Source organism: Streptomyces luteosporeus (assembly GCF_039532865.1).
Lineage (GTDB): Bacteria > Actinomycetota > Actinomycetes > Streptomycetales > Streptomycetaceae > Streptomyces > Streptomyces luteosporeus.
The window spans coordinates 171005-225704 of sequence record NZ_BAAASL010000007.1; the positions used below are offsets into that span (position 1 = coordinate 171005).

Sequence of the window (54700 nt, forward strand, 5' to 3'; positions counted from 1 at the left end):
ACGACCTGCAGGAACGTCGGCAGGTACGTCATCGAGCCGAACATCGCGAAGCCGATGACGAAGCCGATGACCGAGCACAGCGTGAACGTGCGCAGGCGGAACAGCCCGAGCGGCAGGACGGGTTCGGCCGCGCGCCGTTCGACGCGCACGAACGGCACCAGCAGCGCCACGCCCAGCACGCCCAGCCCGATGATCTGCCAGGACGCCCAGGGGTAGGTCGTACCGCCCAGGGAGGTCATCAGCACCAGGCAGGTCGCCACCGCGGCGATCAGGCAGGTGCCCAGGTAGTCGATGCGGTGCGGGCGGCGGGCGGCGGGGATGTGCAGGACGGCGGCGATGACGGCGAGCGCGACGACGCCGACGGGGAGGTTGATGTAGAACACCCAGCGCCAGCTGAGGTGGTCGACGAACAGGCCGCCCAGCAGCGGGCCGAGCACGCTCGTGCCGCCGAAGACCGCGCCGAACAGGCCCTGGTAGCGGCCGCGGTCCCGGGGCGGGACGATGTCGCCGACGATCGCCATCGACAGCACGATCAGGCCGCCGCCGCCCAGGCCCTGCACCGCGCGGAAGGCGATGAGCTGGGGCATGTTCTGGGCGATGCCGCACAGGGCCGAGCCGGCCAGGAAGATCACGATGGCGGTCTGGAAGAGCTTCTTGCGCCCGTACTGGTCGCCCAGCTTGCCCCACAGGGGCGTCGCCGCGGTCGAGGCGAGCAGGTACGCGGTGACCACCCAGGACAGGTGCTCCAGCCCACCGAGATCGCTGACGATCGTCGGCAGGGCGGTGGAGACGATCGTCTGGTCGAGCGCCGCCAGCAGCATGCCCAGCAGCAGTGCGCCGATGGCCACGCGCACGGTGCTCTGCGACCGTCCCTCGCCGGGCGCGCCCGCCGTCGCCGCCGGTGCGGGCGGGGGTGTGGCGGCCTCGGAGGGCCTCGGGGTGTCCTGGGCCATGGCCGGCTCCTCCCGAATGGGGGTGCGGTGCGTTCGGCCGGCCCACGTCACCCGGCCGGCGCCACGCGCGGCTTCCATCGTCGCCCGGATGGCCGTCCGCGGCTCGCCGGGCTAGGCCGACCAGGGCCGTTGGCGCTGCGGCCGCCCGTTTTGTATCTTTGAGAAACAAAGTGGCTCCGCCCGCACTCCCTGACCGGCGGGTGGAGCCGCTTGTCCTCCCCCGCCAGGCCCTGGAGGCCCCGATGACGGCCCACGCCCCCGCCGACGCCACGCTCACTGCCCACGCGCTCCTGCTGGACATGGACGGCACGATCGTCAACTCCGACGCCGTCGTCGAGCGCTGCTGGCGCCGCTGGGCCGCCGAGCACGGCCTGGACGGCGACGCGGTCATGAAGGTCGTCCACGGCCGCCAGGGCTACGCCACCATGGCCGTCCTCCTGCCGGAGCGCCCCATGGAGCTCAACCACGAGGACAACCGGCGCATGCTGGCCGCCGAGACCGCCGACGTCGACGGCGTCGTGCCCGTCCCCGGCGCCCCCGCCTTCCTGGCCGCCCTCGCCGGCCTCCCGCACGCCCTCGTCACCTCCGCGGACCGCGCCCTGTCCGAGGCCCGCATGACGGCCGCCGGCCTGCCCATGCCGCCGGTGCGCGTGACCGCCGAATCCGTCGGCGCCAGCAAGCCCGACCCCGAAGGCTTCCTCAAGGGCGCCGCGGAGCTGGGCTTCGCCCCCGAGGACTGCATCGCCTTCGAGGACTCCGAAGCCGGCATCACCGCCGCCAGGGCCGCCGGCATGCGCGTCATCGGCATCGGCCCCCGCGCCGCCGCCCACGCCCCGGACGTCGCGGTCGCCGACCTGACGTCGGTACGGGTGGAAGGGGACGGCACGGACGGCCGGATCCGGCTGCGGATCACGGCTGCCCCGTAGGGGCGCGGGGCAGTGTCGATCTGCGGCTGCCGCCGCGTGGGCGCGATCAAACCCCGACGGCCCGCAGCACTCCATCCGCGGGCGCGTCGTGGCTTGTCGCGCAGTTCCCCGCGCCCCCTTACGGGGCGCCGTGGCCTACGTCAGCCGGCTCACGCCGCCTCCTCGGCCGTGACGTGGCTCATCGTCCGTTCCAGGGCCTCCACCGGGGAGAAGACGAAGAACTCGCTGTCCTCCACCGCCCGGGGGGCGTGTCCCGGCGGCCAGTAGAACGTCTGCCCCGTCTCGTACGTCTCCTCGCCTTGCGCCGTCCGCAGGGCGATGCGCCCCTTGGTGATGCAGCCCCAGTGCGGGCACTGGCACATGTCGTCCTCCAGGCCCTTGAGCCGGGGGCTCAGATCGGCTCCCTCGGACGCGCGCATGTACAGCACGCTCATGTCGCCACCGAGCTGCTGCGTCCGGATCTCGACCCCGCCGCCCGTGAACGTGACGGGCGTCTCGTCCCATGTCGTCGATGTCATGGCCGCACTCCTCGCGCTGCTGCCCCTTCTTTCACGATAGGCACGCGCGAGCACGTACGCAGTCCTGGCGGCCCTGCCGCTACTGACGGTTACGGCCGGGCCGCCGCGCCCCTACTTCCCCTCCCCCTCCATCACTTGACCGAACGACGCCACGAACGCGGTGATGAGGCGGGCGAATTCACTGCGGTCGGATTCCGGCCAGGACGCCATCGCCTTGCCGAAGACGGCCCGGCGGACCCGTTGCGCCCGCTGCAGCTGCTCCTTCCCCGATGCGGTCAGTTCGAGCAGTGTGCGCCGGCGGTCGGCGGGGTCGACGTGTCTGGTCAGCAGCCCGTCCTCCACGGCCCGCAGCACCAGGCGGCTGGCCCGCGGCTGATCGACGCCGAGCGCGGCGGCGACGTCCGTGACGGTGCAGGAGCGCCCGCGCTCCTCCACCGCGTCCAGCACCCCGAACAACGTGGGATCCACCACCTGACGCCCGCCCTCGGCGGACGCCAGCCGCGCCAGCGAACGGCGCGTCTGGCTGCGGCGGATCGCCACCATGGCCCGCTCGACGGCGGCAACGGCTTCTTCTTGCTGGTCACTCTTCGGCATGCATGCTAGTTTACAACTATTGTCATCATGCATACATCAGGGGGATCCCATGACTACCCAGGACACTGCCCTGCCCGACGTCCGCGTCCACCGCCCGCTCGGCTACTGGCTCAAATCCGTCGACCGCTCCATCGAGGAGGGCTTCGCCCGCCTCCTCGCCGACGAGAACCTCACCCGCCGCGGCTGGCAAGTCCTCAACACGGTCTCCTACGCGCCCGTCACCGTGGCCGGGGTCGACGAGACGATGGCGGCCTTCCTCTCCCCCGCCGAACCGACGATGCGCCCGTACGTCGAGGCCCTGACCGCCCGCGACTGGGCCGCGCCGACCGCGGGCGCCACCGACACGTTCGAACTGACGGAGGCGGGACGGGCCGCCCACCGCCGGATCTCCGGACGGATCGGAGCCGAACGCGCCCGCATGATGGAGTGCCTCACTCCGGACGAATACGGCGTGCTGATGGACCTCCTGCAGCGCCTCGCAACCCACCTCGACGCCTGAGCAGCCACCCTCACCCGGGAACGACACGCGCAAGTGCGCCGTTCTCCAGGGCCAACCACAGCGCGCCGTCCGGCCCGAGCGCGATGCCGTGCGGCTCGCTGCCGGGTGTCGGCAGGTCGTACACCGCGATCGCACCGTCGGACGTGATGCGGCCGACGCGATTGCCGCCCCACTCGGTGAACCAGGCCGCACCGCTGCCGTCCGTGGTGACGGCATGCGGCCGGGCGGTGCGGTCGGGCAGCGGATACTCCGTGATCCGGCCGTCGGAGGCGATGCGGCCGATCTGGCCGGCGGCGATTTCGACGAACCACAAGCCGCCGTCCCGACCTGCAGTGATGCCCACCGGCGCGGCGGCCTCGGTCGGCAGCGGATGCAAGGAGACCGTGCCGTCGGTGGTGATCCTGCCGATCGCATGGGCCTGGTTCAAGGCGAACCACAGCGCACCGTCGCCTCCGGCGGCGATCGCGGAAGGAAACGCGCCACTGACCGGAAGCGGGAACTCGGTGACCTGCCCGTCGGGGGTGATGCGGCCGATGCGGTCGGCAGCGGTCTCGGTGAACCACAACGCACCGTCCGGCCCGCAGGTGATACCGAACGGAGCGCAGTCGGCGGTGGGCAGCGCGAACTCCTCGACGGCTCCCCCGTCCACGGAGATCCGGCCGATCCGGTGGGCCTGGTACTCGGTGAACCACACCGCGCCGTCGGGCCCGGAGGCGATGACCGTCGGCCGGCAGGACGGCTCGTCGAGCTGATACGTCGCCACCTCCCCGCCGGGCACCAGCCGGCCGATCCGGCCACTGTGGACGAGCGTGAACCACAGCGCACCGTCGGGCCCCGCAGTGATCGCGTACGGCCCGCCGTCACGGCCGGCCACCGCGTACTCCTCTATGGAAACCTGGGTCACGTTCGACGACTCTAACCGGCGGAGCAAAGGCCGTCGTTGGGGCAGAACATCACCCAGGTGTAGTTGTAGCCGCTCCGTATGGTCACGGGATTCGGCGTGGGCCCGTCGTTGATGTACGACCCCGGGTCGGGGACGGCGGTGAAGACGACCGTCGTTCCGACCGGGAAGGTCGCGGTGCAGTTACCCGTCGGGTTGGGCGCCGGGTCGGGGGACGTGTACGGGTCCCACGCCTGCGTGTGGCAGTTGATCCCGGCGGGCTGACTGGTGATGGTCCCACCACCCCAGCCGTCGCTGATCCACGCGGACAGCTGAGCGGTGGACTGCGCCTGAACGGGAGTGACGGAGGCCATCGCGGCGGCCGTGACGAGTGCGGTGACGACTCCCATCGCGCGCCAGGCGCCGTGCGTCTTCCTGTCCATGGGAGGCTCCTCGGATCGAACAAGCCGACCCCTACGACCAGCGTATTCACCCCACCGGAGAGCTGCTATGCGAACGCGGCGCCCGCCGCGACCTTGCCGCCGATGCCGTCGAGGAAGGTGACCTCGACGGCGGTCACGTACTTGTCGCGCTGTTCGAGGAAGCGCCGGACGTGGGGCTGCCGTTCGTGCGCATCGAACGCCGCGCGGCTCTCGTACAGCTCGTAGAACACGCGCACGCCCGGCTCGTCCGGCACCCGGTGGTTCACGTAGACGACCGTCCCCGCCTCGTACTGCCGGATACCCTCCAGCGTCCGCGACACCAGCTCGTCGAACCCCTCGGCCGCAGCCGCGTCCCGCAGCGTGAATCGCACGACAAGCGCAAACCCCACGTCCATGCGCACCCCTCTCTCCGCCTGACTCAAGCGTGTCAGCCGCCCGCTCCCGGAGTGAGGGCTTTTCCAGTGTTCAGCGCGGAGTGGCGGGCTCACCGGATGCCGGTGACAACAGCCGCCGGCCGTCGTGGACCCGCACGTGGGGTGCGTCCGCACTGCACGCGTCCAGGAGGCGTATCGCGTACGCCTCCGTCATCACGGCACGCGCCTCCTGCAGGGTCAGCCAGGAAACCGCCGTCGCCTCGTCGGAGGCGCGCTCCCTGCCTCCGACGGGGCGACAGCGGAAGACGAGGGCGACCACGCCCCGCGACATGTTCTTGTAGACGCCAGTCAGGCGGTCGACGCTGACCTCCACCCCGGTTTCCTCAAGGACCTCCCGGCACGCGCCGGCCTCCGGGGCCTCGTCAATCTCCAGCACCCCGCCGGGAAGCTCCCAGCAACCGTTGTCCGCGCGGCGAATGGCCAGCACACGCCCGTCTTCGCGCACGACGGCCCCGGCCACGGAGACCGAGTGAAGCGCCGTGGGAACCTCCCCGCGAGTTCCGCCGGTCTCACGCATCGAACTCGTACTCCAAGACGTACGACGCGGAATCCAGCGTCAACTCGCTGAACTCCACGGCCCGTCCTCCTTCCGCGAAAGCCGTGCGGCAAATCTGGATGACCGGGGTGCCGGAGGACAGGCCGAGTTCGGTGGCTTCCTCGGTGGAGGGCATGCGGGAGCGGAGTTCTTCGCGGAAGCGGACGGGTTTGCAGCCGAGCTCCGCGAGGCGGGCGTAGGTGCCGCCGGGGCCGGTGTCCTCGTGGGTGACGGCGGAACCGGCGACGAGTTCGGACGGCAGGTAGGAGACGGCCGTCTGGACCGGCTTTCCGTCCAGTACGAAACGGCGGCTCCGGACGCAGACGGTCGCTGTCGGGGACAGTCCCAGCGCCGTGGCGACGTGCTCGGGAGCCGTGCGTTCCGTGACCTCCACGCGGTCGACGACGAGAGCGCGTTCTCCCAGGTCGGCCGACCAGATGGACTGCCCGGAGCCCCAGTTGCCACCGCTCAGCCGCTGAATGCCGTGCCGCCGCAGCGGGCGGAATGACCGCACGAAGACGCCGGCGCCCTTGCGGGCCTCGGTGATGCCCTCGTTCTGCAGCACCCCGAGCGCCTGCCGGGCCGTCATCCGCGCCACGTTGTAGGCGGCCATCAGCTCGTTCTCGCCGGGCAACCGGTCACCGGGGGCGTATTCGCCTGCCTGGATCGCGTCGCGCAGTTCGGTTGCGATCCTCTGGTACTTCGTACGGCGGACAGAGCCCTGCTCGGCCATCGGGTGATCACCTCTCCTCCCTGGACAGCCTACGGGCGCCCCACCCGCCGGCCCGGGCGGGTGTCCCCAATCCCTTTGGTTCGCGAGCCGGTTGACGTCTCTAGAGAGAGAATGCTTCACTATTGCTTCTCTAGAGATAAATGCTCAGGGCGCCTTCTCCGTGTTCTTCTACCTTTTACCGTCGCGGAGTCAAAGTGTGTGATGACACCAGTCCGATGCAGCCTGCCGCAAAACCTTCACAGGCAACCGGCCAGGCCCCTCCACCCCCGCCCTGCCACCGCTGCAGGGAGATCAAGGCCCGCCGCTACACGGCCGTCCGGCAGGGCGATCGGGAGACCGCCGAGGCCATGGTCACCGCCATGGGCGTGCACCTGAGGGCGGCGCACTCGTGAGGCAGCGGCGGGCGGCGGCCGTACGGGCGGCGTTCCCCGGGCGGCCCGCGAAGAGAGCGGCGCGTTGTGCGCACGCGCAGGCGGCCTGGACGTTGATCGGGGGGATCGAGTCCTGCCGTCAGTGCGGTACGCAGCGCTTCGCGGACTACCGCGCCCTCGCCCTGGCCCTGGAGCTGCCGGAGCGGACCGTGCCGAGTGCGCCCACCACCGCCGGTGCGGGCCTCATGCGCCGGCCGTGGGCCGCAGTACCAGCGTGAGGAAGCCGAAGGAGTCCCGGTAGGCGCCGAGCCATTCGTCGCGGTGGGTGGTGGCTGCGGCCAGGGCCTGGGGGCTGTCCGGGTGGTCGGGGTGGTCGAGGGCCCAGGTGGAGAGGGTTCCGGTCCAGGCCCATTCGTAGGCGTCGAGTTCGCGGCGGGTGCTGATGTGGCCGTGGACGGGGGTCCAGCCGTCGGTGGTGATGCGGTGCACGAGGCCGGTCAGGTCGTCGAGGTCGCCGAGCACCTCGGCGGCCTCGGCGGTGGGCGGGCGCTCCCAGAAGCCGTCGCCTATGAGGACGCGGCCGCCGGGCGCGAGGTGGCGGCGGGCGGCGGCGAGGGTGGCGGTGGGGCCGCCGAAGGCGTGGGTCGACCCGACGCAGAGGACGAGATCGAAGGCGTGGGGGGCGGTGAAGGCAGCGGCGTCGGCCTCGTGCAGGGTGAGCCGGTCGGCCACGCCGAGGCGTTCGGCGGCGGCGCGGGCGGCCGCGAGGGCGGGGGCCGAGACGTCGACTCCTTCGGCGCGCAGCTGCGGGTGCGCGGTGAGGGCGCGCAGGAGCCATTCGGCGCGCCCGCAGCCGAGGTCGAGGATGCGCGCGTCCTCGCGCGGCACGGCGTGCTCCACAAGGGCGTGCACCGCGTCGTCGTCGAGCGGGGCGGCGATGGGGTGGTCGGCGTGGGCGAGCGCGGAGATCTGTTCACGGTTCACGGGCGGAGGGTGGCACGCCCGTGAACCGGCAGGCACCTCATTTACCCCAGGACCGCCTCGTACAGGCTGAAGCCGGCGAGGGCGAGCATGACCAGGGCCGCGACCTTGGTCACGAGCCGCAGCGGCACGTAGCGCATGAGGGTGCGGCCGCCGAGGATGCCGAGGGCGGCGACGGCCCACAGGGCGGCGGTGGCGCCGAGGCCGACGGAGAGGGGGTCGTCGTAGCGGGCGGCGAGGTTGGCGGTCATGATCTGGGTGAGGTCGCCGAACTCGGCGACGAGGATCAGCATGAAGCCGGCGCCGGAGACCTTCCAGAAGGACTGGTCGGCGGGCTTGGTGATGCCCTCGTCCTCCTCGTCCTTCTTCAGCAGCAGCATGGCCGCGCCGGCGAGGAAGAGCAGGCCGACGACGGCCTGGACGGCGCGGTGCGGCAGGAGGGTCAGGACGCTGCCGGCGGCGATGGCCAGGGCGACGTGGACGAGGAAGGCGGCGGCGACGCCGGCGAAGACGTAGGAGGCCCGGTAGCGGGTGCCGAGCATGAGACCGGCCAGGGCGGTCTTGTCGGGCAGCTCGGCAAGGAAGATCACGCCGAAGACGAGCGCGGTGACGGTGATGCTGATCACAGGGGTGGTTCCTCTGTCGGGGCGGGCCGCCGCACCGCAACGCTCCAGGGGTCGCTTCGGCACGGCAGCGTCGTGGACACTGCGGCCGAAGGTCTCGCTGACCGGCGGCACCGCGGGGGATCGCGTGGCGATCGCGGTGGTGCACCGGCTCCGGGCGCCGGCCGGGCGCTGTGGCTCGGCAGTATGTCGACGGTCCGGCGAAGAGCTACTCCCCTTCTGCTGCTCCCAGGGTACGGGATCGGTGGAGGATGCCGCACGCGACGAGTTCCAGGACGACCGTGACGGCGACGGCCTGCACGGCCATGAGGGCGACCAGCACGAACAGCTGCACGACGCCCGCCTGCACCGGTGAGGCGCCGCCCAGCAGCATGCCGACGAAGGCGCCGGGCAGGGTGACGAGGCCCACGGTGCGGGTCTGGTCGAGGCCCGGCAGCAGGGCGTCGGAGGCGGCGGGCCGGGCGATCTCCAGCCGGGCCTCGCGCGGCAGGAGTCCGAGGGCGAGGCCGGCCTCGACCTCGCCGTGCCGGGTGCGCAGCTCGTCGAGGGCGCGCCGGCCGCCCAGCACGGTGGCGGTCAGGGAGTTGCCGATGAGGATGCCGGTGACGGGGATGAGGGCGACGCCCTTGAGGGGGACGAGGCCGGTCAGCAGCAGGACGGCCACGACGGGCAGCACGCCGGCGCCGATGGGTGCGGCCGCCCACCACCAGGTGCGGTTGTGGGTGATGCGGCGGCCGGCCGTGCGGACGGCGACGGCGAACATGAGCGCGAGGAAGGCGAGGAGCAGCGGCAGGGAGCGTACGACCCAGCCGACGGCAAGGGAGACGACGGCCAGCTGGACGGCGGCGCGCACGCCGGCGAGGGCGATGGCGCGGGCGTAGCCGCGTTCGCGGGAGTCGGCGAGGCGGGCGCGGGCCGCGACGGTGACGGCGGCCAGCAACAGGGCGGCGAGCACCACGCCGAGGGTGGTGTTGGCGGGCAACAGGGTGTCGGCGGCGAGCACGCGGCCACCCTAAGCGCGGCGAACATCCTTGCGCCGGTGGCGAGCTGGCGGCGTGTCAGGCGGGCGTGCGGCCGTCGTCCTGAAGTTTGCGTTCCGCTTGCATCTCACGTCCGCAAACCCTTGCTTTGACATGACCCCGTCGCCATCCTGTCATCTGGCGACCACCCCCCTGCCATCCGTCGCCGCGATCCTGGCCGCGCTTCGACGGCCCGCACCCCCACCATTTCAAGGGAGTTCCCATGCCCGGACCGCGCCTCCCCCTCGGCAAGCAGAGCGTCTACGCGCGTCGTACGGCGGTCGCCGCGGGGCTCGCCGCCCTCGTCGGCTCCCTCGTCCTGAACGGCCCGGCGGCACAGGCCGCGCCGCCCACCCCGCCGGACGCCGCGACCGTCCGCGCCGAACTGGCCAAGCTGACCGTCCAGCCGGAGGGTTCGATGGACGGCTACAGCCGGGCGAAGTTCCCGCACTGGATCACCCAGCACGGGCAGTGCAACACCCGCGAGGTCGTACTGCAGCGTGACGGCAAGGACGTGGAGACGGACGAGCGGTGCGCGGCCGTCTCGGGCACCTGGTACTCGCCGTACGACGGCGCCACCTGGCACGACGCCCAGGACGTCGACATCGACCACGTCGTGCCGCTCGCCCAGGCCTGGCGCTCGGGCGCCAGCAAGTGGACCACCGCGCAGCGCCAGGCGTTCGCCAACGACCTCTCGCGTCCGCAGCTGATCGCGGTCACCGACCGCGTCAACCAGGCGAAGGGCGACAAGGACCCGGCGCAGTGGCTGCCGCCGCTGAAGTCCTACCAGTGCGAGTACGCGCGCATGTGGGTGTCGGTGAAGTACGACTACAAGCTCACCGTCGACGCCGCCGAGAAGAACGCCCTCGCCGGCATCCTCAACAGCTGCTGATCACCGTACGAAGGGCGGCCTCCCGGACGGGGGGGCCGCCCTTCGCCGTCCGGTGCCGTACTCCGATGCCGCCGTCCGGCACCGTCGTCCGGGCGCCGTCACCCCGGGGCCGTAACGAAAAAATCAAAAACTTGAACTTGCAAGTACTGTTAGGTCTCCCTAACCTATAGCCCTCGTCGTTCCCACGTCCCCGAAGATCACGAGGAGCTCCGCCATGCCCGCCGCCACCCTGACCGCGCGCGTCGACGCCGCCCGGCCCTACGTCCTGTCCCTGTTCCGGATCGTCGTGGGCCTGCTCTTCGCCTGCCACGGCGCCGCCTCCCTCTTCGGCATCCTGGGCGGCGCGGCCGGCACCCACGGCGGCACGATCCCGGCGGGCACCTGGCCCGGCTGGTACGCGGCCGTCATCCAGCTCGTCGCCGGCGTGCTCGTCCTGCTGGGCGTCGGCACCCGCAGCGCGGCCTTCATAGCCTCCGGCTCCATGGCCTACGCGTACTTCGACGTGCACCAGAGCGTGGCCCTGTGGCCGATCCAAAACGGTGGCGAGGCCTCGGCGATGTTCTGCTGGGCGTTCCTGCTGCTGGTCTTCACCGGCCCGGGCGCGCTGTCGCTGGACCGCGCCTTCGGCCGGGGCTCGCGGGGCTGACGCACCCTTCTGTGGCGCCCGGGGCGGTACGGGCAGTACGTGACTCGCGTGACAAAACCGACCCCGAGCGCACTTTCCGGCACGTCCCCGCGTACGCTGTACGGTTGTCAAGGCCGCCCCTGCCGCTCCCCTGCGACGTCGCGGCGGGGGACCGTACCGGGAGTGAAGGACGTGCTGGAGCAGTTGGGGGCCTTGGCCGGCACCCCGTGGATATACGTGATCGTCGCCGTGTCCGTCCTCCTGGACGTCTTCCTGCCCGTCCTGCCCAGCGGAGTCCTGGTGATCGCCGCGGCCACCGCCGCCGCCGGCTCCGCCGCGGGGGCGGTCGGCGAGGCCACGGCCGTGCACGCGCACTCCGGCTTCCCCGACGTCTTCGCGCTCGTGATGTGCGCCGCAACGGCCTCCGTGCTCGGCGACATGATGGCCTACCGCGTCGCCTGGCGCGGCGGCGACCGATTCGATCGCGCCATCGCCCGCTCCCGCCGGCTCACCGCCGCCCAGGCCCGCCTGGGCACGGCCCTGCTGCGCGGCGGCGGCCCGCTCGTTGTCGTCGCCCGCTTCGCGCCCGCCGGCCGCTCGGTGGTCAGCATCGGCGCGGGCGTGATGCACCGCCGCGTGGCCGAGTTCCTGCCCTGGTCGGCCCTGGCCGGCCTGACGTGGGCGGCCTACAGCGTCTGTCTCGGCTACTTCGGCGGCCAGTGGCTCGGCGCGAGCTGGCTGAGCACGGCCGTCTCGGCCCTGGCCCTGTTCGCGGCCGGCGCGGGGGCGGCGTTCCTTATGCGCCGCCCGCAGGAGCCGGAGACGTCGCCCTGACCCCTCGCCCATGACGCACCGGTGGCCCGGTTCCGTACGGAGTACGGAACCGGGCCACCGTCGTTCTGCGACCGCTCAGCGGGCCGTGGTGAAGACGCCGTTCTTGCCGTCCTTGGCGAAGGCGCTCAGGCCGTTCGCCCACAGCTGGTTGACGCGGCTGCGCTCGGCCGAGTTCGGGTACGGGTTGGTGCAGGAGGGGCCGGGGCCGCCACCGGACATCAGCTCGCTGCACGGACCGGAGTAGTGGTCCGGCAGCCCCAGCACGTGACCGGTCTCGTGCGCGGTCACGCGCGTGGAGTCGTACTGCTCGTTCTGCTGGTAGTCGAGGAAGACGTACCCGCGGCCGTGGCCGTCGGTGCTGGCGTACGAGCCGCGCGAGTCGTTGCCCTCGTAGTATCTGAAGTCGGCGTTGCTGCCGGCGCGCAGCTGGACGTTGCGCACCGAGCTGTTCCAGATGCGGGCGCTGTTGGCTATCTCCGTCGCGAAGCTCGGCGCGTTGCTGGCGTCGTAGGTGACGGTGACGGTCTTCAGGCCCGGCGAGGCGGCCTGCTTGGCCTGCGCCGACTTCATCACGGCCTCGAAGAAGGCCTTGTTGTTGGCCTCCTCGGCCTTCGAGCCGACGTACGCCGAGCGCGAGTGGTGCTGCCCGTCCAGGGTCTGCGGCGCGGAGGCGGCGGAGGCGGGAACGGCGGTGAGCGTCGCCGCGAGGCCGATGCCGAGCGCGGCGGAGAGCACCATCGTGGAGGGTTTCATGTGGGGGACTCCATTCGTGCCGAGAGCCCGCTGCTGCCGCCGTGGTGGGAACGGCGGGAGGGGCTCACCGGGTGAACTCGTGTTCCCCCTGAGTTTCTGACGAGTTATCAATGGTGCGGATGATGCCAGTTGGCCATAACGCCATCCAATCGCCTATCCTCCGCCATCTGTTGTCCTCACACCGTCCGGCACCTCCCCCCTGGCGTCCTGGATGTGTCTGGTGTGACGTACGAGGCGCTCGATATGCTCCCGGAATGGAGCTCGAGGTCCGGCACCTCCGTGCACTTTGCGCCATCGCGGACACCGGCAGCGTGCGGAAGGCTGCGGTGCAGCTCGGCATGACCCAGCCCTCCCTGACCACCCAGCTGCGCCGCATCGAATCCACCGTCGGCGGCACGCTGTTCACCCGCGGGCAGCACGGCAGCCGCCCCACACCGCTCGGCCACAGCGTCCTGACCCGCGCCCGGCCCATCGTCGCCGAGATGGCAGCCCTCGTCGCCGCCGCCCGCGAAGCCGCCCTGGGAGCAGGGGGATTGCGCCTGCGCATCGGCAGCATCGGCAGCCCCGCCGTGGCCGGCTGGCTGCGCCGCATCCACCGCCGGCTGCCGGAGACCGACACCACCATCCACATAGAGGTCTCCTCCAACACGCTCCTGCAACTCCTCGCCACCAACCAGCTCGACGTCGCCTTCGTCCACGAGACCGCCGGCTTCCCCCTGCACGTACCGCCCGGCGTCGAACGCCGCGTCCTCGTCGCCCGCGAACCGCGCTTCGCCGAACTGGCCACCGGCCACCCCGCCGCCCGAAGACCCGTCGCCCACCTCGCCGACCTCGCCCGCGAACCCTGGATCGTCGACCCCACCGCCGACGACGAGGCCGCCGCCCTGCGCCGCGCCTTCACCGCGACCGGCCTCGACCCCCGCCTCGTCCACGTCCGCGACACCGCCACCGCCGCCGACCTCGTCGCCTCCGGCGAAGCCGTACGCCCCTGCCAGCCCACCGCCGCGCCCCGGCCGGACGGCGGCACCGTCGTCCGCCCGCTGGCCGGCGACCCGCTCACCGTCCAGCTCTCCCTCGCCTCGCGCTCCGGCTCCCTGCCGCTGCACGACGTCGACGCGCTCTTCGCCGACCTCACGGCCGCCTACTGCGATGCGGCCGCCGCCAGCCCGCCGTACCGCGCCTGGCTGACCGCCCACGACAGCCCCCTGCCCCTGCCGGGGTAGCCGGCGCGTCACGCGTCACCCGCCGGCATGCCCCGGTTCCCGGTTCAGGGGGCCGAGCGCAGCGGGGAGCCGGATTGCATCAGGCCGGTGGGGTGGTTTCGATGGAAGTAGCTCCCGTTCCCGTGCCAGGCGTCACGCTCGGAGAAGGCTCGGAGAAGGGAAGGGCGATGACGAAGCTGATCCGGCACCCTCCGGGCAAGAAGCGGCCGGGCAATGCCCCCATGGCGAGCCTGTTCCTGCGACGGGCGGCAACCCGGGCCCGGTGGCGCGTCCTCGCCTTCTGGCACCGGCTGGCCATTCGGTGGGAGGCGCGGGAGGACGCGATACGGCCCAGGAAATGGCGCCGCTGGATCACCTACACCAATTGCATCCGTGCGCTGTGCGTGATCGCCTCGGTCCTCGTCGTCGTCTGGTTCGGCGAAGGCCTTTTCGTCATGGCCCGGGGCAGGCCGACCTGGTTCGAGGCGTGGCAGAAGGACAACGCGGGATTCACCACCGTCGTCCGTTTCGTCGGCCCGTTCCTCCTGGCCGGACTCGCCACCGCAATCTTCTTGTTCTGGTGGTACGGCTGGACGAAGCGGCGGTACCTCAGGAAGGCCCGCAGGAAACCTCACGAACTGGTCCTCACGGCAGGGCCGAACACGGCCGAAGTCGTAGGGCGGCAGGAGATCGCCCAGGTCATCGCCCAGCGCCTCCGTGATCGCACCACCCGCAGGCCGTACCTGCTGGTCGGCGGGGTGGGCACCGGGAAGACCGCGGTGCTGGTGCAGCTCACCGAGCTCCTGGCCCGGCAGGGCGCCGTCCCCGTGCCCATTCGACTCCGGGATGCCGCCGGCGGCCTGAATTTCGAGGAGATGGCCAAGCAGCGCTTCCTCGACGCGGCCCCTCAAGGGATTCTGGCCCGCACCAAGACCGAGCGGGTCTGGCAGCAGTTGCTGGCGGACGACAAACCGGTCGTCATCGCCGACGGCCTGGAGGAGGCGCTCCTGGACGAGAGCCTCCAGGAGGACCGGGACAACATCATCGCCCGGGCGATCGAGGCGGCCGACGACAAGAAGCTTCCCCTGGTCATCGCCTCACGACCGCACACCGCCCTCGAGGTGACGCCGGCCGCGATCATCGAACTGGAGCCCCTGAGCGAGGAAGCGGCCCTGGACTTCGTGCAGGCGCAGACCCCGGAAGCGGACGAGCGCCGTCTCGACTGGATCGTCGAGACAGCGGAGGTGACCGAGTCCCCCATTTACCTTCACATCGCCAGGGAACTCAGCAAGAGCGGATACCTCGGCCGAGAAGGGCCGCATACCGGTGGCCGACCGCTCGACACCCGCAGCCGCGACCGCTCCACCCTCCGGCTGTGGCTGCTGGAGAGCTGGGAGAAAGCACTGGTGGAGGGCCGGCTGCGCGACGACGTCGTCAGAGCGGAACCGGACCGCCGCGACGCGATCGAGGTGGTCTCCGCACTGGCCTGCCTGGGGCTTCTCCAGGACAAGCTGGAGGTCGGCGTCGCCGAGCTCCAGGGCGAGCACCTGCACGCCTCTCCGGCGAAGTGGGCGGGCATCGAAGCCGAGCACCTGTGGACCATGCGACGCCGCTTCGACCGGTACGGCAAACGCGGCAACGCCTTGAGCGAGTGGCACCGCAGGCAGATCTGGGACGACCTCTGCAGCCATATCAGCGGCGAGGAGAAACACCGGCTGTGCGACGGGACCATCGGGGAATGCCAGGCCGAAATCGGCCGGTGCGTGTCCAATGCGCGCGCCCTCCAATTGGTCGAGGGGTCGGAGCAGAGGGTCCGCTTCCCGCACAGCATCCTGCAGGCCTATTTCGGCTTCCGCATGCTGCGCCACCTCGGCGACAACCAGCTCCGACGACTCGTCGACAAAGCGCTGCAACCGCCCGGGCCGAGCCGCGAGTTGCTCATCTCCCTGGTACTGCTCTCCCGCCTGCGTGCAGCCGAGTCGCCGCCCGCGGAGGAGCCCCGGGTGATGGTCGTGATGAAGAAGGACCTGCGCAAACGGTACTGGGATCCCGTGTTAGTCCGGCCACTCGCACAACGGCTTTGTCAGCTCGCGGAGCAGCGCGAGGACCCCAAGGCCTTCGACCTCTATGCAGCCGCATTGGAAATCGAGAGCGTACAGACTCCACCGGAGCAGCTGAAGAGCATCGTCTCCGCGCTCAGGAGCCACTGGGACGAGATCAAGGGCGACAGCCGGACACTCGGCGACGCGAAGGTCCGGGTCGTCAGGCGCCTGGGCGCAGCCCTGCGCACCGGCCGACGGCAAGATGAACGGCACGGGAAGCCGCAGGGTCAGCACCACGCCGATGTACGTGGACCTCCTCGAATTGGGGATCGGGGACCTCTCCCATGGCATTCGCCTCGCGGTCGCGCAGGAGGTGGGCGACGGTGGCGACTCCGCCTTCGCCGTGATCCGCAAGAGGATCAACGACATCAATCTCGACCCCGTCGCAGAATATGAGAACCAGGTCGAACGGTTCAAGGAGCAGAAACGAAAAAGCCTCGACCAATGGGCGGACGCGCTGCAGCGGATCTCACAGAAGCCGAAATCCCCCGAGCGCGTCGCGGAAGAAAATGAGCTGAACAGGACGCGAACCGCTGTCATCCAGAGATACCGCGCCCAGCGGGCGGAACTGTGGCGGGAGTTCGTCATGCGCGCCTGGATGCTCCCCATGCTCCTCGGCTCCGTGAGCGACGAACGCCGCGAGGAGGCCCGCAGCCGCATGACGAAATGGCTGCGCCACCTCGATCCGCATCATCCCGGCGCCCCCGACCTGATGCTGTCCTTGGAGAACGCGATGGCCCAGGGGTTCAAGTTCGCTGCCAACCGGCGTGAACGCCACCCCTTCACGTATGCGGGTGGCCGCAAGGACCTGGTCCGGCAGGCGGAGACCATGCTCCAGCAGAGCCGGTGCTGGTACGCGCAGCTCACTCTGCTCCAAGCGCTGTGTCTGTGGCAGATTCCCGATGGCCCCGCCGTCCGCAAGCGAAGCCACCAGGACACGCACGCCCCGCCGACGACCGCGATACAGACCGTGGAGCGCTGGCTGTCGATGGCCGGCACGGCACATGCGCCGGCCGTACCTGCCGGCGGGGACGGCGCCGCGGCCCGTCAGCCACTGCACCCGTTCGTCGCCGAGACGGCCGACCTGGTGACGCTCGCCCTGGAGACCAGGAGACCGGAACGGTTCATCTGGATCGACGAGAAAGGCGTCGCCGACAACATCGGCTCGCGCAACAGCGGCCCGCAGCTGTACCGCAAGCACAACCTGTGGATCCCGCCCTCGATCGGTTGGAGCAGCCTCGACGGACGCGCACAGCGCCTCGTCGCCGACGTGCTGGTCATGATGAACCTCATCGAGCGCGACGGCCAGCCCGACGAGGTCGAGGAACGGCTGAGCCGCTCGCAGCAACCGCACATGCAGCTTCCCCCCTGCATCACCGCCGACCGCGATCCGCTGCACCCCGACCTGAAGATCACCACATCCGGCTCACCGACACCGGGCTCCTCGTGCCACCCGCACAGCTGTCCCTTCCAGTTCTGCCCCTACCCACCCCGCGGCACCGAGCTCCGCGCGGAACTGCGCGAGCCCTTCTGCCGCCAGCAGCAGGCGCTGCTGCCACATGGCCTCATGCGTCGCCTCCCAAGAGTCCGCCGGAGAAAGACCCCCAACTGGGTCGGCATGCGCGTCCCGGAACTGCACGCCTTCTGGGACGGCATGGCAGGCCGCATGCGGGGGCCTTGAGTACGTCGCCGTACCGCCTGGGGCGTACGGGCTGCCGGCGGCGGGGGCGGATACTGGTGCCCGATACCGGCACCGATCAAGGAGCACGGCAAGTGAGCAGCGACGACAGCCGCATAGGACCGCCCCGTCTCGGCAGTGAACGCGAGACGCTGCGGGCCTTCCTCGACTACCACCGGGCGACCCTCGCCATGAAGTGCGAGGGGCTCACCGACGAGGAGTTGCGGCAGCAGTCGATGCCGCCGTCCACGCTGTCGTTGCTGGGGCTGGTGCGGCACATGGCGGAGGTGGAGCGCACGTGGTTCCGCCGTGTGTTCGAGGACCACGACGTGCCCCTGGTCTGGTCCGACAAGGTCGACTTCCAGGCGGCGTACGACGCGAGCGCGTCCACCAGGGCCGAGGCGTTCGCCGCCTGGGAGGCCGAGGTGGAGAACTCGCGCCGCGTCGAGCGGGAGGCGGCCTCGCTGGACGTCACCGGGTACCAGCCGCGGTGGGGCCAGGAGGTGTCGCTGCGGATGGTAATGGTGCACGTGCTCCTGGAGTACGGCCGCCACAACGGGCACGCGGACTTCTTGCGCGAGGGCATCGACGGAACCGTCGGAGCGTGAGTCAGCTGCACTGCCAGGTGAACATCGCACGGTCGAAGCGGCGTGCGGCCAGGTCCTCGGGGCGTATGAGCCAGTAGAGGGTGCCGAGGTCGCCCCACATCATGCCGGCATCGTCGTCGCTGTCGAACTGGGCGAGCAGCACCCAGCGCAGGGCCTCCTCCTGGAGGCGCGGGTCGTCCCACGGCGGGCTGCCCAGGGCGCCGTGGGCGACCTCGGTCTCGACCTCGTCCTGGACGGGGCTCGCGTGGCCGCCGATGCGGTGCTTGCTGTCGTCGACGCGCTCGTACACGTCCTCCCGGAAATCCTCGTCCCACAGCGGGTGGTCGTCGTCCATCGGGTCGAACTCCCGGTAGACGACCGGGTGCCAGTCGTACGGTGCCGTCGACTCCACCCGCGCCGTCAGCGGCACCTCGCGGTACGGCCGTATCCCCTCCGGCGCCGCCCGCTCGGCGACGGAGACGCCCGCCGGTACGTACAGCACGCGCGCTCCCGCCCAGGTGGCCGGGTCGTCCGGCCTGACCAGGGCACGGCCGTCGTCGAGCTGCCCGTCGAAGTAGAAGAAGGCCAGCGTGCCGTCCGCCGGCAGGGGAATGTCGAGGGCGGCGCCGGGCAGCGCGGCACAGTCGACGGAGGCGATGAAGGTGAGCGGCCCGTGCCCCTCCCACACCGGCCACTCCTCCCCCTCCGGCAACTCCGGCAACCCACCGAGCCGCCCGACGACGGGATCCCCGCCGGCGGCCGCCCGCAACCCCGCGCTCGGCCGCAGCAGACCGAGCCACCGCCCGGCGACGTCGGCGGGCAGATGCTCGTGGGCCAGCGCGTGCAGCGCGTCGGCGGTGGCGTCGGCGGTGGCGCCGGTGATGGCATCGGTGGTGGCATCGGTGCTCGGTGTCATGGGGCGATGATGCACCGGGCCACTGACAACGGGCCCCCCGGTTGCACGGCTACTGCGCACGGCCGACGCTGGCTATAGGGGCACACGAGAGAAGTCCGAGCGGGGTCCTGTCATGGCGGACGGAGACTGGAAACTCGCGGGCAACGCCGCAACCAATCCTCCAGTGGATTTTCTGGGAACGGTCGACGGCGAACCCCTGGTGTTCAAGACGAACGGCAACGAAGCCGTGCGCGTCGATGCGTCCGGCAGCGTCGGCATCGGCCTGAGCGCTCCGAAGGCGAAGTTCCACGTGCAGTCGAAGGAGGGCTTCGAAAGGCCCCAGATCGCCCTCACTCAGCCGACACCTCAGGAATATGCGCGGATTCGTCTGCAGTCCACCGGCCGGGACGCGGACGGCGCCATCGTTCCCTATGCCTTGTGGGACATCGCGGCCGGCGTGGGCAAACTCAACGTCTTCGTTCTTGGGGCCGGGAACGTCATGACGTTCACCCAGCAGGGAAACGTCGGCGTGGGGACGGACAGGCCCGGGGCGAAACTGGACGTCAACGGAACCGCACGGGTGAACGTACTGGAAGTCACCGGCGGGGCCGATCTGGCGGAGGCCTTCTCCCTGGCCGATGACGAGGACGTCGAAGCAGTGGACCCCGGGACCGTCATGGTCATCGACGACCGGCGGCCGGGGATGATCAGGGCGAGCGAAACGCCCTGCGACCGCAAAGTGGCCGGCGTCCTGAGCGGGGCCGGTGAGCTCGCATCCGGAGTCACCTTCGGGGCGACGTGGCCCGGGACGGGGACGGGGCATCGGCTCGCCCTGACGGGACGCGTCCATTGCAAGGCGGAGGCCGACTCCCACCCGATCGAGCCCGGGGATCTCCTCGTCACGTCCGCGGTGCGCGGTCACGCGATGCGCGCCGAGCAGGGCGCCGACTGCCACGGGGCCGTGCTGGGCAAGGCGATGAGCGGCCTGGGCGGCGGTACGGGGCTCGTCCTCGCTCTCGTCAACCTCCTGTGAGGAGGCGGGCCATGCGGCTTCGCGGGATCACCGAGCTGGTGTTCAAGGGCACGCACAACTCCTATGCCTGCCTCTCGGCCGGCATCCACGACGTCCCGCTGATGGGACATTCTCCACGGCAACAGATCGACGACTTCGGCGTCTGGTCCGTGGAGCTCGACTTCGCTGTGAAGACCGTCGATGGTGTTCCCCGGGCCATCGTGGGACACGACGACGATGACGACCCTCTGTGCTGGGGACGCTTCCTTCGCGACTACGTCCAGGACATTCACACTGCGCGCTCGCGCCCGTACCGGCCCGTCTTCTTCATTTTCGAGGTGAAGGGATGGGGAGAAACAAGCGAACAGGCTGCGCTGGACATCGCCATGGAGGACCTCCGCGCGGTGTTCGGCGCGAACAACACCGTCGACTTGTCGGACGAGGCCCGCGGCGCTTCACTGTCCGCCGTGCCCGAGCTCGCCGGGAAGGCCGTCTTCGTTCACACAAGAAGGTTCAATCGCGGATACGACGACCATTGCACCGACCGTGCAGCCGTCAACCAGGCCATCGCCGTGGGAACGGGCCTTGAGGGCGGGTGCCCGGCCATTCCTGGTTTTTCCGCGCCCGGCTGCCGGATCATCGGAATCGACCAGTACCAGGCCGACTGGACGTTCGAGTACGGCGTCCCGGCCAACCCCCTGATCGTGGACGGCGCAGCACAGCCGCCCTGGACGGTGACGGATTCCGTGCAGGGACCTCTTGAGGACCACTGGAGTTGTCCCAACGGCGATTCCTGGAACGGCCAAGTGGTCCATGAACAGGGAACGTGGCGGTTCCCCTACCGGACCGTCCGGGCCACGGTCACCAGAGCACAGGGAACCACGCCGAACGGAGTCCGCGACCCCTTGCGAGCCGGCTGGGGATGGACGGTTCTCATCGTCCCCGGGCGCTACCGGGAGACCGTGACCGTCGACATCCCGCTCCGCCTTGAGAAGAAACCGGGAGAGGCGGGAACGGTCCTGATCGGATAGCCGGAGGCAGCCATGCGTCTGACCAATCTCACCGACGAGTCGGCCGCCTACGTCCGCGCCCGCGAGGAGCTGCGGCAGGCCGAGATCGAGCTGATGCGGCACCGCGAACGCGTCGCCGCGCTGCGGCGCGGGCTGCCGGGCGGGCCCGTCGTCGAGGACTACGTCTTCGAGGAGGGGCCCGCGGACCTGTCGGCCGGGGACGCGCCGGTCAGGAGCGTGCGGTTGAGCGAGTTGTTCAGCGGGCCCGGGCGGGACCTGGTGGTCTACCACCTGATGTACGGCAAGCGGCAGACCGAGGCGTGCCCCATGTGCACGATGTGGATCGACGGGTTCAACGGGGTGGCCCACCACATCACCCAGAACGCCGACTTCGCGGTCGTCGCCGCGGCCGGCCTGCCGGCCCTGCGGGCGCACGCCCGCACGCGCGGCTGGGCGAACCTGCGCCTGCTCAGCGCCGCGAACAGCACCTTCAAGTACGACCTCGGCAGCGAGGACGCCGAGGGCAACCAGGACTCGACCGTCTCGGTGTTCACGCGCGACGACGACGGGGCGGTGCGGCACTTCTATTCGGCGCACCCGCGGATGGCCGAGGACATCGACCAGCGGGGCATCGACCTGCTCAGCCCCGTCTGGCACGTCCTGGACCTCACGCCCCGCGGCCGGGGCGACTGGTTCGCCGCGCTCGACTACGGCGGCGGGGCGGGGGCCTAGGGCTCGTACCAGAGGCTCGCCATCGGCGAGTGGGTGGTCCAGCCGAGCGACGTGTAGAGCTGCCGGCCCTCGGGCGTGCCGACCAGGACGCCGGTCCGGGCTCCGGCCTCGTACGCGGCGTTCTGCAGCGTACGCATCACGAGGCTGCCCAGGCCCCGGCGGCGGTGGTCGGGGGAGGTCTCTATCTGGTCGGCGACGGCGGTGGGGCCCGAACCCCGGGCGATCTGGCCACGGGCGGCGAAGTGGCCGTCGGTGGTGCGGACGAGGACGCGGACGACGTCGCCGCGGGTCCAGGTGGTCACCGTGTACCCCGCGGGCACGGCGGGCCGTTCGGCCTGCAGCGGGCAGGTCATCAGGAAGCCGGGCTGGTCGAACCGCCACCCCGGCCCGACCCACGGCCGGATCGCGTCGTCCTCGGCGAACAGCTTCAGCCAGGTCCAGGGCGCGCTGGTGCCGTCCGCGAGCTTACGGACCGTCATCTCATTCGGCTCCGGCACGACATGACGCCAGACGTGCCGGGTCTGCCCGACATCGATGCTCCAGCCCCAGGGCTCTTCGACTGGGTCCGCCGCGCCCCGTGAGACGACCCAGCCGTCGATCCACGCCTGCACGAGCTCGCCGATTCCTGTGTCCGCCATGCCCAACCCCCGAGATGTAATAAGCACTCGCTGCTGCCACACCTTACCCTTCGGGTCGCAGGGCTGCCAGGTACGCATCAAGCGCGGCGAGGGGCTCGCGTCCGAGGAGCGTGCGCAGGGCGTTGTCCGTGACGCCGGACCCGTCGAGGAAGCCGCCGGCGATCGCCGAGTACGTGCCGACCAGCATCGGCACCTGGTAGGGCAGCGCCTCGCCGGCCGCGGTGATCGCCTCACGGGTCGCCGCCAGCGCGCCGGGCCGGTAGGACGCACCGGTGGCGGCGGCCAGGTCCGCGCCGCCCAACGGGTGTTCGCCCACGAGCTCGTACACCTTCCCCGCGTGGGCGGCGGGCGCCGCGGCGACCGCGGCCGCCACCGCCGCGAGGTCCGCGCGGGCCACGGCGGCCAGACGGCCCTCGCCGAGGGGTGCGGTGATCACGCCGTCCGGTCCGGGGCGGCGATGCCCGCGAGGAACTCGGCGTAGAGCCCGTTGCGCAGGATCGTCCAGTCCAGGCGGCTGCCCTGCAAGCGGCGTTCGGTCCACCGGTGGGCCAGCGCGTACGGCAGGTGGTCACCGTCGCCGCTGAGGCTGGTGTAGACGACGTGCCGCACACCCGCCTGCTCGGCCGCGCCGATCGCCGCATCGTGGCGAGCGATGACGACGTCGTCCTCCCCGTATCCGGCGGATATGAGCACCAGGGTGTCGATGCCGGTGAAGTCGAGCGAGGACGGGTCGTCGAAGTCGACGCGCCGCTCGGCGGCGGAGCGGGGGGTGCGGGTGCCGAGCACGACGCCGTCGTGCACGGCCGGTTCACCGGCCAGTTCCCCGGCCACGAGCCGGCCCAGCGCGCCGCCCGCACCACTGACAAGAATCATGAATGTGCCTCCTGAGCTGTGTGTTTCCATCATCTGGAGTGGATGTGGATCACGTAAGGAGGCACATTGATGTCAGCAGGGCACACCGGGGTAACCGCCCCCGCCCCGGACGAACCCGTGATCATCTGCCACACGCCGCAGGACGAGTGCGGGGTGCGGGACGTGCTGGACCGGCTGGGCGACAAGTGGTCCGTCTACGTGATCGTCGAACTCGCCTCGGGGATACGGCGCTTCAAGGAGCTCCAGCGCGCCATCCCCGGCAACATCTCGCAGCGCATGCTCACCCTCACCGTGCGGCGCCTGGAGCGGGACGGGCTGGTGAGCCGAACCGTCCACCCCACCGTCCCACCGCAGGTCGAGTACGAGCTGACGGAGCTGGGGCACAGCCTCACCCACCTGGTGAAGGCCCTGGCGGACTGGTCGATCGCCCACCGCCCCGCCATCGCCGCCGCGCGCGGCCTGGGACGCCGCCGAGGACCGCTGACACCTATGGCAAAGCGGAAAAGGCCCCTCGTCCATCGTGGACGAGGGGCCTCGACAGCTGCGGTGCAGCTGTTGTCTGGGTGGGCGCACACGAGTTCGAATCACTGACATCTGCTTTGTAAGTTCGATTCGAGTCCGCTCGGATCTCTCCCGCCGGTTGGTGGGACGGCCAGGCAGAGACGCTGGTGTGCGCCCTCGCCCGTCATGGTTGATGTCATCCGTCGATGTCGGAAGCCTTCTGGTCCCTAGCTGTGCGGAGGTTGGTCAGTGGCCCGGAGCGCTGGTCAGCCTCGCTTGCCACGTGGGTGGCCCTGGAGCGGGCGTCCTCTGCCATTCCTCGTGTGCCGTTGCCTCAGGCTCGCTACCATCCGGGCGAGATCGAGAAGGGGGAGGGTGATGACGACGTTCAATGTGCGTCCGGACATCGACGCGGCCGCGTCAAAACTGTCGAGCACCGTCGGGGCGAAGCGAGAGATCCAGCGGCTTCCCGAGGTGTTGTGGGAGGACGAGACCGTAGAGATGCTCGCCACGGGTATCTACGGGAAAGGCAACGGTCTGTTGGCAATGACGAACCAGCGCCTGGTGTTCTTCTTTCATGGGCTGCTCGGACAGCAGGTGGAAGATTTTCCGTACAGCCGGATCAGCTCCGTGCAATGGTCGGGCGGCATGCTGATGGGGACGCTCACGGTGTTTGCGTCGGGCAACAAGGCGGAAATCAAGCAGGTCCCGAAGGACCAAGGGAAAGCACTTTCGGATCATCTGCGCATGCGGATCGCCAATGGAGGTGCACTGAGCACCCCGGCCCCCGCGGTGTCGGCGCCCATGCCTGCTCTCGCCAGCGACATCGCATCACGTCTGGCAACGTTGGACCAACTGCGCGCGGCCGGTGCGATCACGGATGAGGAGTACCGGGATCGGCGGACAAAGATCCTCGACAGCCTCTAGGCCGACCAGCGAATGTGGACCTAGCGCTCGACGAGCCTAGCCCACCGGGAAGCCCCTTACCAACGGACGGCCAGCAGGTAAGGGGCTTGGCCAGTAGGAGTTACTTCCTCTTGCCCTGGGTCTTCCCGGGGATCTTGGCGAGCTGGGTTTTCGATGGTCAGGGGCGGTGGGCTCGTATGCCTGGTGGTTGTTGTCGGTCGTCACTGGCCACTGCCGAGCGGCCTCGGACGGCCCAGAGACGGCCCGGCGCTGACACCCACTGGCTTTTCATGAGCAACCCGTTGTCAGTGGCTGCGGCTAGGGTCACGGGTGGGCGGTGACCCGAGAAGAGGAAGAAGTGAAGGGTCGGGTCTCTGGCCTGCGGCCGAATAGTCGATCAACGCTGCGATCTGCGACTTAGCTGTCAGTGGTTGTCAGCGTTGGTCGTCGTTGAGTGGCCTTTGACGGCCCAGAGGCGGCCCGGCACGTGCTTCGGTGGTCGCGGGTGCTGCCCTACGGGGACCGATCCTGGGATCGCTATGGCGGTCGTGTGTCTCAGATAGCATCGATGTTCCGACCACTTGGTGTGCCCAGCTTCGGAAGTGCGCCGTTTCAGGCGTGCACGAGCATCCTTTGTTCTCAAGTGGACCTACCTGCGGGCCTCTTTGGCCTGCGCGGAGGCCGCTCGATGACAATCTGGGCTTACCTGATCACGGCTCTCAAGCTCCGATTCACCCCGCTGGTGCGTGAGGTCAGCCGTTGGGACCTCGGCCGGAGGGCCCTGGCGAAGTGCAAGACGGATGACGTTCCGGCCGTAGTTAGAGCCCTTGGGCTCGACAAAGATCGTGGTTGATGAAGCGCCTTAGCTCGGTATGGCTCGCTGAGTAGCCACGAGGTCGGCGTAGCGACTTTGGCCAGGAGCTGCTTTGGCGCGAGTGATCACGGCCCCGTAAGCTTCCGGCGCGTCGGGCAGTCTGTTGACCTGCCCGTTAAAGCACGACGTTGGGGCCGTGATCTTCGAGGCTCGCGCCAAAGTGGCTGGCTAAAGTCGCGGAGCCGACCGCCCCAGCCACGACGTGTTCTGACCTCATGCCCGTGTGCCTGCCTCTTGGGCGGGAGCGGGCGGCCGGCGGCGCCGAGCGGGGCGGAAACATGAGCGCGGGCGCCGCCAGCCGCCCGCGCCCGCCCGGAGGAGCGAAGCGACGACGGGTGCTTGATGGAGTGTAGAGAAACTTTGACCGCGCGGGCCATCTTGTGGTCATGTGCCGTGGCTGCTCCCATATGAGGGGGGATGGGCAGACGCCGGGGGGCTGGCTTGAGCGATCTCAAGATCAGGGAGCGGTCTGGTTCGGGCAGAGATCGGCTGTATGTAGAAACCTTCGACGGCATGGTCATCGCATGGCTCGACCGCGCGACTGGCGACTTGAGGGTCCTACGTGAGGAGCACAGGGCCGCCGTGCTGGAGCTGCTCGCTCCCTACCTGCCGCAACCGAATGGGCATCGCGCAACGTCACCGCGTCAGAAGCAGCGATCATTGGCGCCCCTCACGCCAGCCGATGACCTCGCTAGCAACCGCCCGGGGGCGGCCCTCAAGGCGAAGCTCGACACCGAAGGGCCCGGCCGCATTGACCAACTGGTCACCTGGCTGTTGCGTCGCGAGTCGGAGTGGAGTTCCTGGCGGCTGGGCCTGGTTGGCGAGCGCCGAGTGGGGCGTGAGCTTGATCGCTTATCCAGTCACGGGTGGCATGTACTGCATTCGATCCTGTTGCCCAACTCGGTGGACATAGATCACCTCCTGATAGGCCCTGGCGGAGTTTTCAACATCAACAGCAAGCACTTCCCGGGATCGAACGTCTGGGTGGGCAACGACTCCGTGAAGATCAACCACGGGCCACCTCATCCATACACGCGGAAGGTCCGTGCTGAAGCCCAACGAGTTCAGCGGGTCCTGGCGCGGTACAGCCACAAGTCCGTACAGGTCCAACCGGCCTTGGTGTTCGTCGGGGTTGCGAGGCTGGAGACCGCACCGACTCTCGGTGATGTGAGGGTCTGGAGGGAGAAGGACGTGGTGAGCCTTGCTCCGGTGACGGGACAGCTCACACCAGAAGAAATCGAGACCCTGTACACGATCGCCCGTCATCGGAGCGCTTGGGCAGATGCCTGACGACGGGCATGAACTCGGCTCTACCGTCAGGTGAGCTGTCGTTCGTCATGACTGCGTACATCCTGCGGTCCTTCCATCGGCTGACGGCCAAGGCCGGACTCCCCCGGATCCGCATCCACGACGCCCGGCACGGCGCCGCCACGCTGCTCGCGGTCGGTAACGTCCACCCTCGGATGGCCATGGAGATCCTCGGGCACAGCAAGATCAGCGTCACCATGGACGTCTACACCCACGTCCCCGACGAACTGAAGCGCGAGGCGATCGCGCACCTGGACCGGATGCTCGGTCGTCGCCGTTGATGTCATCCGTGGATGTCGAAGGCCCCCAACCCTGATCGGCTGGGGGCCTTCGCGCTGGTGGGCGCAGACGGGTTCGAACCGCCGACATCTGCTTTGTAAGAGCAGCGCTCTACCGCTGAGCTATGCGCCCTGGCATGAGTGGACAGCCTACCTTGCCCCACCCCGGTCCCCGCAAACCACACATCGGGGGGCATCCGCCGTGCGGCAACGGGGACGTCGGGGTGCGCGACCTGGGGCGAGCCCGTCGTCGCGAGCCGGGCTGCGACAATGGCTCTCCCGGACCTGGGGCGATCCAACGGGAGAGGCAGAGGGCACGTGAGAGGGACCGTCGCACGTACTGCACGCACTGCACGTACCGCGCTGGCCGCCGCCGTCCGGGAGACCGCCGTGATGGTCCTGCTGCCGTTGCCCCTGATCGCCCTCGCCGCCGCCTTCGCCGGCGGCGGCACCCGCCGCTGGGGCTGGGGCCGGGGCGAGAACAACCGGGCGCAGGCGCAGGAGGCGAAGGACGCGGCCGCGGCGGCCTTCTACGAGCTGGACACCGCCCAGCGCGACCTGCGGATCTCCATCGAGACGATCACGGCCGCCGACTCCTCGCCCGCCGCCCGCAAGGCGGCCGCCGACTTCGAGGCGTTCGGCCGGCGCATAGACGAGGTCTCCGCCGCGTACATCACGGCCGTCGACGCCCACGACCTGGACCGCGACGACCTGGAGCCCTCCACCGCCGCGCGCGCCCGCACCGAGCTGACCCGGGCCAGGGACGAGCTGGTGTGCGCCAAGGCCGACCTGGACCGCTTCGCGCAGTCCCTCGGCCCGCTGCTGACCCGCGCCGAGAACGAGCTGGCGCAGCTCGCGCCCGCCGTCGAGCGGGCCCGGCAGCAGCTGCGGGCCGCGACCGGCGCCCTGGACGGCGCGCGGGAGGCGGGCCTGCGGGCCGACGACCTCGCCGCCCGGCTGGCCGCGCTGGCCCCCGAGCTGACCAGGCTCAACGAGGGCGCCGGCCGGCACGGCGTCCGCGAGACCCTGCAGCGCGCCGAACGCGTGCAGCGGGAGGCGGAGGCGGTCCGCGAGGAGGCCGAGCGGCTGCCGCAGAAGGCCGCGGAGATCGACAAGCGGCTGGTCTCCCTGCGCACCCGCGCCCAGGCGCTGACCACGCGCGCGGCCGGCGTGGCCCCCGTGCTCAGCGAGCTGCGCCGCCGTTACAGCGCCGCCTGCTGGCAGGACCTGCAGCAGGTGCCGGACGAGGCCGAACGGGCCGTCTCCCAGGCCGAGGAGAAGCTGGCGCAGGCCCGGTCGGCCCGGGACGATCAGCGCTGGGCCGACGCCACGGCGCTGCTGGCGACCGTACGGGCCCTGCTGAACGCCACCGACGAGGGCGTCTCGGCGGCCGGGGAGCGGCTGCGCCGGCTGGACGAGGTGTCCTTCGACCACACGGGGGAGGTCGAGCGCACGCGCTTCGCCCTGCGCGACGCCCAGCGCCTGGCGATGGCCGGGCGCAGCACGCCCGACCCCCGGCACGCGCGCCCGCTGGACGAGGCGGTGGCCCGGCTGGAGCGGGCGGTCGAGGGGCTGCAGGGCCGGCACCCGGACTGGTGGCACTTCCTGACCGAGACGGAGGCGGTACGGCGGACGGCCGCCCGCGTGGTGCAGGAGATCCGGGACGAGCGCGGGGCCGGGCGGGGCTGACTTATCCTGCCGCCATGCCTCGTTACGAATACCGCTGCAAGGCCTGTGGTGACACCTTCGAGCTGAACCGGCCGATGGCCGAGTCCTCGGCGCCCGCCACCTGCCCGGACGGGCACACCGACACCGTGAAGCTGCTGTCGACGGTCGCCGTCACCGGCACCTCGTCCACTTCCTCCGCCTCGTCCTCCGCCCCCGCCGCACCCCGCGCGGGCGGCGGCGGTTGCTGCGGGGGCGGCTGCTGCGGCTGAGCCGTACGGGGACCTCAGACCTTACGGGCGAGCGTGAGACCGTCCGCGACCGTGAGCATCACCGACTCCATCCGCCGGTCGGCGGCGACGTGCGCGTTGAACACGCGCATCGCCGCCCCCGGCCCGTCCGTCACCGTGGGGTCGGCCGCCTGGCCGGCGAAGAGCACGTTGTCGGCGACGATCAGCCCGCCCGGGCGCAGCCGGGGCACGATCTCCTCCCAGTAGTCGACGTAGCCGTCCTTGTTCGCGTCGAGGAAGGCCAGGTCGATGTGCGGCTCGGCGGGCAGGGCGCGCAGGGAGTCGAGGGCGGGCGCGATGCGCAGCTCGATGCGGTCCGCCACCCCGGCCTTGGCCCACGCCTCGCGGGCGTGCGCCGTCCACTCCTGCGAGACGTCCAGCGTCAGCAGGCTGCCGCCGGGCGGCAGCGCCTGCGCCATGGCCAGCGCGGACAGGCCGGTGAAGGTGCCGACCTCCACGACGCGCCGGGCGCCGGTGAGCCGGACGAGGAAGGCCAGCAGGGGCGCCTGCTCCCGGGCCACCTGCTTGATCGCGTCACCGGGGAAGAGCGCGTGCGTGGACTCCACGAGGGCGCTCTGCACGGGGTCCAGCGGCGGATTGTGGGCGAGCACGTAGTCGTACAGCTCGGGCGTGAGCGGCGGGCTCTTGATCTCGGTCATGCGATCTCCTCGTCGAACGACTGGACGAGCACAACAACGCTGATGCGGAACCGAGCGTAGCCCCCGGCCCTCAGCCCTCGCCGAACGCCCGCACGATCTCCTCCCCCGCCGCCACGCCCCGCGCGGTCAGCGCGGTGACGTGCGGTGCCGTCCAGCCGATGTCGGCCAGCTCGCCGTGGCCGGGCCGCCAGGCGCGGTCGGCGGCCAGCAGCAGGTCGGCGTCCAGCAGCGAGTCCCCGGCGGCGAGGACGCGTTCGGCGCCGGTGCGCCGGGCCACCTCGGCGACCGCCGCGCTCTTGGTGAGCGGCTTGGGCACGGCGTACAGCTTGCGGCCCTGCACCGAGACCGTCCAGCCCCGCTCCTGCGCCCAGGCGGCCAGTTCCTTCACCCAGGCGTCCGGCAGCAGGGGGCGATCGACGACGAGGTACGCGAAGAGGCCGGCGGCCGTGCGTTCCTTGAGCAGCCAGGCGGGGTCGGCCGTCCGCACGAGGCGCTCGTGGACCTCGGCCAGCGTGGCGCACTCGGCGTCCAGGGTGCGGCGCACCCGCGCCCGCCAGCCGGCGTCGGGCACTCCGCGCACCAGCAGTTCGCCGCCGTTGGCGCAGATGGCGAACTCCGGCGCCGGGCCGGGAAGGTTGATGCGGGCGTACTGCTCGGGGGTACGGGTGGTGGTGGGGACGAACGTGACCGCGGCGCCCAGCTCGGCCAGGAGCGCGGCCGCGGTCTCCGTCATGTAGGACAGCGGCCGCTGCTCATAGGTCTCCACGCACAGCAGGCGCGGGGCCCGCTCGTCCGGCATGCCCAGGGCCAGGGCGGCGGTGGAGTAGATCAGGGTGCGGTCGAGGTCGCTCGCGACGAGTACGGTCACGGGGCGGTCACCGACCGGCCGTCGGCGCCGGTGGCGCCGCGCGTGTACCGCGGATGGATCAGGCCGACGCAGCTGTACGGCAGCCCGTCCACCTCCTCCACCGGCACCCCGCGCTGGGCCGCCAGCAGCTGCACGTGGTCGAGGTCCGCGCCGGCGCCGCGCTTGGCGAGGATCTTCCAGGGCACGCGGCGCAGCAGCACGCGCGTGGTCTCGCCGACGCCCGGCTTGACGAGGTTGACGTCGTGGATGCCGAACTCCTCGCTGATGCGCCCGACCGCCTCCCAGCCCACCCAGGTCGGCGTACGGTCCGCCGCCGCCAGCTCCTTGACGGCGAGGGCGACGTCCTCCTCCAGGCCCGGGAACCGGGCGGCGACGGCGTCCAGGAACGACCGCGAGACGTCTGCGTCCGCCAGCTCCCGGTAGAACTTCGCGCCGTGGAAGTCGTGCGGGCCGACCAGGTCGGCGCGCAGCACGGTACGCGAAATCAGCCCCGAGACGGTGGAGTTGAGGCAGGCGGAGGGGATGAGGAAGTCGTCGCGCGTACCGTACGTCTCCACGCAGTGCCCGGGGTCGGCGAGCACCGCCAGGCGCGGGTCGAAGCCGGGGAAGTCGCGCAGGGCGTCGGCCAGTTCGCGGGTGATGGCGCCCTTGCCCGTCCAGCCGTCGACGAAGACGACATCGGCCGGGTCGTGGTGGGCGGCCAGCCAGCGCAGGGCATTGGGGTCGATGCCGCGGCCGCGCACGATGGAGACGGCGTAGTGCGGCACGTCCAGGTCGTGCGCGTGACGCGCCCAGCGGCGCATCAGCACGCCCACGGGCGTACCGGCACGGGCCAGCGAGACGAGCACGGGCCGCGGCGACCGCTCCGCCAGCACGGTCTCCGTGACCGTGCCGACGGCCAGCGCGAGGCGCTGCGCGGACGCCTCCAGGGCGGCGTGGTACAGCTCCTGGTAACGGGCACTCGGCTGGTACTCCACCGGCAGCGACTCCGCATAATGCGCACCCCCGCTCTGAATGGCCTCCTCCCGCTCCTCGGTCGGCGCCTCCAGCTCCACGGACGACAGATCCTGCAGCAGCCAGCCGACCTCCTCCGGGGCGTAGGAGGAGAAGGCGGGACCACGGAGGGGTTCGGGCATGGGAATGCGGGCCTTCGGTGGGATGTAGGAAGGGATGACGGCGAGCGCGACGTGCTGCGCGTGCGCGGCCAGTTGGGCGAGGAGATCGGTGGTGTCCGTGACGTCGTCGGCCACGACGACGACGGTGTCGAAGCCGGCACCGGCGACGTTGTGGACGTACCGCTCGCCTTCGCGCGTACGGAAGGTGATGCGCGAACGGATCGCGTAGCCGGGGTCGTCGACGGGGTGCACGGGGGAACGGGTGGTGGTGGAGTACGCCACGGTGGCGCCGTTGGCGCCTTTGGCGCCCTTCTCCCCTGCGAGCTGCCGCTCAAGTTCGTGCGCGAGGCGCAGGGGGGCGTACATCAGCTCTTCCGTGCCGAGGATGAGGATGCGGTGCGGTTCCCTGAGCGGGGGCTGAGCGCCGTCGCCGGGTGCGGGCTCGTGGGCCGGAGCGGCATCCCGCCGCGGGGGCTGAGCGCCGTCGCCGTCTACCGGCCGCGTTGTGCCCACCCGTTCCGCCCCTGCGGAACGACTGCCCACAACGCGGCGGACCAGCTGGGCTGCCATTTCCGGCAGGGCCGCTTCCAAGGCGGCGTGGTGGGCCGGTGTGAAGCCGTGACGGGCGCCGTCCGGGACGGATGACGGCCATTGCAGATCCACACGCGTTTGTGGGCAATCGTGCCGCAGAGCGGCACCCGCAGACGGCGACGGCGCCTCGCGCACCAGCGCCGCTCCCCGCTCCAGCACATCGTGCGGCAAGTGGACCGTCCCCGTGGCGAGGGCCACCACATCCACCCTCGCACCGAGTTCCGCCGCGAACGCATCGAGCGCAGCACGGTCCTGCGCGCTCCGTACGTCCACCAGCGCCGCCACCACGTACCGCCCCCGCGGGAACCGCGTGTGCAGTGCCGCGATCGTGTTGCGCACCGTGCGCCCCGTCGAGAACTCGTCGTCGACGAGCACCAGCGGCCCGTCGCCCGCGAAGAATCCGTCGTCCTCCGGCAGGAGCAGGTGGGAGGTCGCGTGGCTGTGCTCCTCCTCGAAGCCTCCCACCGGTTCGATCCCGCGTACCGCGCGCCGCGTGGAGTGCAGGTAGGGCGCGGGGCCGAGGCCGTCGGCCACACAGTGGCCGAGGCCGGTGGCCGTCTCGGCGTAGCCGAGCACGACGGCGCGCGCCGCGTCCGCCTCGCCGAGCACGGCCCGTACGCGCCGTCCCAGGTCGAGCCCCGCCCCGTACACCCGTGCTGGCGAGACCGGTACGTGCTTGCCAAGGACGTGGGAGACGAGCAGGTGGGCCCGTTTGGGGTTGCGGCGCAGGGCCAGGCCCAGCAGGTCGCGGAGCCGAGCGGTGTCACCCCGCAGTTCGATGCCCAGCCGGTCCGCGACCCATTGGCCGGACCACACACCGTTCACGTTCGTATTCCCCACTCTCGTGCTCGTGCTCGTGCTCATGCGTTGCGGAGCCCCGCGGCCAGCAGTTCCACGAAGCTCACGTCCTCGCGGGCGACGCCGAACACCTCGGCGCGCAGCATCGTGCGCTCGGCCCAGGCGCGGTGGGGCTTTATCTCGTTCATCTTGTTGGTGTAGGCGGAGCGCAGCACTCCACCGCCGTCGCTTTCCGGCCGCAGGATGTCCTGGGCGTCGGTGTACTCCTCGTGGCTGACGACGGAGAGGGCGTGGACGGGGGCGACGTGCGAGGGGTGGATGCAGGTCTTGCCCTGCAGGCCGTTGGCGCGGTCGAGCTGGATCTCGCGGAGGAGGCCGTCGAGGTCGTGTTCGATGAGGGCGGTGCGCAGGGCCTCGGCGGGGCCGGCGAAGGGGCTGCGGCGCAGCTGGGGCTTGAACATGCGCTCGGGCTGCGGGAAGTACTCCCAGACCGGGCCGGTGACGGTGAAGCCGCTGCCGTCGGCGCGGCCGAGGACGTTGACGGCGTCGGCGATGACGGAGGCGACGAGCTTGACGTCGTAGGCGGTCATGTCGGGTGCCCGGCGCAGCCCGTAGGCGGCGCAGAAGTCGGTGACGCCGAGGCGCAGGGCGAGGACGTGCTCGCGGTACTTGTCGACGGCGCGGTAGACGCCGGCGAGGGCGTCGGTGCGGGTCTCCAGGTGCAGGATCTCGGGGGATTCGAGCACCGGCATGGCGTACAGGCGCCGTCCGCAGGTGGCCTCGGCGGCGGTGAGGGCCTCCAGGAAGGGCAGGCCGCGCTCCTCGGTGAACTTCGGCAGGACGAATCCGGACAGCAGCCGTCCCGCGGGGCCGAGGCGGCGGACGAGGTCCTCCACCTGGCCGGGCTCGCGGACGCGGACGAACAGCAGGGGGAGGTCGGGCACACTCCCGGCGCCGGGGCCGTCGCCAAGGCCCTCGCCGGGGCCGTCGGCGAGGTGCTGGAACTGCCGGACGAGGTTCTCCTCGGCGTCCGCCACGTCGGCGTCGTTGATGGAGTCCTCCAAGCACAGCACCATGGACACCACGCCGCGCCGCGCCTGCTTTCGGACGTCCTGGGCGAGGGTGGGCCGGGTGGCGGGGGCGTAGAGGGTGGCGCCGAGGGCGACGGCGAGCGTACGGGCGGGGGAAGCGGCGGTGAACTCGCCCGGCTCCCGGTGGAACAGCCCGCCGCGCACCTCCGGTGGAAGGTATCCGAAATGCCTCATAGCTCTCCCCGATTGCCGCGGCCTGCCGGGCGCCGTCCCTCCGGCCGGGCCGGCCAGGAAGTGTGGCCGATTATCGTACGTCCGCGGGTGGGTCAAGAGTTCCCCAAGTACGCGAAAAACTCATGACCTGCGCGCAGCCGTTCGGTAAAGGGGTGTCCGCCGGTGACCCCCTGCGTTGTCCAGGCACCCGGCGGGAAGGCAGGATTGCGGACATGACGCACGCCATGCTGAAGGGGTCGAACATCCCGCTCGAGGCCCCCGCCGTGCGGGCCGTCCTGCGCTGGACCCCGGGCCCGGGCGTCCCGGACGTGGACGTCTCCGCGCTGCTGCTGGGGGACGGCGGCCGCGTGCGCTCCGACGAGGACTTCGTCTTCTACAACCAGCCCACCCACCCCTGCGGCCTGGTGCGGCACCTGCCGAAGAAGCGGCTCGTCGAGGGGGCGACGGACTCCGTCGAGGTGGAGGTTGCGCGCCTGGAGGCGGCGGTCTCCCGCGTCGTGCTGGCCGCCTCGGCGGACGGCGGCACGTTCGGGCAGGTCGACGACCTGTGCGTGCTGCTGTACGACGCGGCGCAGCCCGGCGCCGGCACCGCAGAGGCCACGCCCGTCGCGCGCTTCGACGTGCGCCCGGAGACGGGTGACGAGACGGCGATGCTCTGCGGCGAGCTGTACCGGCGCGGGGAGGGCTGGAAGTTCCGGGCCCTGGGCCAGGGGTACGCCACGGGGCTGGTGGGGCTGGCGACGGAGTTCGGCATCACCGTGGAGGAGCCGGAGGAGGGCGCCGAGGACTCGGCGCGCACCCCTGCCCCGGCAGCTCCGGAGGCCGTCGCCCCGCCCGGGCCGGCCGCCACCGGTGCCGCGGCCGAGCCGGCCGGGGGCTACGCCTACCCGCCGCCGCCCACGGCGCCGCCGGTGGTCCCGCCCCCGCCCTCGCAGTCCGTGCCGCTGCCCGCGACGGCGCCCCAGCCGGCGTACGGCTACCCGCAGCCGTACCCGCAGGTGCCGGCCGTGCCGGCGCACCGGCCGGCGTACGGGTACCCGCAGCAGCACCAGTCGCAGCAGACGCCGCCGCAGCCCTCGTACGGCTACCCGCCGCACCACCCGGTGCCCGACCCGGCCTTCCGGCTGCCGCCGCAGGGTCCGCAGTTCCTGCCGCAGCACTGAGCGGACCGCGGCACCGTGCGGCCGCACCACCGGGCCGGACGGGGCGGGCGGCGAGGCGTACGCCGGGCGGGCGCGGGGTAGGTACAGGGGTTTCGTTCAGACCTTGCTCTTGTACCCCCGGCCCCACTGCAGGCCCCAGCCGTAGAGGCGGTCCAGCTCGGACTGGAAGCCGTAGACGTAGCGCATCTCGCGGCGGACGATCATCTCGCCCTTGATGTTCTCGATCATCAGAACCGCGCAGGAGCGGGCCTCGGGGGCACGCTCGTTGAGGGCGACCTCCAGGCGCGGGCCGTTGCCGGGGTAGAGGGTGACCATCGCGTGCGTACGGTCGAAGGCCGGCGTCCCGTCATAGATGTAGACGAAGATCAGCAGTCGCCTGAAGTCGTCGCGGTGGTCCATGTTGATGTAGATGGTCTCGCCCGAGCCGGAGCCGAAGCGGTCGTCACCGCTGAGCTGAACATACGGCGGCGAGTTGATGCTGCCCAGTATGTTGCCGAGGGGCTGGACTACGCCCTTGGACCCGTCCGCCAGCTCGTACATACAGGCGAGGTCGAGGTCCACGTTGACCATCGCCGGGCCCTGGGCCTGGACGACCTGGGGCGTGAACTTGCGCAGCGGGTGGCGCAGGGAGGAGCCGAAGGCGGGGCGCTCGCCGAAGTCCGAGGTGCGCATGCGCCAGGAGAGGTTGACCCTCAGATTGCCGGTCACCGCCCCCTGCTTGGTCAGCGAGAACGCCGGCCTGCGCTTGGTCAGCTCGACCGCGCCGCTGGTGCCGCCGACGTCGAACTGGCGCGCGGCCGCACTCCCCCAGTTGCCGAAGAACTTCTCCCGGATCCCCATCGCCGAAAACCCCCACAGTGAGCACACATGCCGCGGGGCGGTCATGGAGGATGATCCTCATGACCGCCCCGTGGAGAGGGTTCCCTCAAATGTGCCGGGGTCACACCCCGGAGGGGACCTCGGCCTTCGGGCCGGAGCCCTCCCCGGCCGCCGCCTCCTTGCGGTTGCGCACCACCGAGGAGAGGAACGACAGGCCGATGAGCACCACGCCGATGAGACCGGTGATGACATCGCTGATCTCGTACTTGATGGTGATCAGCAGGATGACGGCCAGCGCGCCGATGGCGTAGTGCGCGCCGTGCTCCAGGTACACGTAGTCGTCCAGGGTGCCCTTGCGGACGAGGAAGACGGTCAGGGAGCGGATGTACATCGCGCCGATGCCGAGGCCGAGCGCCATCTGGAAGATGTCGTTGGTGATGGCGAAGGCACCGATGACGCCGTCGAAGGAGAACGAGGCGTCGATGACCTCCAGGTAGAGGAACATGAAGAAGGCGGCCTTGCCGGCCAGGCCCACGACGGAGGCGCCGCTCTTCGCGGCGGGCCCGGCCTGCTCCTCCTCGGCCTCCTCCTCCTGCTCCTCCAGGCGGTTCTCGAAGAAGTCGGAGATGCCGCCGACCACCAGGTAGGTCACCAGACCGCCGATGCCGGCGAGCAGGACGGTGGTGGCCTTGTCGATGGTGCCCTCGCCGCCGTGGACCGGGACGGCCGTGGCGAGGGTGGTCGCCGCGATCAGCAGGGCGACCAGGGCGACGACGGTGGAAAGGGTCTCCAGCTTGCCCAGCTTGGCCAGCGGCTTCTCCAGCCAGCCCAGCCACCTGATGTCCCGGTCCTCGAAGATGAAGTCAAGGAAGATCATCAGCAGGAACACGCCACCGAAGGCGGCGATGGCGGGGTGGGCGGCGGTGACCAGCTGCTCGTAGCGGTCGTGGTCCTGCAGGGCGACCCGCACCGCCTCGACGGGGCTCAGTTTGGCCGTGATGGCGACGATCACGACCGGGAAGACGAGCCGCATGCCGAAGACGGCGATGAGGATGCCCACGGTCAGGAAGATCCGCTGCCAGAAGGCGTTCATCTTGCGCAGGATGCCCGCGTTGATGACCGCGTTGTCGAAGGAGAGCGAGATCTCGAGGACGGAGAGGATCGCGACGACCGCCAGCCCCTGCCACCCCCACAGAAAGCCGGCCAGGGCCAGTCCGACCGCCGTGACGGCCAGCGACCAGCCGAAGGTTTTCAGGAGCACTGGCTACCCAATCCTTTGCTGTACGGGGAGGTCCGCGCGGACGCGGCTTTACGAAACGTTGACCCCGAAGTCTAGGGCGATGCCTCGCAACCCCGACGCGTACCCCTGGCCCACGGCCCGGAACTTCCATTCGCCGTTGTAGCGGTAGACCTCGCCGAAGATCATCGCCGTCTCGGTGGAGGCGTCCTCGCTGAGGTCGTAGCGGGCCAGCTCGCTGCCGTCGGCCTGGTTGACGACCCGGATGTAGGCGTTGGAGACCTGGCCGAAGCTCTGGCCGCGCACGTCCGCCTCGTGGATGGAGACCGGGAAGACGATCTTGTCGCAGGCGGCCGGCACCTTGGTGAGGTCGACCAGGATCGACTCGTCGTCGCCCTCGCCCTCACCGGTGAGGTTGTCGCCGGTGTGCTCGACCGAGCCGTCCGGGCTCTTGAGGTTGTTGTAGAAGACGAAGTACTCGTCGCCGAGCACCCGGCCCGCGGCGCACAGCAGGGCGCTGGCGTCGAGGTCGAAGGGGGCGCCCGTGGTGGAGCGCGCGTCCCAGCCGAGGCCGATGGTGATGTTGGTCAGGTTCGGCGCGGCCTTGGAGAGGGAGACGTTGCCTCCCTTGGCGAGCGTGACACCCATGTGCAGCTTCCTCCCCGAGTTTGCGGTGTTGCCCGAGATGACGGTGAATCTCGGTGCACGTCCGGCGCCGCACTCCCCGGACGGGGCGTACGGCGCCGGAGCGGTGGTGTGGCGGACGTCAGACGTTCACACCGAAGTCCTGGGCGATGCCGCGCAGGCCCGAGGCGTAGCCCTGGCCGATGGCCCGGAACTTCCACTCGGCGCCGTGGCGGTAGAGCTCGCCGAAGACCATGGCCGTCTCGGTGGAGGCGTCCTCGCTGAGGTCGTAGCGGGCCAGCTCGGTGTTGTCGGCCTGGTTGACGACGCGGATGTAGGCGTTGCGCACCTGGCCGAAGCTCTGCTGGCGGGCCTCGGCCTCGTAGATCGAGACCGGGAAGACGATCTTGGCGACGTCGCCCGGCACGGCGGCGAGGTTCACCTTGATCTGCTCGTCGTCGCCCTCGCCCTCACCGGTGAGGTTGTCGCCGGTGTGCTCGACCGAGCCGTCGGGGCTCTTGAGGTTGTTGAAGAACACGAAGTTCTGGTCGTTGGCAACCTTGCCCTGGTCGTTGGTCAGCAGCGCGCTGGCGTCCAGGTCGAAGTCCGTACCGGTGGTCGTACGGGCGTCCCAGCCGAGACCGACGACGACCGCGGTCAGGTTCGGGGCCGCCTTGGTCAGCGAGACGTTGCCGCCCTTGCTGAGACTGACTCCCACGAGTCCTCCATTGGTTCGAGGGGCCAGGCGTTTCCCGCGCCCCCGGTTGTGCGATGGCACCCGATCAACGTGTGGATCCTAGTGACCGGTTCCCGGCGTCGACAGGGTCTTGCACCAAGGACGCCCGGGACGCCGGGCAGGGTTGCCCCAGGCGTCCCGGGAGTGCACTGGCGACGGCGCGCTCAGAGCGCGGCGAGCGCCTTGGTGTACTCGTTCAGGTCACGCGCGTCGGGCAGGCCGTTGACGATCGTCCAGCGCACGACACCCTCCTTGTCGATGACGAAGGTGCCGCGCAGGGCGCAGCCCTTCTCCTCGTCGAAGACGCCGTAGGCGCGGCTGGCCTCGCCGTGCGGCCAGAAGTCCGACAGCAGCGGGTACTCAAGGCCCTCCTGCTCGGCGAAGACGCGCAGGGAGAACGGGGAGTCGTTGGAGACGGCGAGCAGCTGCACGTCGTCGTTGACGAACTTCGGCAGCTCGTCGCGCAGGGCGCACAGCTCGCCGGTGCACACGCCGGTGAAGGCGAAGGGGTAGAAGAGCAGGACGACGTTCTTCTCGCCCCGGAAGTCGGAGAGCCGGACGGTCTCGCCGTGCTGGTTCTTCAGCTCGAAGTCCGGAGCCTTGTCGCCTACGGCGATTGCCATGGGGAACACCTTTCTGGTGACGGGACCTGTCGGCGGGCCCAGTCTGTCACTGCACTCCCGGGGGAATCACCCGACCCCCGGGGAACGACATCCGCCCGAAACGCCGGCACCCCCGGTGACGAGGGTCACCGGGGGTGCTCGTGCCCGACGCTGCGGCCTGCTGCCGGAGGCGGGCGGGGTGTCTGCGGGGGCTAGCGCTTGGGCGCGGCCAGCCGGGTGCCGCTCCAGTCCTTGGCCACGGAGATGCTCTTGGTCTGGGAAAGCCCGGCAGTCTGCGCGGCGTCCTGGATGTCGCTCGGCTCGATGTAGCCGTCGCGCCCCGTCTTGGGGGTCAGCAGCCAGATGTTGCCGCCGTCGTCGAGGAAGCCGATGGCATCCACCAGCGCGTCCGTGAGGTCGCCGTCCTCGTCCCGGAACCACAGCAGGACGACGTCGGCCACGTCGTCGTAGTCCTCGTCGACGAGATCCTGACCGATGACGGACTCGATACCCTCACGGAGATCATGATCGACGTCATCGTCGTAACCGATCTCCTGGACCACCTGTCCGGGCTCGAACCCCAGCCTGGCGGCGGGGTTGCTCCGCTCCTCCGCGTGGTCCGCGGTCGCGCTCACGGATTGTCTCCTGTCATGTTTCGGGAAATTGTCTTGTGCTCCTCGCGTACGCAAGGCATTGGGCGTAGTCCACACGTGCCGGACCGATCGCGCAAGTACCCGGCCATGGGGACCGCCGAAACGTTGACGGACGCGGACGTCTCATGGCAACTCCAACCATCGGAGCGCAAGCGCAAGTGATTCACGTCACAGTATGATGCCGGGTTTGCGAAGTTACTCCCCGCAATGACGACCCCCGCGGCCGAACGGCCGTACGCGAGCACCCTGCATTGGGGGCGTATGGTTGCGATTCGGCGCCCGAGGCGACCAACGCCGGGCGCCACCCGACATCAGAACGATTCGTCTCGCTCTGCGGTGGTTACCACCCAGTAGAGATGACGTTTCCGCCGCCGCGGTCCACGATGGGAGCCGGCGCGACATATAGACAGTGTTGACCGCGTGCGCGGCACGACCCGAACAACGAAGGAACAGCGTGGCTTCCGGATCCGATCGCAACCCGATCATCATTGGCGGTCTTCCCAGCCAGGTCCCGGACTTCGATCCCGAAGAGACCCAGGAATGGCTCGACTCGCTCGACGCGGCTGTCGATGAGCGAGGCCGGGAACGTGCCCGCTACCTCATGCTCCGCCTGATCGAGCGGGCCCGCGAGAAGCGCGTGGCCGTGCCCGAGATGCGCAGCACGGACTACGTCAACACCATCGCGACCAAGGACGAGCCGTTCTTCCCCGGCAACGAGGAGATCGAGCGCAAGATCCTGAACGCGACCCGCTGGAACGCGGCCGTCATGGTCTCGCGCGCCCAGCGCCCGGGCATCGGCGTCGGCGGCCACATCGCCACCTTCGCCTCCTCCGCCTCGCTGTACGACGTGGGCTTCAACCACTTCTTCCGTGGCAAGGACGACGGCGACGGCGGCGACCAGATCTTCTTCCAGGGCCACGCCTCCCCCGGTGTCTACGCGCGCGCCTTCCTGCTGGACCGGCTCTCCGAGCAGCAGCTGGACGCCTTCCGCCAGGAGAAGTCGAAGGCCCCCTACGGCCTGTCGAGCTACCCGCACCCGCGCCTGATGCCGGACTTCTGGGAGTTCCCGACCGTCTCGATGGGCCTCGGCCCGCTCGGCGCGATCTACCAGGCCCGCATGAACCGCTACATGGAGGCGCGCGGCATCGCCGACACCTCCAAGTCCCACGTTTGGGCGTTCCTGGGCGACGGCGAGATGGACGAGCCGGAGTCGCTCGGCCAGCTGTCCCTGGCCGCGCGCGAGGGCCTGGACAACCTGACCTTCGTCGTCAACTGCAACCTGCAGCGCCTCGACGGCCCGGTCCGCGGCAACGGCAAGATCATGCAGGAGCTGGAGTCGCAGTTCCGCGGCGCCGGCTGGAACGTGATCAAGCTGGTGTGGGACCGCTCCTGGGACCCGCTGCTGGCCCAGGACCGCGACGGCATCCTGGTCAACAAGCTCAACAGCACCCCCGACGGCCAGTTCCAGACGTACGCCACCGAGACCGGTGCGTACATCCGCGAGCACTTCTTCGGCGACGACCACCGTCTGCGCAAGATGGTCGAGAACATGACCGACGACCAGATCCTGCACCTGGGTCGCGGCGGTCACGACCACAAGAAGATCTACGCGGCCTACGCGGCGGCCAAGGCCCACAAGGGCCAGCCGACCGTGATCCTGGCCCAGACGGTCAAGGGCTGGACGCTCGGCCCGAACTTCGAGGGCCGCAACGCGACCCACCAGATGAAGAAGCTCACGGTCGAGGACCTCAAGCGCTTCCGCGACCGCCTCCACATCCCGATCGCCGACAAGGAGCTGGAGTCCGGCCTGCCGCCGTACTACCACCCGGGTCGCGACTCGGAGGAGATCCAGTACATGCACGACCGCCGCAAGGCGCTCGGCGGCTACGTGCCCACCCGTGTGGACCGCTCCAAGCCGCTGAACCTGCCCGGCGACAAGGTCTACGCCCCCATCAAGAAGGGCTCCGGCCAGCAGGCGATCGCCACCACCATGGCGTTCGTCCGCCTGCTGAAGGACCTCATGCGGGACAAGGAGATCGGCAAGCGCTTCGTGCCGATCGCCCCCGACGAGTACCGCACCTTCGGCATGGACTCGCTGTTCCCGTCGGCGAAGATCTACAACCCGCTGGGCCAGCAGTACGAGGCCGTGGACCGCGAGCTGCTGCTCGCCTACAAGGAGTCCCCGACCGGCCAGATGCTGCACGACGGCATCTCCGAGGCCGGCTGCACCGCCTCGCTGATCGCCGCCGGCTCCGCCTACGCCACGCACGGCGAGCCGCTGATCCCGATCTACGTCTTCTACTCGATGTTCGGGTTCCAGCGCACCGGCGACCAGTTCTGGCAGATGGCCGACCAGCTGGCCCGCGGCTTCGTCCTCGGCGCCACCGCCGGTCGCACCACCCTGACCGGTGAGGGCCTGCAGCACGCCGACGGCCACTCGCACCTGCTGGCCTCGACCAACCCGGCCGTCGTCGCGTACGACCCGGCGTTCGGCTACGAGATCGCGCACATCGTCCAGGACGGTCTGCGCCGCATGTACGGCGAGAACGCAGAGGACATCTTCTACTACCTCACCGTCTACAACGAGCCGATCCAGCACCCGGCCGAGCCGGAGAACGTGGACGCCGAGGGCATCCTCAAGGGCCTCTACCGCTACAAGGCCGGCGAGGCCGGCGCCATCCCGGCGCAGATCCTCGCCTCCGGCGTGGCCGTGCCGTGGGCCGTCGAGGCCCAGCGCATCCTCGCCGAGGAGTGGAACGTCAAGGCGGACGTCTGGTCGGCGACCTCCTGGAACGAGCTGCGCCGCGACGCCATCGAGGTCGAGGAGCACAACCTGCTCCACCCCGAGGAGGAGCAGCGCGTCCCGTACGTGACGAAGAAGCTCACCGGCGCCGAGGGCCCGAAGGTCGCCGTGTCCGACTGGATGCGCGCCGTCCCGGACCAGATCGCCCGCTGGGTGCCCGGCACGTACTCCTCGCTCGGCGCGGACGGCTTCGGCTTCGCCGACACGCGGGGCGCTGCGCGCCGCTTCTTCCACATCGACGCGCAGTCGATCGTGCTGGGTGTGCTCACGGAGCTGGCCAAGGAGGGCAAGATCGACCGCTCTGCGCTCAAGCAGGCGATCGACCGCTACGAGCTGCTCGACGTGGCCGCGGCCGACCCCGGCGCGGCCGGTGGTGACGCGTAAGTAGTACCCCACAGGGCCCCGGACGGCTTCGCCGTCCGGGGCCCTGTGCTTTGCCGTGGCCGACGCCGTCGGTCCGCTTGTGCCCACCCGTTCCGCCCTGCGGAACGATTGCCCACAAGCAGCCTCTCAGCGCTCCCACACCTTGTACGCACGCACCACGTACGGTGACTCGGGCGCCCACGTACCCGACGGGTACGTCTGGAACTCACCCGTCTCGCCGCACGTGGCACTCTGGTACGTCGTCACCGGGTGCCCCGTCCGGTTGGCCAGCGACAGCGCCGACGTGCCCTCGGGCAGCGGCACGCAGCTCTCCGTCGTGGTGCCCTCCAGCTCGGCCACCTGTGCCTGCCCCTTGAAGTGGGCCTTCGGCCACAGGCACAGCTGGCCTGCCGCGCAGGCGCCGGTCCGCTGCGCGGACCCGGCGCTCGCAGCCGGTGCGAGCGCCAGGACCACCGTCCCGGCCAGGCCCACGGCTACCGCGGCAGCACGAAACATACGCATGACGCATCACTCCCCCACTCGGTCGATGTGAGGAGTCTTGTGCCCGCTGCGGCTGTTGCCAAGGGTGTTCAACCGGTCACGCCCTGATAGGGGAAGTGTCTAGAGGTGACCGGGGCCCGCCGCCTGCGCGGCGTGCTCGCCGCGCCTGGTGAACAGCGCGACCAGCGCCGCGAGGACCGCGACGCACGCGGCCACCCGGAATCCGAGCCGCATGCCTGACACGAAAGTGTCATGGGCGACCGTGGTGATGCGCTCCGCCACCTGCGGCGGGACCCCGGGCGGGACGGGCGCGACGCCGACCTGGACGGCGTGGCTCGCCTGGTCCATCTGTTCCGGCGTGCCCGGGGGCAGCCCGGCCCGTTCCCAGGCGCGCGGCAGCAGGTCGTCGACGCGCAGGGCCATGACGGCGCCGAGGACGGCGGTGCCGAGGGATCCGCCCACCTGCATCGCCGCCTGTTGCAGGCCGCTGGCGACCCCCGCGTGCCGCAGCGGCGCGTTGCCGACGATGACCTCGGTGGCGCCGACCATGACGGGCGCGAGGCCGACGCCCATCAGGGCGAACCACAGGGACATGGTGGGGGTGTCCGTGCCGGCGTCCAGGGTGCTCAGCCCCACGCAGGCGACGGCGGTGCTGGCCATGCCGATCACCAGCGGGATGCGCGGTCCGATCCGGGTGATCAGGGCGGCCGCGGCGGGTGAGCCGACGATCATCATTCCGGTCAGCGGCAGCAGGTGCAGTCCGGCGTCGACGGGACTGAGCCGGTGGACGTTCTGCAGGTAGAAGGTCACGAAGAACAGTCCGCCGATGAAGGCGAAGGCCATCAGGACCATCAGGACGGTGCCGGCGGACAGCGGGAGGGAGCGGAAGAGCCCCATGGGCAGCAGGGGCTCGCGGGTGCCCCGGATCTCCCAGGTGACGAAGAGGGCGAAGAGCAGGCCGGCGACGCCCAGGAAGGTCACCGTCCGTGCGTCGCCCCAGGTCCAGTCGGTCGCCTTGATCAGCGCCCAGACCAGGCAGAACATCGCGCCGGAGAGCAGGGCGACGCCGGGGGCGTCGAAGGTGCGGGGGGCGCCCTCGACCCGGTGGTCCTTGAGGATGACGAGGCCGAGCGCGAGGGCGAGGGCGCCGACGGGGACGTTGATGAAGAAGACGGACTGCCAGTTGACGTGTTCGACGAGCAGTCCGCCGACGATGGGGCCGCCGGCGGTGGAGGCGCCGATGACCATGCCCCAGACGCCGATGGCCGTGTTGAGCCGCTCGGCGGGGAAGACCGCGCGCAGCAGGCCGAGCGCGGCGGGCATCAGCAGGGCGCCGGCGAGGCCCTGGACGACGCGCAGGGCGACGACGAGCGACACGCTGCCGGAGAGGGCGATGAGTCCGGAGGAGAGGGCGAAACCGGTGGTACCGATGAGGAAGACCAGCCGGTGGCCGAAGCGGTCGCCGAGCCGGCCCGCCGTGATCAGCGCGACGGCGAGGGCGAGGAGGTAGGCGTTGGTGATCCACTGGACGTCGGCGAGCGAGGCGCCGAGGTCTTTTTGTATGGCGGGATTGGCTATGGCGACGATCGTTCCGTCGAGCGCCACCATCATCACGCCGATCGCGACCGACACGAGGGTCAGCCAGGGATGTCCCCGTAATCCCTTCGGGGGCTTCAGGTCCGACGTCGCGTCGGCGACGGTGGTCTGAGTCATGCTTCCGAGATTATGGCAGTCACTGACAAGTGACCAACGGTTCCAAGCGTCATAATCTGCCATTTCACAAGGGTGTGGATGACGGAGGAAGAGGCGGCCATGCAGGCGATCGAGGTCCCGGCGGAGATGCCCCCCGGGCTGCGCGAACGCAAGAAGCGCCGGACCAGGGACGCCCTGATCCGCTCCGCGCTGGAGCTGATCGCCCGGCAGGGGTACGAGCGCACGACGGTGGACGAGATCGCCGCCGCGGCCGACGTCTCGCAGCGCACCTTCTTCCGCTACTTCGCGGGCAAGGAGGAGGTCGCGCTGTCCGTCCAGCGGATGGTGGAGGAGCACTTCTTCGAGGCGGTGTGCGCGCGGCCGGCCGCGGAGTCGCCGCTGACGGCCCTGCGCACGGCCGTGCTGGCCTCCTGGGACACCATCGACCAGGCCATTGCCTCGGTCGTCCCGCTGGAGCTGCACGTGGCCACCTTCCGTACGGTCCAGGAGACCCCGCAGCTGCTGGCCGCCCAGCTGCGGATGTCGGCCGAGCTGGAGGACCGGCTCACCGCGGAGATCGCCCGCCGCGAGGGGATGCCGGCCGACGACCCGCGCCCGCGGATCATCGTCGCGGCGTTCGGCGGGGTGATGCGGGAGGTGGTCAAGCGCTGGGGCGATCTCCTGGGGAGCGACAAGGAGGCGTTCCGCCGGGTCACCGCCGGCTACTTGGACCACATCGGTCCGGCGCTGGCCGAAAACTGGCGTTCTTGAACGGACCCTGCACGGAACACACTCTTCCGCGCCCAAATGCCGTTGATTCAAACGTGAGATAGCTCACCGGATTCCCGGGCGGCCTCCTTTTTCTCCTACTGTGGTCGGCGGTGACTTCCTTCCCGGAGCTCGGCTCCCCCTCCGCCATCCCCTGGGCCAACGCCTCCACGGCCTGGCGCGCACTGCTCGCGCTGGCCGTGGTGTTCGTGATGCTCGCCACAACGGGCTGGACGGCCGTCAAGGGGCACAAGGGAACCACCGACCCGCGCACCGCGGCGCTCGCGGCGTGGCACCACGGCTCCATAGGCGGGCGGTCGCTGCCGCCGGCCGACGCCGAACCCACCGTCATCGCCCGCTTCTTCGCCGCCCTCACGCAAGGCCAGCGCGAGCGGCTGGCCGACCACTATCCGCTGGTCGTCGGCAACCTCGGCGGGGCGCCCCTGGCCCTGCGCTACCGCGCCAACCGCATCGCGCTCGCCCAGGCGAGCGCGGCCGAGGAGCACCGCACCCACGACAGCGGGCTCACCCCCGGCGGCCGCTACGAGGCCGGCCGGCGCATGCACCGCTTCGAATCGCTGCTGGCCGACGGCCGGCAGGTGCTCGCCTTCGACCCGGCCGGCGACGGCCGGGTGGCCGAGGTCATCGGCGACCTCGACCACGCCCGGCACGTCTCCGTGATCGTCCCCGGCGTCGACACCAACGTGCTGACCTTCGAGAAGACCCAGCGCGCCTACAGCGCGCCGGTGGGCATGGCCCGCTCGCTCTACGACGCCGAGCGGAAGGCGGCCCCCGCCGCCGGGACCGCCGTCATCGCCTGGGCCGACTACACCTCCCCCGTCGGCGTCGGCATGGACGCCGCCACCGGCAAGCTCGCCGCCGAGGGCGCGCTGCGCCTGCGCAAGCTGGTGCGCACCCTGCCCGGCGACTCCCGCGTCTCGCTGTTCTGCCACAGCTACGGCTCGGTGGTGTGCGGCGTCGCCGCCCGCGACCTCTCCCCGCGCGTGACGGACGTCGCCGTCGCCGGCAGCCCCGGCATGCGCGCCGACCGCGTCTCCGACCTGCGCACCACGGCCCGGATATGGGCGATGCGGGACGCCGACGACTGGATCCGGGGCGTGCCGCACATGGAGGTCGGCGGCCTGGGCCACGGCGCCGACCCGGTCTCCGCGGGCTTCGGCGCCCGCGTGCTGTCGGCGGCCGACGCCGAGGGCCACGCCGGCTACTTCCGTCCCGGCACCACCAGCCTGGCCAACTTCGCCGACATCGGCGTCGGTGCCGTCGACGCCGTGCGGTGCGCCGGTGACACCGGTGACTGCACGGACGGCCTGGACCGTACCGCCGGCGCCGCCGCGGCCTGACGGGCTTGACGCGCGTAGCGCCACGAGGGGGGACGCCCGCGCGGGTGCCGCTTACGATGAGCGGCATGGGTGATGTGCTGACGGGTTTCCACACCGTCTGGGAGTTCGACACCGACTCCGTGCTCATCCGCTTCGAACGGGGGATCCGCACACCGAAGCTGCTGCAGGTGCTCGGCGAGCGGCGCGTCCCCTACGAGGCGCTCGCGGCCGTCGAGCAGGCCCCGGGGAGACACGGCACGGTGGTGCTGCGCGCCGTGCCCAGAGCCGGCGCCGACCCGCTGGTGGACGCGGCCGAGGGCCGCCTCAAGGAGGGCAACGACCCCTACCGGCTGGTACTCCCCGCCGAACGGGCCCTGCTCGCCGAGTACTTCGCCGAGCGCATACGGGCCGAGCTCGGCCCGCACGCCGCGGAGCCGGCCGAGCGGCACCTGGTGGCGGCACCGGCGCCGCCGCTGTCCTTCAAGGCCTACGACGGCAAGGCGTCCTTCGACGGATCGGCCGTCTCCTTCCGCTGGTTCTGGACGGGCGCCTCCTCCGCCAAGTGGAAGGCGGGGGACCAGCGCTTCGGCCTGGAGGAGCTCTCCGGGGTGCAGTGGCGCTCCCCCGACTCCGACGGCGGGCACCTGCGGCTGCTGCGCCGCGGCACCGACGGCACCCGGCCCGCCCCGGCCGACCAGGATCCGGCCGCGGTCGTCTTCGGCAGGGGCTACGGCCTGGTCCACGAGTCCCTGCCGTTCGCCGCCGCGGTCCTGCAGGCCGTCCGGGCCCGGCCCGACCGGCCGGCGCCCGCTCCCGTGCCCGCCGCCCGCCCCGACCCCGGAGGCATCGCCGACCGCATCCGCCACCTCGGCGAGCTGCACGAGGCCGGGCTGCTGACCGACGACGAGTTCAGCGCGAAGAAGGCCGAGCTGCTGGCGGAGCTGTGAGCGCGGGGAACACGGGAAACGCGCGCGTGTGATACCGGGGTATGAAGTCCGGGCCGCAGGGACGGCACCGGGGGGTGACGCGGGAGCCGGGCCCGTACGCCTAGGCTGATCACGTCATGTCCCCGCTGTCACCGCCCCTCGCCCGGCCGTTGGCCCTGCTGCGCGACGCCTGTACGCCCGCCGGGCCCCCGGTGCCGCTGTTCGCCCGCTCCCGCCGCCCCTTCGTGCGGCTGCTGCCGTACCTGGTCGGCTGGCTGTTCCTCGTCATCCTGCTGCCGGTCACCGCCGTCCTGCTCACCCGCGAGTACGGGCTGCCGGCGGGGCTGTCCCTGCTGTTCGCCCTGCTGCAGACCGGGCCGCTGCTGATGGCCGTGCGCCGGCCGCTGGCCGCCTGGGCCATCGCCTTCTGCGCCCACGTCGCCGCCGCCGTCTGCCTGCTGCCTCCGCCGGCCGAACGGCCCTGGCCGTGGCCGCCGACCGCCGTCATCGGCCTGCTCGTGCTCACGCTCGCCCTCACCCTGCGCGAGCGGCGCTCCACGCTCGTGGCCGCCTGGCTGCTGACCCTGCTGGCGGGCATCGGCTTCCACACCTTCTCCGGTGACCCCGGCGACGGCACCTGGATCGTTCCCGTGGTACTCAGCGGCGTGCTGTTCCTGGTCGGCGGCGCCCTGCGCGAACGCGGCGACGCCCGGCGGGCGCTCGCCGAACAGGAGACCATCAGCGAAGCCGAACGCGCCCACCGCACCCTGCTGGAGGAGCGCGCCCGCATCGCCCGCGAGCTCCACGACGTCGTCGCCCACCACATGTCCGTCATCACCGTGCAGGCCGACAGCGCGCCCTACCGGCTGACCGGGCTGACGGACGAGGCGCGCGAGGAGTTCGGCTCCATCGCCACCACCGCCCGCGAGTCCCTGACCGAGATGCGGCGCCTGCTCGGCGTCCTGCGCAGCGCGGACGCCTCCGAGGGCGGCGGCTCCGAGCGGGCGCCCCAGCCCGGCATCGCGCGCATCCCCCAGCTGGTCGAGGCGACCGTACGCTCCGGGCTCCCGGTCGAGCTGACCGTGCCGGACCCGCTGCCGGACGGCCTGCCCCAGGCCGTCGACCTCTCCGCGTACCGCATCGTGCAGGAGGCCCTCGCCAACGCCGTGCGGCACGCCCCCGGCGCGGCCACCAGCGTGTCCGTGTCGGTGACCGACGGCACCGACCTGATGCTCCTGGTCGTCAACGCCGCCCCCGCCGACCCGCACGCGGCCCCCCTGGAGAGCGGCGGCACCGGCCACGGCCTGGTCGGCATGCGCGAACGCGTACGCCTGGTCGGCGGCACCCTCGACGCCGGGCCGCTGCCCGAGGGCGGCTTCCGGGTCGCGGCCCGGCTGCCCCTGACCCCCCAGGCCCCCACAGCGAAGGAAGCCCGTTGACCATCCGAGTGATCATCGTCGACGACCAGGCCATGGTCCGGGCGGGCTTCGCCGCGCTCCTCGCCGCCCAGAGCGACATCGACGTCGTCGGCGACGCGCCGGACGGCCGGCAGGGCGTGGAGCTCAGCCGCCGGGTCCACCCCGACGTGGTGCTGATGGACGTGCGCATGCCGGAAATGGACGGCCTGGAGGCCGCCCGGCAGCTGCTCGACCCGCCCCGCGGGGTCGAGCACCGGCCCAAGGTGCTGATGCTCACCACCTTCGACGTCGACGACTATGTCTACGAGGCGCTGCGCGCCGGCGCCTCCGGCTTCCTCCTCAAGGACGCGCCACCGGCGGACCTCATCTCCGCCGTGCGCGTGGTGGCGGCGGGCGAGGCCCTCCTCGCCCCCTCCGTCACCCGCCGCCTGATCGCCGACTTCGCCAAGAGCGCGGCCCCCCGCCGCCGCACCCGCTCCGTCCGCCTGAACGGGCTGACGCCGCGGGAGACGGAGGTGCTGTCGCTGATCGCCCGCGGCCTGTCGAACCAGGAGATCGCGGCGCGGCTGGTGCTGGCGGAGCAGACGGTCAAGACGCACGTGGGCCGGGTGCTCGCGAAGCTGGGGCTGCGCGACCGGGCGCAGGCGGTGGTCTTCGCCTACGAGTCGGGGCTGGTCGCCCCGGGCGAGGAGTAGGCGCCCCTCCGGCCCGGCCGGGGGTGCAGCGCCCCGAAGGGGCGCGGGGAACTGCGCGACAAGCCACGACGCGCCCGCAGATGGGGTGCCGTGCTTCGGCTGCGGGCCGTCGGTGGCTGATCGCGCAGTTCCCCGCGCCCCTGACGGGGCGCCGTGGCACCGCGTGACGAAGATCCGCCGGACCGGCCCCGGGAAAGGCCCGCCGCGGGCGTTACTCGCGGCCCGCCGACGTGAAGGACATGTCCGGGTAGCGGTCGCCGGCGACCTTCGACGCGATCGGCTCCAGCTCCGCCAGCTCCGCGGCGGTGAGCACCAGCCGCGTCGCCCCCACGTTCTCCTCCAGGCGGGAGCGCTTGCGCGTGCCCGGGATCGGCACGACCGCCAGTCCCTCGACCTGCGCCCGCTGCTGCACCCACGCCAGTGCCACCTGCGCGGGCGTGGCGCCGTGGGCCTCGGCGACGCGCCGCACCGGCTCCAGCAGTGCCGCGTTCGCGGCCGCGTTGTCGCCGGTGAAGCGCGGCTGCGTGCGCCGCCAGTCGTCCTGCGTGAGGTCCTTGTTCGCGTCGGTGAACGAGCCCGTCAGGAAGCCGCGCCCCAGCGGGGAGTACGGCACCAGCGCGACGCCGAGCTCGCGTGCCGCCGGTACGACGTTCTCCTCGATGTCGCGGCTGAACAGCGACCACTCGGACTGCACGGCCGCGATGGGGTGCACGGCGTGCGCCTCGCGCAGTTCACTGCCCGTCACCTCGCTCAGGCCCAGGTGCTTGACCTTGCCCTCGCGCACCAGCTCAGCCATCGTGCCGACCGACTCCTCCAGCGGGACGTCGGGGTTGCGGCGGTGCATGTAGTACAGGTCGATCGCCTCGACGCCGAGGCGGCGCAGGCTGCCCTCGACCGCCTGGCGGATGTAGGCGGCGTCGTTGCGGATGGTGCGCTCCGCCGGGTTCTCCGGGTTGGCGACGATGGCGAACTTGGTGGCCAGCACGACCTGTTCGCGGTGCGCCCGGATGAACGGCGAGATGAACTTCTCGTTCTCGCCGAAGCCGTACATGTCGGCGGTGTCGAAGAGCGTGACGCCCAGCTCCAGCGCCCGCTCCAGCGTGGCGCGGGCCTCGTCCTCGTCGGTGGTCGGTCCGTAGGCGAAGCTCATGCCCATGCAGCCCAGGCCCTGGATGCCGACCTCGGGGCCGTCCGTGCCGAGCCGCACGCTTGCGATCTTGTCGTTGCTCATGTGTACGTCATGCCCCTTCGAGCGCCCGGTTCCGGGCGGCGGCGTAGTTTTCAATCTTGTAGTCGAGCACGTCGAGCGTGCTGCGCAGCTCCGCGATCCGCCTGCGGACGTCCTCGCGGTGCGCGCTCAGCAGCCGTTCGCGCTCGGGAAAGGTGTGGTCGCCCTCGCGGACGAGTTCGGCGTAGCGGACCATGTCCGCGACCGGCATCCCGGTCAGCCGCAGCCGGGCGACCAGGTCCAGCCAGTCGAGGTCGCGGTCGGTGTAGCGGCGCTGGCCCGTGTGCGAGCGGTCGACGTGCGGCATCAGCCCGATGCGCTCGTACCAGCGCAGGGTGTGCGCCGACAGCCCGGCGTACGCGGCGACTTCGCTGATCGTGTAGCGCTCCCGGCCCACCGGGCGGCGGCTGCGCTGCCGGTCCAGCTCCCTGCAGACCGGAGCCGGTACCTGGATGCTGTCGATCACCGTCATGCCGCTTCCCCCTCGCGAACCGTCTGCGTCGGGTTCAACGCTAGAGAGTTGGAGTGCACTCCAAGCAAGCGGGAATCCGGGGAGCGGACGCGGGCGGGTTAGGCTCCCTTCCATGGAGAGCCTGCGGATGATCGAGAACTGGCCGGTGGACACCGCTGCGGCGGCCGTCGTACGGGCCGACGGCAGCTGCGCGGGAGCGCACGGCGCGACCGGGCACCGCTTCCCCCTGGCCTCCGTCACGAAACCGCTGGCCGCCTACGCCGCGCTCGTCGCCGTCGAGGAGGGGGCGATCGAACTGGACGAGCCGGCCGGCCCCGAGGGCTCGACGGTCCGCCACCTGCTCGCGCACACCTCCGGCCTCGCCTTCGACGAGCACCGCCCGATGGCCGCTCCCGGCACGCGCCGGCTGTACTCCAACGCCGGCTTCGAGGTGCTGGGCGACCACATCGCCAAGGCCACGGACATCCCCTTCGCCGAGTACCTGCGGCAGGCGGTGCTGGAGCCGCTGGGCATGAGCGCCACGGACCTGCCGGGCTCGCCCGCCAAGGACGGCGTCTCCACGGTCGAGGACCTCGTCCGCTTCGCGGCGGAGCTGCAGGCGCCGCGACTGCTGGCGGCCGAGACGGTCCGCGAGGCGACGTCGGTGGCCTTCCCCGGCCTGTCGGGCGTCCTGCCGGGCTACGGCCACCAGCGCCCCAACGACTGGGGGCTGGGCTTCGAGATCCGCGACGGGAAGTCCCCGCACTGGACGGGGGCGTCCTCCTCGCCGCGGACGTACGGCCACTTCGGCCAGGCCGGCACGTTCCTGTGGGTGGACCCGGAGGCGGGGGCCGCGTGCGTCGCCCTGGCGGACCGCGCTTTCGGCCCCTGGGCGACGGAGTCCTGGCCGCCCCTGACTGACGCCGTCCTCACCGAGCTGCGCTCGGCGTAACGCGCCCCGAAGGGGCGCGGGGAACTGCGCGACAAGCCACGATGCGCCCGCGCGTTCGGCTGCGGGCCGTCGGTGGCTGATCGCGCAGTTCCCCGCGCCCCTTCGGGGCACAGGCCCTAGCCGAAGTGCGGCTCCGCGTGCATCTCCCACGCCAGCAGCTCCGTGGCGGAGCCGATCGCCTCCGCCTCGATCCCGACGGCGTCGAGGACCCGTGCGGCGTCGCCCTCGCGGAGTACCTCCTCGCCGAGCCGGCAAACGCCGCGGACCACGTGCACGTACAGCCACGGCGCATCCGGCAGCGCCGCCCGCTGCCCGCCCTGCAGCCTGCGGACGTGCAGCACCGCTTCCGCCCGCGCGAGGGCGTACGGCGTGCTGTCGGCGATGCCGCGTACCACCTCGTACTCGGGTTCGCCGCCGAAGTCGGACGGTGTCAGCCACATCTGGACGAACCGCAGCGGAGTGGACCCCGCGTTGCGTTCGCTGTGCCGGGCGCCCGAGCCGGCACTGAGGCGCTGGAGGTCTCCGGGGCGGACGGTGACGACGTGGCCGGTGGAGTCCTCGTGGGCGAGCTGCCCCTCGATCACCCAGGTGACGATCTCGACGTCCCGGTGGGGGTGCTCGGCGAAGCCCGCACCTGCTGCGAGGCGCTCCTCGTTGCAGGCGGCGAGCGGCCCGAAGCGCACGTTGTCGGGGTCGTAGAAGCCCGAGAACGAGAAGGCGTGCCGGGTGTCGATCCCGGCCTCCGGTTCACCGCCGCGGTAGCGGTCGGCGGCCCGCTGCACGTGCATCACAGGGCGCGTCACAGGGCCACCGTAGCTCTGCCGGGTGCCGCTGCGGGCGTCGCGGGGGTACCGGCGGCTCCGGAGCGCACCCGAATAAGGCAGGCTTGTCCCCGTGCCTGAACCAGCTGACCAGACCCCGACCCCGCATCCGCACAGCGCCACGCTGCGCAATCTGGAGCAGTCCTCCGGGACGCTGGCCGCGGCGGCCATCGCCCGGATGGACGCCCAGTTGCCGTGGTACCGGGCGATGCCCCCGGAGAACCGCTCGTGGATCGGCCTGGTCGCCCAGGCCGGTATCGCGGCGTTCACGGAGTGGTTCCGGCATCCGGAGACGCCGCAGGCCATCAGCACGGACGTGTTCGGCACGGCGCCGCGCGAGCTGACGCGGGCGATCACGCTGCGGCAGACCGTGGAGATGGTGCGCACGACCATCGAGGTCATGGAGTCGGCCATCGACGAGGTGGCGGCCCCGGGCGACGCGTCGTCG

The 54700-nt window shown here is 71.0% G+C and carries 58 protein-coding genes, 1 tRNA gene and 1 pseudogene (2 of these 60 cut by a window edge); 28 read left to right on the forward strand and 32 right to left on the reverse strand.

From position 1 onward, the window contains the following. Nucleotides 1-953: the start of an MDR family MFS transporter gene (locus ABD361_RS10995; RefSeq protein WP_344434777.1), read on the reverse strand. Its footprint begins 1141 nt before the window's first position; 953 of the gene's 2094 nt are visible here — the first part of the coding sequence; the start codon lies at nt 951-953; the stop codon falls past the left edge of the window. 242 nt (nt 954-1195) lie between these two features. Here ABD361_RS10995 and ABD361_RS11000 point away from each other — a divergent pair, with 242 nt between their 5' ends. After that, nucleotides 1196-1879, forward strand: a complete 684-nt coding sequence (locus tag ABD361_RS11000; RefSeq protein WP_344434779.1) for an HAD family hydrolase — start codon at nt 1196-1198, stop codon at nt 1877-1879. A 149-nt stretch (nt 1880-2028) separates the two neighbouring features. Here ABD361_RS11000 and ABD361_RS11005 read toward each other — a convergent pair whose 3' ends face one another. Continuing rightward, the gene (locus tag ABD361_RS11005) at nt 2029-2397 is read right to left on the reverse strand and encodes a cupin domain-containing protein (RefSeq protein ID WP_344434780.1); all 369 of its coding nucleotides are present in this window, start codon (nt 2395-2397) and stop codon (nt 2029-2031) included. Between the two features lie 111 nt (nt 2398-2508). Beyond that, complete coding sequence (locus ABD361_RS11010) at nt 2509-2991, reverse strand: MarR family winged helix-turn-helix transcriptional regulator (protein WP_344434781.1); 483 nt, start codon at nt 2989-2991, stop codon at nt 2509-2511. Between the two features lie 49 nt (nt 2992-3040). Between ABD361_RS11010 and ABD361_RS11015 the strand changes: the two genes are divergently transcribed. Next, nucleotides 3041-3490: a MarR family winged helix-turn-helix transcriptional regulator gene (locus ABD361_RS11015; RefSeq protein WP_344434782.1), complete on the forward strand. Its 450-nt coding sequence runs from the start codon at nt 3041-3043 to the stop codon at nt 3488-3490. 10 nt (nt 3491-3500) lie between these two features. Here ABD361_RS11015 and ABD361_RS11020 read toward each other — a convergent pair whose 3' ends face one another. The 5 genes from ABD361_RS11020 to ABD361_RS11040 all read right to left on the reverse strand — a co-directional run bounded on the left by ABD361_RS11020 (nt 3501) and on the right by ABD361_RS11040 (nt 6515). After that, on the reverse strand, nt 3501-4394 hold the full coding sequence (locus ABD361_RS11020) for a Vgb family protein (protein WP_344434783.1): 894 nt from the start codon (nt 4392-4394) through the stop codon (nt 3501-3503). Nucleotides 4395-4405: 11 nt separating this feature from the next. Then, nucleotides 4406-4813 carry a hypothetical protein gene (locus ABD361_RS11025; RefSeq protein WP_344434784.1) on the reverse strand — a complete coding sequence of 136 codons (408 nt, stop codon included), beginning with the start codon at nt 4811-4813 and terminating at the stop codon, nt 4406-4408. Nucleotides 4814-4878: 65 nt separating this feature from the next. Continuing rightward, complete coding sequence (locus tag ABD361_RS11030) at nt 4879-5184, reverse strand: putative quinol monooxygenase (RefSeq protein ID WP_344434785.1); 306 nt, start codon at nt 5182-5184, stop codon at nt 4879-4881. Nucleotides 5185-5278: 94 nt separating this feature from the next. After that, nucleotides 5279-5764, reverse strand: coding sequence for an NUDIX hydrolase (locus ABD361_RS11035; RefSeq protein WP_344434786.1), 486 nt, complete (start codon nt 5762-5764; stop codon nt 5279-5281). Then, nucleotides 5757-6515, reverse strand: coding sequence for a GntR family transcriptional regulator (locus ABD361_RS11040; protein WP_344434787.1), 759 nt, complete (start codon nt 6513-6515; stop codon nt 5757-5759). The genes ABD361_RS11035 and ABD361_RS11040 overlap by 8 nt, the downstream gene beginning before the upstream one ends. A 215-nt stretch (nt 6516-6730) precedes the next feature. Between ABD361_RS11040 and ABD361_RS11045 the strand changes: the two genes are divergently transcribed. Both ABD361_RS11045 and ABD361_RS30655 read left to right on the forward strand, forming a co-directional pair. Continuing rightward, nucleotides 6731-6907, forward strand: coding sequence for a hypothetical protein (locus tag ABD361_RS11045; protein WP_344434788.1), 177 nt, complete (start codon nt 6731-6733; stop codon nt 6905-6907). Then, nucleotides 6904-7164, forward strand: coding sequence for a DUF6255 family natural product biosynthesis protein (locus tag ABD361_RS30655; RefSeq protein WP_361748444.1), 261 nt, complete (start codon nt 6904-6906; stop codon nt 7162-7164). The genes ABD361_RS11045 and ABD361_RS30655 overlap by 4 nt, the downstream gene beginning before the upstream one ends. Here ABD361_RS30655 and ABD361_RS11050 read toward each other — a convergent pair. The 3 genes from ABD361_RS11050 to ABD361_RS11060 form a co-directional block, all read right to left on the reverse strand. After that, the gene (locus tag ABD361_RS11050; protein WP_344434790.1) at nt 7130-7870 is read right to left on the reverse strand and encodes an SAM-dependent methyltransferase; all 741 of its coding nucleotides are present in this window, start codon (nt 7868-7870) and stop codon (nt 7130-7132) included. The genes ABD361_RS30655 and ABD361_RS11050 overlap by 35 nt on opposite strands. Nucleotides 7871-7911: 41 nt before the next feature. Further along, nucleotides 7912-8493, reverse strand: a complete 582-nt coding sequence (locus ABD361_RS11055; protein ID WP_344434791.1) for a TMEM165/GDT1 family protein — start codon at nt 8491-8493, stop codon at nt 7912-7914. Between the two features lie 205 nt (nt 8494-8698). Further along, entirely contained in the window at nt 8699-9493 is a 795-nt protein-coding gene (locus tag ABD361_RS11060; RefSeq protein ID WP_344434792.1) for an ABC transporter permease, read from the reverse strand. A 239-nt stretch (nt 9494-9732) separates the two neighbouring features. On the opposite strand from ABD361_RS11060, the gene ABD361_RS11065 reads away from it, so the two are divergent. The 3 genes from ABD361_RS11065 (at nt 9733) to ABD361_RS11075 (ending at nt 11860) form a co-directional block, all read left to right on the forward strand. After that, entirely contained in the window at nt 9733-10401 is a 669-nt protein-coding gene (locus tag ABD361_RS11065; RefSeq protein WP_344434793.1) for an HNH endonuclease family protein, read from the forward strand. A gap of 214 nt (nt 10402-10615) precedes the next feature. Then, on the forward strand, nt 10616-11047 hold the full coding sequence (locus ABD361_RS11070; RefSeq protein WP_425583193.1) for a DoxX family protein: 432 nt from the start codon (nt 10616-10618) through the stop codon (nt 11045-11047). A 171-nt stretch (nt 11048-11218) separates the two neighbouring features. Further along, nucleotides 11219-11860, forward strand: a complete 642-nt coding sequence (locus ABD361_RS11075; RefSeq protein ID WP_344434966.1) for a DedA family protein — start codon at nt 11219-11221, stop codon at nt 11858-11860. Nucleotides 11861-11935: 75 nt separating this feature from the next. Here the strand turns inward: ABD361_RS11075 and snpA are convergent, their stop codons facing one another. After that, complete coding sequence (gene snpA, locus ABD361_RS11080; RefSeq protein ID WP_344434794.1) at nt 11936-12613, reverse strand: snapalysin; 678 nt, start codon at nt 12611-12613, stop codon at nt 11936-11938. Between the two features lie 254 nt (nt 12614-12867). Between snpA and ABD361_RS11085 the strand changes: the two genes are divergently transcribed. From ABD361_RS11085 to ABD361_RS11095, 3 genes are all read left to right on the forward strand, one after another. Continuing rightward, complete coding sequence (locus ABD361_RS11085) at nt 12868-13836, forward strand: LysR family transcriptional regulator (RefSeq protein ID WP_344434795.1); 969 nt, start codon at nt 12868-12870, stop codon at nt 13834-13836. Nucleotides 13837-14003: 167 nt separating this feature from the next. Then, nucleotides 14004-16313, forward strand: coding sequence for an ATP-binding protein (locus ABD361_RS11090; RefSeq protein WP_344434796.1), 2310 nt, complete (start codon nt 14004-14006; stop codon nt 16311-16313). Nucleotides 16314-17690: 1377 nt separating this feature from the next. Further along, entirely contained in the window at nt 17691-18203 is a 513-nt protein-coding gene (locus tag ABD361_RS11095; RefSeq protein ID WP_344434797.1) for a DinB family protein, read from the forward strand. A gap of 1 nt (nt 18204) precedes the next feature. Here the strand turns inward: ABD361_RS11095 and ABD361_RS11100 are convergent, their stop codons facing one another. Continuing rightward, nucleotides 18205-19098 (reverse strand): YwqG family protein, encoded by an 894-nt coding sequence (locus tag ABD361_RS11100; RefSeq protein WP_344434798.1) that lies wholly within the window; start codon nt 19096-19098, stop codon nt 18205-18207. Nucleotides 19099-19210: 112 nt separating this feature from the next. Here ABD361_RS11100 and ABD361_RS11105 point away from each other — a divergent pair, with 112 nt between their 5' ends. Genes ABD361_RS11105 through ABD361_RS11115 form a run of 3 tightly spaced genes read left to right on the forward strand, consistent with a single transcriptional unit; the run spans nt 19211 to nt 21831 of the window. Then, nucleotides 19211-20110: a hypothetical protein gene (locus tag ABD361_RS11105; RefSeq protein ID WP_344434799.1), complete on the forward strand. Its 900-nt coding sequence runs from the start codon at nt 19211-19213 to the stop codon at nt 20108-20110. Between the two features lie 11 nt (nt 20111-20121). Beyond that, nucleotides 20122-21120, forward strand: coding sequence for a PI-PLC domain-containing protein (locus tag ABD361_RS11110; RefSeq protein WP_344434800.1), 999 nt, complete (start codon nt 20122-20124; stop codon nt 21118-21120). Between the two features lie 12 nt (nt 21121-21132). Further along, nucleotides 21133-21831 carry a DUF899 family protein gene (locus tag ABD361_RS11115; RefSeq protein ID WP_344434801.1) on the forward strand — a complete coding sequence of 233 codons (699 nt, stop codon included), beginning with the start codon at nt 21133-21135 and terminating at the stop codon, nt 21829-21831. Here the strand turns inward: ABD361_RS11115 and ABD361_RS11120 are convergent. The 3 genes from ABD361_RS11120 to ABD361_RS11130 are packed head-to-tail and all read right to left on the reverse strand — an operon-like array spanning nt 21828 to nt 23342. Further along, nucleotides 21828-22469, reverse strand: coding sequence for a GNAT family N-acetyltransferase (locus tag ABD361_RS11120; protein ID WP_344434802.1), 642 nt, complete (start codon nt 22467-22469; stop codon nt 21828-21830). The genes ABD361_RS11115 and ABD361_RS11120 overlap by 4 nt on opposite strands. Nucleotides 22470-22512: 43 nt before the next feature. After that, nucleotides 22513-22905, reverse strand: a complete 393-nt coding sequence (locus ABD361_RS11125; RefSeq protein WP_344434803.1) for a hypothetical protein — start codon at nt 22903-22905, stop codon at nt 22513-22515. Next, complete coding sequence (locus tag ABD361_RS11130) at nt 22902-23342, reverse strand: NAD(P)H-binding protein (RefSeq protein WP_344434805.1); 441 nt, start codon at nt 23340-23342, stop codon at nt 22902-22904. The genes ABD361_RS11125 and ABD361_RS11130 overlap by 4 nt, the downstream gene beginning before the upstream one ends. A 69-nt stretch (nt 23343-23411) precedes the next feature. Here ABD361_RS11130 and ABD361_RS11135 point away from each other — a divergent pair, with 69 nt between their 5' ends. The 4 genes and pseudogenes from ABD361_RS11135 to ABD361_RS11150 all read left to right on the forward strand — a co-directional run. After that, complete coding sequence (locus ABD361_RS11135) at nt 23412-23933, forward strand: winged helix-turn-helix transcriptional regulator (protein ID WP_344434806.1); 522 nt, start codon at nt 23412-23414, stop codon at nt 23931-23933. Between the two features lie 288 nt (nt 23934-24221). Next, entirely contained in the window at nt 24222-24770 is a 549-nt protein-coding gene (locus ABD361_RS11140; protein ID WP_344434807.1) for a PH domain-containing protein, read from the forward strand. Between the two features lie 1294 nt (nt 24771-26064). After that, entirely contained in the window at nt 26065-26913 is an 849-nt protein-coding gene (locus tag ABD361_RS11145; protein ID WP_344434808.1) for a nuclease-related domain-containing protein, read from the forward strand. Between the two features lie 59 nt (nt 26914-26972). Beyond that, nucleotides 26973-27212: pseudogene (locus ABD361_RS11150) on the forward strand (tyrosine-type recombinase/integrase); the annotation flags it as partial. Between the two features lie 55 nt (nt 27213-27267). On the opposite strand, the gene ABD361_RS11155 reads toward ABD361_RS11150, so the two are convergent. Then, nucleotides 27268-27342 (reverse strand) — tRNA-Val (locus tag ABD361_RS11155). A gap of 260 nt (nt 27343-27602) precedes the next feature. Between ABD361_RS11155 and ABD361_RS11160 the strand changes: the two genes are divergently transcribed. Further along, a complete protein-coding gene (locus ABD361_RS11160) occupies nt 27603-28898 on the forward strand; it encodes a hypothetical protein (RefSeq protein ID WP_344434967.1) in 1296 nt (431 codons plus the stop codon). A gap of 14 nt (nt 28899-28912) precedes the next feature. Continuing rightward, the gene (locus tag ABD361_RS11165) at nt 28913-29146 is read left to right on the forward strand and encodes an FmdB family zinc ribbon protein (RefSeq protein ID WP_344434812.1); all 234 of its coding nucleotides are present in this window, start codon (nt 28913-28915) and stop codon (nt 29144-29146) included. Between the two features lie 14 nt (nt 29147-29160). Here the strand turns inward: ABD361_RS11165 and ABD361_RS11170 are convergent, their stop codons facing one another. The 4 genes from ABD361_RS11170 to ABD361_RS11185 form a co-directional block, all read right to left on the reverse strand. Beyond that, on the reverse strand, nt 29161-29823 hold the full coding sequence (locus ABD361_RS11170) for an O-methyltransferase (protein ID WP_344434813.1): 663 nt from the start codon (nt 29821-29823) through the stop codon (nt 29161-29163). 70 nt (nt 29824-29893) lie between these two features. Beyond that, a complete protein-coding gene (locus tag ABD361_RS11175; protein WP_344434815.1) occupies nt 29894-30691 on the reverse strand; it encodes an HAD family hydrolase in 798 nt (265 codons plus the stop codon). Further along, nucleotides 30688-33261 carry a phosphoribosyltransferase domain-containing protein gene (locus tag ABD361_RS11180; RefSeq protein WP_425583194.1) on the reverse strand — a complete coding sequence of 858 codons (2574 nt, stop codon included), beginning with the start codon at nt 33259-33261 and terminating at the stop codon, nt 30688-30690. The genes ABD361_RS11175 and ABD361_RS11180 overlap by 4 nt, the downstream gene beginning before the upstream one ends. Continuing rightward, nucleotides 33258-34460: an HpcH/HpaI aldolase/citrate lyase family protein gene (locus ABD361_RS11185; RefSeq protein WP_344434817.1), complete on the reverse strand. Its 1203-nt coding sequence runs from the start codon at nt 34458-34460 to the stop codon at nt 33258-33260. The genes ABD361_RS11180 and ABD361_RS11185 overlap by 4 nt, the downstream gene beginning before the upstream one ends. Before the next feature lie 212 nt (nt 34461-34672). Here ABD361_RS11185 and ABD361_RS11190 point away from each other — a divergent pair, with 212 nt between their 5' ends. Further along, nucleotides 34673-35623 carry a TerD family protein gene (locus tag ABD361_RS11190; protein WP_344434818.1) on the forward strand — a complete coding sequence of 317 codons (951 nt, stop codon included), beginning with the start codon at nt 34673-34675 and terminating at the stop codon, nt 35621-35623. A 96-nt stretch (nt 35624-35719) separates the two neighbouring features. Here the strand turns inward: ABD361_RS11190 and ABD361_RS11195 are convergent, their stop codons facing one another. From ABD361_RS11195 to ABD361_RS11220, 6 genes are all read right to left on the reverse strand, one after another. Then, nucleotides 35720-36463, reverse strand: a complete 744-nt coding sequence (locus ABD361_RS11195; protein WP_344434819.1) for a TerD family protein — start codon at nt 36461-36463, stop codon at nt 35720-35722. Between the two features lie 100 nt (nt 36464-36563). Then, the gene (locus ABD361_RS11200) at nt 36564-37703 is read right to left on the reverse strand and encodes a DUF475 domain-containing protein (RefSeq protein WP_344434820.1); all 1140 of its coding nucleotides are present in this window, start codon (nt 37701-37703) and stop codon (nt 36564-36566) included. Nucleotides 37704-37751: 48 nt separating this feature from the next. Beyond that, complete coding sequence (locus tag ABD361_RS11205) at nt 37752-38327, reverse strand: TerD family protein (protein WP_344434821.1); 576 nt, start codon at nt 38325-38327, stop codon at nt 37752-37754. A 118-nt stretch (nt 38328-38445) separates the two neighbouring features. Further along, nucleotides 38446-39021 (reverse strand): TerD family protein, encoded by a 576-nt coding sequence (locus ABD361_RS11210; protein WP_344434822.1) that lies wholly within the window; start codon nt 39019-39021, stop codon nt 38446-38448. A gap of 182 nt (nt 39022-39203) precedes the next feature. Further along, nucleotides 39204-39662, reverse strand: a complete 459-nt coding sequence (locus ABD361_RS11215; RefSeq protein ID WP_344434824.1) for a peroxiredoxin — start codon at nt 39660-39662, stop codon at nt 39204-39206. Between the two features lie 191 nt (nt 39663-39853). After that, nucleotides 39854-40276 (reverse strand): DUF3052 domain-containing protein, encoded by a 423-nt coding sequence (locus tag ABD361_RS11220; RefSeq protein ID WP_344434825.1) that lies wholly within the window; start codon nt 40274-40276, stop codon nt 39854-39856. A 472-nt stretch (nt 40277-40748) separates the two neighbouring features. Here ABD361_RS11220 and aceE point away from each other — a divergent pair, with 472 nt between their 5' ends. Next, nucleotides 40749-43481: a pyruvate dehydrogenase (acetyl-transferring), homodimeric type gene (gene aceE, locus ABD361_RS11225; protein ID WP_344434826.1), complete on the forward strand. Its 2733-nt coding sequence runs from the start codon at nt 40749-40751 to the stop codon at nt 43479-43481. Nucleotides 43482-43607: 126 nt separating this feature from the next. Here the strand turns inward: aceE and ABD361_RS11230 are convergent, their stop codons facing one another. Together ABD361_RS11230 and ABD361_RS11235 are read right to left on the reverse strand one after the other, a co-directional pair. Further along, a complete protein-coding gene (locus tag ABD361_RS11230; protein WP_425583195.1) occupies nt 43608-43982 on the reverse strand; it encodes a peptidase inhibitor family I36 protein in 375 nt (124 codons plus the stop codon). Nucleotides 43983-44081: 99 nt separating this feature from the next. After that, nucleotides 44082-45674, reverse strand: a complete 1593-nt coding sequence (locus tag ABD361_RS11235) for an MFS transporter (protein ID WP_344434827.1) — start codon at nt 45672-45674, stop codon at nt 44082-44084. 78 nt (nt 45675-45752) lie between these two features. Here ABD361_RS11235 and ABD361_RS11240 point away from each other — a divergent pair, with 78 nt between their 5' ends. The 5 genes from ABD361_RS11240 (at nt 45753) to ABD361_RS11260 (ending at nt 50800) form a co-directional block, all read left to right on the forward strand. Continuing rightward, nucleotides 45753-46424, forward strand: a complete 672-nt coding sequence (locus tag ABD361_RS11240) for a TetR/AcrR family transcriptional regulator (protein WP_344434828.1) — start codon at nt 45753-45755, stop codon at nt 46422-46424. A gap of 110 nt (nt 46425-46534) precedes the next feature. Next, the gene (locus ABD361_RS11245; RefSeq protein WP_344434829.1) at nt 46535-47782 is read left to right on the forward strand and encodes an alpha/beta hydrolase; all 1248 of its coding nucleotides are present in this window, start codon (nt 46535-46537) and stop codon (nt 47780-47782) included. A gap of 65 nt (nt 47783-47847) precedes the next feature. Next, nucleotides 47848-48708 (forward strand): DUF4429 domain-containing protein, encoded by an 861-nt coding sequence (locus ABD361_RS11250; RefSeq protein WP_344434831.1) that lies wholly within the window; start codon nt 47848-47850, stop codon nt 48706-48708. Nucleotides 48709-48824: 116 nt separating this feature from the next. Next, nucleotides 48825-50126 (forward strand): sensor histidine kinase, encoded by a 1302-nt coding sequence (locus ABD361_RS11255; RefSeq protein ID WP_344434833.1) that lies wholly within the window; start codon nt 48825-48827, stop codon nt 50124-50126. Then, on the forward strand, nt 50123-50800 hold the full coding sequence (locus ABD361_RS11260; protein ID WP_344434834.1) for a response regulator: 678 nt from the start codon (nt 50123-50125) through the stop codon (nt 50798-50800). The genes ABD361_RS11255 and ABD361_RS11260 overlap by 4 nt, the downstream gene beginning before the upstream one ends. 211 nt (nt 50801-51011) lie before the next feature. Here ABD361_RS11260 and ABD361_RS11265 read toward each other — a convergent pair whose 3' ends face one another. Both ABD361_RS11265 and ABD361_RS11270 read right to left on the reverse strand, forming a co-directional pair. Beyond that, nucleotides 51012-52031, reverse strand: a complete 1020-nt coding sequence (locus ABD361_RS11265) for an aldo/keto reductase (RefSeq protein ID WP_344434835.1) — start codon at nt 52029-52031, stop codon at nt 51012-51014. Between the two features lie 7 nt (nt 52032-52038). Continuing rightward, a complete protein-coding gene (locus ABD361_RS11270; RefSeq protein WP_344434836.1) occupies nt 52039-52500 on the reverse strand; it encodes a MerR family transcriptional regulator in 462 nt (153 codons plus the stop codon). 112 nt (nt 52501-52612) lie between these two features. Here ABD361_RS11270 and ABD361_RS11275 point away from each other — a divergent pair, with 112 nt between their 5' ends. Continuing rightward, entirely contained in the window at nt 52613-53431 is an 819-nt protein-coding gene (locus ABD361_RS11275) for a serine hydrolase domain-containing protein (RefSeq protein WP_344434837.1), read from the forward strand. Between the two features lie 116 nt (nt 53432-53547). Here the strand turns inward: ABD361_RS11275 and ABD361_RS11280 are convergent, their stop codons facing one another. Then, nucleotides 53548-54219 (reverse strand): pirin family protein, encoded by a 672-nt coding sequence (locus ABD361_RS11280; RefSeq protein WP_344434969.1) that lies wholly within the window; start codon nt 54217-54219, stop codon nt 53548-53550. A 106-nt stretch (nt 54220-54325) separates the two neighbouring features. On the opposite strand from ABD361_RS11280, the gene ABD361_RS11285 reads away from it, so the two are divergent. After that, nucleotides 54326-54700, forward strand: the 5' end (the start) of a protein-coding gene (locus ABD361_RS11285; protein ID WP_344434838.1) for a PucR family transcriptional regulator. The gene runs 807 nt beyond the window's last position; only the first 375 of its 1182 coding nucleotides appear in the window; its start codon is at nt 54326-54328; its stop codon lies off the right edge, out of view.

What these genes read in the sequence shown, in the direction of transcription:
- ABD361_RS11000 (WP_344434779.1), top strand. Translation starts at nt 1,196, where the DNA reads ATGACGGCCCACGCCCCCGCCGACGCCACGCTCACTGCCCACGCGCTC.
- ABD361_RS11005 (WP_344434780.1), bottom strand. Translation starts at nt 2,397, where the DNA reads ATGACATCGACGACATGGGACGAGACGCCCGTCACGTTCACGGGCGGC.
- ABD361_RS11010 (WP_344434781.1), bottom strand. Translation starts at nt 2,991, where the DNA reads ATGCCGAAGAGTGACCAGCAAGAAGAAGCCGTTGCCGCCGTCGAGCGG.
- ABD361_RS11015 (WP_344434782.1), top strand. Translation starts at nt 3,041, where the DNA reads ATGACTACCCAGGACACTGCCCTGCCCGACGTCCGCGTCCACCGCCCG.
- ABD361_RS11025 (WP_344434784.1), bottom strand. Translation starts at nt 4,813, where the DNA reads ATGGACAGGAAGACGCACGGCGCCTGGCGCGCGATGGGAGTCGTCACC.
- ABD361_RS11035 (WP_344434786.1), bottom strand. Translation starts at nt 5,764, where the DNA reads ATGCGTGAGACCGGCGGAACTCGCGGGGAGGTTCCCACGGCGCTTCAC.
- ABD361_RS11040 (WP_344434787.1), bottom strand. Translation starts at nt 6,515, where the DNA reads ATGGCCGAGCAGGGCTCTGTCCGCCGTACGAAGTACCAGAGGATCGCA.
- ABD361_RS11045 (WP_344434788.1), top strand. Translation starts at nt 6,731, where the DNA reads ATGCAGCCTGCCGCAAAACCTTCACAGGCAACCGGCCAGGCCCCTCCA.
- ABD361_RS11065 (WP_344434793.1), top strand. Translation starts at nt 9,733, where the DNA reads ATGCCCGGACCGCGCCTCCCCCTCGGCAAGCAGAGCGTCTACGCGCGT.
- ABD361_RS11070 (WP_425583193.1), top strand. Translation starts at nt 10,616, where the DNA reads ATGCCCGCCGCCACCCTGACCGCGCGCGTCGACGCCGCCCGGCCCTAC.
- snpA (WP_344434794.1), bottom strand. Translation starts at nt 12,613, where the DNA reads ATGAAACCCTCCACGATGGTGCTCTCCGCCGCGCTCGGCATCGGCCTC.
- ABD361_RS11085 (WP_344434795.1), top strand. Translation starts at nt 12,868, where the DNA reads ATGGAGCTCGAGGTCCGGCACCTCCGTGCACTTTGCGCCATCGCGGAC.
- ABD361_RS11090 (WP_344434796.1), top strand. Translation starts at nt 14,004, where the DNA reads ATGACGAAGCTGATCCGGCACCCTCCGGGCAAGAAGCGGCCGGGCAAT.
- ABD361_RS11100 (WP_344434798.1), bottom strand. Translation starts at nt 19,098, where the DNA reads ATGACACCGAGCACCGATGCCACCACCGATGCCATCACCGGCGCCACC.
- ABD361_RS11105 (WP_344434799.1), top strand. Translation starts at nt 19,211, where the DNA reads ATGGCGGACGGAGACTGGAAACTCGCGGGCAACGCCGCAACCAATCCT.
- ABD361_RS11110 (WP_344434800.1), top strand. Translation starts at nt 20,122, where the DNA reads ATGCGGCTTCGCGGGATCACCGAGCTGGTGTTCAAGGGCACGCACAAC.
- ABD361_RS11115 (WP_344434801.1), top strand. Translation starts at nt 21,133, where the DNA reads ATGCGTCTGACCAATCTCACCGACGAGTCGGCCGCCTACGTCCGCGCC.
- ABD361_RS11120 (WP_344434802.1), bottom strand. Translation starts at nt 22,469, where the DNA reads ATGGCGGACACAGGAATCGGCGAGCTCGTGCAGGCGTGGATCGACGGC.
- ABD361_RS11130 (WP_344434805.1), bottom strand. Translation starts at nt 23,342, where the DNA reads ATGATTCTTGTCAGTGGTGCGGGCGGCGCGCTGGGCCGGCTCGTGGCC.
- ABD361_RS11135 (WP_344434806.1), top strand. Translation starts at nt 23,412, where the DNA reads ATGTCAGCAGGGCACACCGGGGTAACCGCCCCCGCCCCGGACGAACCC.
- ABD361_RS11140 (WP_344434807.1), top strand. Translation starts at nt 24,222, where the DNA reads ATGACGACGTTCAATGTGCGTCCGGACATCGACGCGGCCGCGTCAAAA.
- ABD361_RS11160 (WP_344434967.1), top strand. Translation starts at nt 27,603, where the DNA reads ATGGTCCTGCTGCCGTTGCCCCTGATCGCCCTCGCCGCCGCCTTCGCC.
- ABD361_RS11165 (WP_344434812.1), top strand. Translation starts at nt 28,913, where the DNA reads ATGCCTCGTTACGAATACCGCTGCAAGGCCTGTGGTGACACCTTCGAG.
- ABD361_RS11170 (WP_344434813.1), bottom strand. Translation starts at nt 29,823, where the DNA reads ATGACCGAGATCAAGAGCCCGCCGCTCACGCCCGAGCTGTACGACTAC.
- ABD361_RS11180 (WP_425583194.1), bottom strand. Translation starts at nt 33,261, where the DNA reads ATGAGCACGAGCACGAGCACGAGAGTGGGGAATACGAACGTGAACGGT.
- ABD361_RS11185 (WP_344434817.1), bottom strand. Translation starts at nt 34,460, where the DNA reads ATGAGGCATTTCGGATACCTTCCACCGGAGGTGCGCGGCGGGCTGTTC.
- ABD361_RS11190 (WP_344434818.1), top strand. Translation starts at nt 34,673, where the DNA reads ATGACGCACGCCATGCTGAAGGGGTCGAACATCCCGCTCGAGGCCCCC.
- ABD361_RS11195 (WP_344434819.1), bottom strand. Translation starts at nt 36,463, where the DNA reads ATGGGGATCCGGGAGAAGTTCTTCGGCAACTGGGGGAGTGCGGCCGCG.
- ABD361_RS11205 (WP_344434821.1), bottom strand. Translation starts at nt 38,327, where the DNA reads ATGGGTGTCACGCTCGCCAAGGGAGGCAACGTCTCCCTCTCCAAGGCC.
- ABD361_RS11215 (WP_344434824.1), bottom strand. Translation starts at nt 39,662, where the DNA reads ATGGCAATCGCCGTAGGCGACAAGGCTCCGGACTTCGAGCTGAAGAAC.
- ABD361_RS11230 (WP_425583195.1), bottom strand. Translation starts at nt 43,982, where the DNA reads ATGCGTATGTTTCGTGCTGCCGCGGTAGCCGTGGGCCTGGCCGGGACG.
- ABD361_RS11235 (WP_344434827.1), bottom strand. Translation starts at nt 45,674, where the DNA reads ATGACTCAGACCACCGTCGCCGACGCGACGTCGGACCTGAAGCCCCCG.
- ABD361_RS11240 (WP_344434828.1), top strand. Translation starts at nt 45,753, where the DNA reads ATGACGGAGGAAGAGGCGGCCATGCAGGCGATCGAGGTCCCGGCGGAG.
- ABD361_RS11250 (WP_344434831.1), top strand. Translation starts at nt 47,848, where the DNA reads ATGGGTGATGTGCTGACGGGTTTCCACACCGTCTGGGAGTTCGACACC.
- ABD361_RS11255 (WP_344434833.1), top strand. Translation starts at nt 48,825, where the DNA reads ATGTCCCCGCTGTCACCGCCCCTCGCCCGGCCGTTGGCCCTGCTGCGC.
- ABD361_RS11265 (WP_344434835.1), bottom strand. Translation starts at nt 52,031, where the DNA reads ATGAGCAACGACAAGATCGCAAGCGTGCGGCTCGGCACGGACGGCCCC.
- ABD361_RS11270 (WP_344434836.1), bottom strand. Translation starts at nt 52,500, where the DNA reads ATGACGGTGATCGACAGCATCCAGGTACCGGCTCCGGTCTGCAGGGAG.
- ABD361_RS11275 (WP_344434837.1), top strand. Translation starts at nt 52,613, where the DNA reads ATGGAGAGCCTGCGGATGATCGAGAACTGGCCGGTGGACACCGCTGCG.
- ABD361_RS11280 (WP_344434969.1), bottom strand. Translation starts at nt 54,219, where the DNA reads ATGCACGTGCAGCGGGCCGCCGACCGCTACCGCGGCGGTGAACCGGAG.